At 36.7% G+C, this 57,671-nt stretch carries 56 protein-coding genes and 1 riboswitch (1 of these 57 running past the window's edge); of the genes, 39 read left to right on the top strand and 17 right to left on the bottom strand.

Annotated elements, in window-relative coordinates; genetic code table 11:
• The 14 genes from KGF86_RS08855 to KGF86_RS08790 form a co-directional block, all read left to right on the top strand.
• Positions 1-555 carry the 3' portion of a DUF6612 family protein gene (locus KGF86_RS08855; RefSeq protein ID WP_186870083.1) on the top strand. Its footprint begins 270 nt before the window's first position, so the window shows 555 of its 825 coding nt (coding positions 271-825); the start codon falls outside the window, past its left edge; it ends in the stop codon at positions 553-555.
• A 275-nt stretch (positions 556-830) separates the two neighbouring features.
• Positions 831-2,015, top strand: a complete 1,185-nt coding sequence (locus tag KGF86_RS19495) for a PcsB-like coiled-coil domain-containing protein (protein WP_281413778.1) — start codon at positions 831-833, stop codon at positions 2,013-2,015.
• A 94-nt stretch (positions 2,016-2,109) separates the two neighbouring features.
• Positions 2,110-2,565, top strand: coding sequence for a DinB family protein (locus KGF86_RS08845; protein WP_186870084.1), 456 nt, complete (start codon positions 2,110-2,112; stop codon positions 2,563-2,565).
• A gap of 164 nt (positions 2,566-2,729) precedes the next feature.
• A complete protein-coding gene (locus tag KGF86_RS19300) occupies positions 2,730-2,882 on the top strand; it encodes a hypothetical protein (protein WP_246521440.1) in 153 nt (50 codons plus the stop codon).
• Between the two features lie 378 nt (positions 2,883-3,260).
• Positions 3,261-3,785 carry a hypothetical protein gene (locus KGF86_RS19295; protein ID WP_246521438.1) on the top strand — a complete coding sequence of 175 codons (525 nt, stop codon included), beginning with the start codon at positions 3,261-3,263 and terminating at the stop codon, positions 3,783-3,785.
• 342 nt (positions 3,786-4,127) lie between these two features.
• Positions 4,128-4,328, top strand: a complete 201-nt coding sequence (cspD, locus tag KGF86_RS08835) for a cold-shock protein CspD (RefSeq protein WP_186870086.1) — start codon at positions 4,128-4,130, stop codon at positions 4,326-4,328.
• 432 nt (positions 4,329-4,760) lie between these two features.
• A complete protein-coding gene (locus KGF86_RS08830) occupies positions 4,761-5,024 on the top strand; it encodes a transcriptional regulator SplA domain-containing protein (RefSeq protein ID WP_425516488.1) in 264 nt (87 codons plus the stop codon).
• Complete coding sequence (gene splB, locus KGF86_RS08825) at positions 5,017-6,045, top strand: spore photoproduct lyase (RefSeq protein ID WP_186870158.1); 1,029 nt, start codon at positions 5,017-5,019, stop codon at positions 6,043-6,045. The genes KGF86_RS08830 and splB overlap by 8 nt, the downstream gene beginning before the upstream one ends.
• 206 nt (positions 6,046-6,251) lie before the next feature.
• The gene (locus KGF86_RS08820) at positions 6,252-7,541 is read left to right on the top strand and encodes an Nramp family divalent metal transporter (protein ID WP_211741614.1); all 1,290 of its coding nucleotides are present in this window, start codon (positions 6,252-6,254) and stop codon (positions 7,539-7,541) included.
• 106 nt (positions 7,542-7,647) lie between these two features.
• Positions 7,648-8,529, top strand: a complete 882-nt coding sequence (locus tag KGF86_RS08815) for an aminoglycoside 6-adenylyltransferase (RefSeq protein WP_211741613.1) — start codon at positions 7,648-7,650, stop codon at positions 8,527-8,529.
• A 32-nt stretch (positions 8,530-8,561) separates the two neighbouring features.
• Positions 8,562-9,179 (top strand): NUDIX hydrolase, encoded by a 618-nt coding sequence (locus KGF86_RS08810; RefSeq protein ID WP_186870090.1) that lies wholly within the window; start codon positions 8,562-8,564, stop codon positions 9,177-9,179.
• A 159-nt stretch (positions 9,180-9,338) separates the two neighbouring features.
• Entirely contained in the window at positions 9,339-10,235 is an 897-nt protein-coding gene (gene cyoE / locus KGF86_RS08805) for a heme o synthase (protein WP_186870091.1), read from the top strand.
• 492 nt (positions 10,236-10,727) lie between these two features.
• Positions 10,728-15,944, top strand: a complete 5,217-nt coding sequence (locus KGF86_RS19290; RefSeq protein WP_246521437.1) for a S8 family peptidase — start codon at positions 10,728-10,730, stop codon at positions 15,942-15,944.
• Between the two features lie 168 nt (positions 15,945-16,112).
• Positions 16,113-17,153, top strand: a complete 1,041-nt coding sequence (locus KGF86_RS08790; RefSeq protein WP_186870092.1) for an FUSC family protein — start codon at positions 16,113-16,115, stop codon at positions 17,151-17,153.
• A 255-nt stretch (positions 17,154-17,408) separates the two neighbouring features.
• On the opposite strand, the gene KGF86_RS08785 is transcribed toward KGF86_RS08790, so the two are convergent.
• The 4 genes from KGF86_RS08785 to KGF86_RS08770 are packed head-to-tail and all read right to left on the bottom strand — an operon-like array spanning position 17,409 to position 20,952.
• A complete protein-coding gene (locus KGF86_RS08785; RefSeq protein ID WP_211741612.1) occupies positions 17,409-18,194 on the bottom strand; it encodes an energy-coupling factor transporter transmembrane component T family protein in 786 nt (261 codons plus the stop codon).
• The gene (locus KGF86_RS19575; RefSeq protein WP_343221442.1) at positions 18,178-19,773 is read right to left on the bottom strand and encodes an ABC transporter ATP-binding protein; all 1,596 of its coding nucleotides are present in this window, start codon (positions 19,771-19,773) and stop codon (positions 18,178-18,180) included. The genes KGF86_RS08785 and KGF86_RS19575 overlap by 17 nt, the downstream gene beginning before the upstream one ends.
• Positions 19,745-20,350 carry an ECF transporter S component gene (locus KGF86_RS08775; RefSeq protein WP_186870095.1) on the bottom strand — a complete coding sequence of 202 codons (606 nt, stop codon included), beginning with the start codon at positions 20,348-20,350 and terminating at the stop codon, positions 19,745-19,747. Before KGF86_RS08775 ends, KGF86_RS19575 begins: the two co-directional genes overlap by 29 nt.
• Before the next feature lie 11 nt (positions 20,351-20,361).
• Positions 20,362-20,952, bottom strand: a complete 591-nt coding sequence (locus tag KGF86_RS08770; protein WP_246521435.1) for a Ykof family thiamine-binding protein — start codon at positions 20,950-20,952, stop codon at positions 20,362-20,364.
• A 99-nt stretch (positions 20,953-21,051) separates the two neighbouring features.
• Positions 21,052-21,154, bottom strand: a riboswitch (TPP riboswitch).
• A 432-nt stretch (positions 21,155-21,586) separates the two neighbouring features.
• Between KGF86_RS08770 and KGF86_RS08765 the strand changes: the two genes are divergently transcribed.
• On the top strand, positions 21,587-22,828 hold the full coding sequence (locus KGF86_RS08765; protein WP_186870097.1) for an EAL and HDOD domain-containing protein: 1,242 nt from the start codon (positions 21,587-21,589) through the stop codon (positions 22,826-22,828).
• Positions 22,829-22,891: 63 nt separating this feature from the next.
• Here the strand turns inward: KGF86_RS08765 and KGF86_RS08760 are convergent, their stop codons facing one another.
• Entirely contained in the window at positions 22,892-23,056 is a 165-nt protein-coding gene (locus KGF86_RS08760) for a hypothetical protein (protein ID WP_186870098.1), read from the bottom strand.
• Positions 23,057-23,193: 137 nt separating this feature from the next.
• Between KGF86_RS08760 and KGF86_RS08755 the strand changes: the two genes are divergently transcribed.
• Together KGF86_RS08755 and KGF86_RS08750 are read left to right on the top strand one after the other, a co-directional pair.
• The gene (locus KGF86_RS08755; protein ID WP_211741611.1) at positions 23,194-24,441 is read left to right on the top strand and encodes a nickel pincer cofactor-dependent isomerase, group 22; all 1,248 of its coding nucleotides are present in this window, start codon (positions 23,194-23,196) and stop codon (positions 24,439-24,441) included.
• Positions 24,442-24,515: 74 nt separating this feature from the next.
• Positions 24,516-25,376: a protein kinase family protein gene (locus tag KGF86_RS08750; RefSeq protein WP_211741610.1), complete on the top strand. Its 861-nt coding sequence runs from the start codon at positions 24,516-24,518 to the stop codon at positions 25,374-25,376.
• Positions 25,377-25,525: 149 nt separating this feature from the next.
• Here the strand turns inward: KGF86_RS08750 and KGF86_RS08745 are convergent, their stop codons facing one another.
• Positions 25,526-27,112, bottom strand: coding sequence for a peptide chain release factor 3 (locus tag KGF86_RS08745; protein ID WP_211741609.1), 1,587 nt, complete (start codon positions 27,110-27,112; stop codon positions 25,526-25,528).
• Between the two features lie 446 nt (positions 27,113-27,558).
• On the opposite strand from KGF86_RS08745, the gene KGF86_RS08740 reads away from it, so the two are divergent.
• From KGF86_RS08740 to KGF86_RS08670, 15 genes are all read left to right on the top strand, one after another.
• Complete coding sequence (locus tag KGF86_RS08740) at positions 27,559-28,464, top strand: hydroxymethylglutaryl-CoA lyase (RefSeq protein WP_186870102.1); 906 nt, start codon at positions 27,559-27,561, stop codon at positions 28,462-28,464.
• 119 nt (positions 28,465-28,583) lie between these two features.
• The gene (locus tag KGF86_RS08735; protein ID WP_222619036.1) at positions 28,584-29,099 is read left to right on the top strand and encodes a hypothetical protein; all 516 of its coding nucleotides are present in this window, start codon (positions 28,584-28,586) and stop codon (positions 29,097-29,099) included.
• 53 nt (positions 29,100-29,152) lie between these two features.
• Positions 29,153-29,758 (top strand): helix-turn-helix domain-containing protein, encoded by a 606-nt coding sequence (locus KGF86_RS08730; protein WP_186870103.1) that lies wholly within the window; start codon positions 29,153-29,155, stop codon positions 29,756-29,758.
• Between the two features lie 306 nt (positions 29,759-30,064).
• Positions 30,065-31,351 carry an L-lactate MFS transporter gene (locus KGF86_RS08725; RefSeq protein WP_186870104.1) on the top strand — a complete coding sequence of 429 codons (1,287 nt, stop codon included), beginning with the start codon at positions 30,065-30,067 and terminating at the stop codon, positions 31,349-31,351.
• A 90-nt stretch (positions 31,352-31,441) separates the two neighbouring features.
• Positions 31,442-33,793, top strand: a complete 2,352-nt coding sequence (locus KGF86_RS08720) for an FdhF/YdeP family oxidoreductase (RefSeq protein WP_211741608.1) — start codon at positions 31,442-31,444, stop codon at positions 33,791-33,793.
• A 10-nt stretch (positions 33,794-33,803) separates the two neighbouring features.
• The gene (fdhD, locus tag KGF86_RS08715; RefSeq protein WP_186870106.1) at positions 33,804-34,619 is read left to right on the top strand and encodes a formate dehydrogenase accessory sulfurtransferase FdhD; all 816 of its coding nucleotides are present in this window, start codon (positions 33,804-33,806) and stop codon (positions 34,617-34,619) included.
• 61 nt (positions 34,620-34,680) lie between these two features.
• The gene (locus KGF86_RS08710) at positions 34,681-34,839 is read left to right on the top strand and encodes a hypothetical protein (RefSeq protein ID WP_211741607.1); all 159 of its coding nucleotides are present in this window, start codon (positions 34,681-34,683) and stop codon (positions 34,837-34,839) included.
• Positions 34,840-34,846: 7 nt separating this feature from the next.
• The gene (gene moaA / locus KGF86_RS08705) at positions 34,847-35,860 is read left to right on the top strand and encodes a GTP 3',8-cyclase MoaA (protein ID WP_343221455.1); all 1,014 of its coding nucleotides are present in this window, start codon (positions 34,847-34,849) and stop codon (positions 35,858-35,860) included.
• A gap of 29 nt (positions 35,861-35,889) precedes the next feature.
• Positions 35,890-36,900, top strand: coding sequence for a MoeB/ThiF family adenylyltransferase (locus tag KGF86_RS08700; RefSeq protein WP_186870108.1), 1,011 nt, complete (start codon positions 35,890-35,892; stop codon positions 36,898-36,900).
• A 10-nt stretch (positions 36,901-36,910) separates the two neighbouring features.
• Positions 36,911-38,233, top strand: a complete 1,323-nt coding sequence (locus tag KGF86_RS08695; RefSeq protein ID WP_186870109.1) for a molybdopterin molybdotransferase MoeA — start codon at positions 36,911-36,913, stop codon at positions 38,231-38,233.
• Complete coding sequence (locus tag KGF86_RS08690; RefSeq protein WP_186870110.1) at positions 38,214-38,669, top strand: molybdenum cofactor biosynthesis protein MoaE; 456 nt, start codon at positions 38,214-38,216, stop codon at positions 38,667-38,669. Before KGF86_RS08695 ends, KGF86_RS08690 begins: the two co-directional genes overlap by 20 nt.
• Positions 38,670-38,681: 12 nt before the next feature.
• Positions 38,682-38,915, top strand: coding sequence for a molybdopterin converting factor subunit 1 (gene moaD, locus KGF86_RS08685; RefSeq protein ID WP_186870111.1), 234 nt, complete (start codon positions 38,682-38,684; stop codon positions 38,913-38,915).
• A 2-nt stretch (positions 38,916-38,917) separates the two neighbouring features.
• Positions 38,918-39,421 (top strand): molybdopterin-guanine dinucleotide biosynthesis protein B, encoded by a 504-nt coding sequence (mobB, locus tag KGF86_RS08680; protein WP_186870112.1) that lies wholly within the window; start codon positions 38,918-38,920, stop codon positions 39,419-39,421.
• Positions 39,421-40,020, top strand: coding sequence for a molybdenum cofactor guanylyltransferase (gene mobA / locus KGF86_RS08675; RefSeq protein WP_186870113.1), 600 nt, complete (start codon positions 39,421-39,423; stop codon positions 40,018-40,020). Before mobB ends, mobA begins: the two co-directional genes overlap by 1 nt.
• A complete protein-coding gene (locus tag KGF86_RS08670; protein ID WP_211741606.1) occupies positions 40,021-40,539 on the top strand; it encodes a MogA/MoaB family molybdenum cofactor biosynthesis protein in 519 nt (172 codons plus the stop codon).
• A 45-nt stretch (positions 40,540-40,584) separates the two neighbouring features.
• Here KGF86_RS08670 and moaC read toward each other — a convergent pair whose 3' ends face one another.
• Positions 40,585-41,070 carry a cyclic pyranopterin monophosphate synthase MoaC gene (moaC, locus tag KGF86_RS08665; protein ID WP_186870161.1) on the bottom strand — a complete coding sequence of 162 codons (486 nt, stop codon included), beginning with the start codon at positions 41,068-41,070 and terminating at the stop codon, positions 40,585-40,587.
• 274 nt (positions 41,071-41,344) lie between these two features.
• Here moaC and KGF86_RS08660 point away from each other — a divergent pair, with 274 nt between their 5' ends.
• Positions 41,345-44,092: a UPF0182 family membrane protein gene (locus KGF86_RS08660; RefSeq protein WP_211741605.1), complete on the top strand. Its 2,748-nt coding sequence runs from the start codon at positions 41,345-41,347 to the stop codon at positions 44,090-44,092.
• 99 nt (positions 44,093-44,191) lie between these two features.
• Here KGF86_RS08660 and KGF86_RS08655 read toward each other — a convergent pair whose 3' ends face one another.
• Both KGF86_RS08655 and KGF86_RS08650 read right to left on the bottom strand, forming a co-directional pair.
• Positions 44,192-44,293, bottom strand: coding sequence for a YjcZ family sporulation protein (locus KGF86_RS08655; protein ID WP_186870116.1), 102 nt, complete (start codon positions 44,291-44,293; stop codon positions 44,192-44,194).
• 134 nt (positions 44,294-44,427) lie between these two features.
• Complete coding sequence (locus KGF86_RS08650; RefSeq protein WP_186870117.1) at positions 44,428-44,874, bottom strand: DUF2512 family protein; 447 nt, start codon at positions 44,872-44,874, stop codon at positions 44,428-44,430.
• Positions 44,875-44,992: 118 nt separating this feature from the next.
• Between KGF86_RS08650 and KGF86_RS08645 the strand changes: the two genes are divergently transcribed.
• The 3 genes from KGF86_RS08645 (at position 44,993) to KGF86_RS08635 (ending at position 47,594) form a co-directional block, all read left to right on the top strand.
• Positions 44,993-46,168, top strand: coding sequence for a DHH family phosphoesterase (locus KGF86_RS08645; RefSeq protein WP_211741604.1), 1,176 nt, complete (start codon positions 44,993-44,995; stop codon positions 46,166-46,168).
• A gap of 124 nt (positions 46,169-46,292) precedes the next feature.
• Positions 46,293-47,276 (top strand): ring-cleaving dioxygenase, encoded by a 984-nt coding sequence (locus KGF86_RS08640; protein WP_186870119.1) that lies wholly within the window; start codon positions 46,293-46,295, stop codon positions 47,274-47,276.
• Positions 47,277-47,321: 45 nt separating this feature from the next.
• Positions 47,322-47,594, top strand: a complete 273-nt coding sequence (locus tag KGF86_RS08635; RefSeq protein ID WP_211741603.1) for a GNAT family N-acetyltransferase — start codon at positions 47,322-47,324, stop codon at positions 47,592-47,594.
• Between the two features lie 53 nt (positions 47,595-47,647).
• Here the strand turns inward: KGF86_RS08635 and KGF86_RS08630 are convergent, their stop codons facing one another.
• The gene (locus KGF86_RS08630; RefSeq protein WP_186870121.1) at positions 47,648-47,857 is read right to left on the bottom strand and encodes a hypothetical protein; all 210 of its coding nucleotides are present in this window, start codon (positions 47,855-47,857) and stop codon (positions 47,648-47,650) included.
• Between the two features lie 142 nt (positions 47,858-47,999).
• Between KGF86_RS08630 and KGF86_RS08625 the strand changes: the two genes are divergently transcribed.
• Positions 48,000-48,662: a DUF3889 domain-containing protein gene (locus KGF86_RS08625; protein ID WP_246521432.1), complete on the top strand. Its 663-nt coding sequence runs from the start codon at positions 48,000-48,002 to the stop codon at positions 48,660-48,662.
• Positions 48,663-48,795: 133 nt separating this feature from the next.
• A complete protein-coding gene (locus tag KGF86_RS08620; protein ID WP_186870122.1) occupies positions 48,796-49,149 on the top strand; it encodes a DUF1360 domain-containing protein in 354 nt (117 codons plus the stop codon).
• Between the two features lie 271 nt (positions 49,150-49,420).
• Here KGF86_RS08620 and floT read toward each other — a convergent pair whose 3' ends face one another.
• The 3 genes from floT to KGF86_RS08605 all read right to left on the bottom strand — a co-directional run bounded on the left by floT (position 49,421) and on the right by KGF86_RS08605 (position 53,023).
• Positions 49,421-50,995, bottom strand: a complete 1,575-nt coding sequence (gene floT, locus KGF86_RS08615; protein WP_186870123.1) for a flotillin lipid rafts scaffold protein FloT — start codon at positions 50,993-50,995, stop codon at positions 49,421-49,423.
• 46 nt (positions 50,996-51,041) lie between these two features.
• A complete protein-coding gene (locus tag KGF86_RS08610; protein ID WP_186870124.1) occupies positions 51,042-51,578 on the bottom strand; it encodes an NfeD family membrane protein in 537 nt (178 codons plus the stop codon).
• A 158-nt stretch (positions 51,579-51,736) separates the two neighbouring features.
• Positions 51,737-53,023 carry a S8 family peptidase gene (locus KGF86_RS08605; RefSeq protein ID WP_211741602.1) on the bottom strand — a complete coding sequence of 429 codons (1,287 nt, stop codon included), beginning with the start codon at positions 53,021-53,023 and terminating at the stop codon, positions 51,737-51,739.
• A gap of 175 nt (positions 53,024-53,198) precedes the next feature.
• On the opposite strand from KGF86_RS08605, the gene KGF86_RS08600 reads away from it, so the two are divergent.
• Positions 53,199-53,447: a hypothetical protein gene (locus tag KGF86_RS08600; RefSeq protein ID WP_211741601.1), complete on the top strand. Its 249-nt coding sequence runs from the start codon at positions 53,199-53,201 to the stop codon at positions 53,445-53,447.
• Positions 53,448-53,501: 54 nt separating this feature from the next.
• Here the strand turns inward: KGF86_RS08600 and qoxD are convergent, their stop codons facing one another.
• From qoxD to qoxA, 4 genes are all read right to left on the bottom strand, one after another.
• Complete coding sequence (qoxD, locus tag KGF86_RS08595) at positions 53,502-53,786, bottom strand: cytochrome aa3 quinol oxidase subunit IV (protein ID WP_186870127.1); 285 nt, start codon at positions 53,784-53,786, stop codon at positions 53,502-53,504.
• Between the two features lie 2 nt (positions 53,787-53,788).
• A complete protein-coding gene (locus tag KGF86_RS08590) occupies positions 53,789-54,385 on the bottom strand; it encodes a cytochrome (ubi)quinol oxidase subunit III (RefSeq protein ID WP_186870128.1) in 597 nt (198 codons plus the stop codon).
• A complete protein-coding gene (qoxB, locus tag KGF86_RS08585) occupies positions 54,385-56,331 on the bottom strand; it encodes a cytochrome aa3 quinol oxidase subunit I (protein WP_186870129.1) in 1,947 nt (648 codons plus the stop codon). Before qoxB ends, KGF86_RS08590 begins: the two co-directional genes overlap by 1 nt.
• A gap of 62 nt (positions 56,332-56,393) precedes the next feature.
• Positions 56,394-57,308: a cytochrome aa3 quinol oxidase subunit II gene (qoxA, locus tag KGF86_RS08580; RefSeq protein WP_211741600.1), complete on the bottom strand. Its 915-nt coding sequence runs from the start codon at positions 57,306-57,308 to the stop codon at positions 56,394-56,396.
• Positions 57,309-57,671: the final 363 nt, after the last annotated feature.

Below are 57,671 nucleotides of genomic sequence, written 5' to 3'. Positions count from 1 at the left end.
ATGGGTAGTGAAGTACCATTAGATATGGAAACAGAGATGTATCTAGTTGAAGATGAAATGTATATATTTGAATCCTTAACAGGAGAGTGGATTAAAGCGGATAGTTCTATGATTCCACTTGAAACTGTAACAGCAAATCAGCCAGATGTGTCTGAACAACTAAATATGATGGAAAAGTATGTAGAAGATTTCGAGTTTGAACAAGTAGATAATGAGTATGTATTTAAATTAACTGCTGATGGGGAAGGCTTTAAAGAACTTTCTCAAGAAATGCTAGACGAATATCTTCCTGAAGAATTAACTGCGGAGCTAGGTGATTTATCACAGCTTTTTGAGGATATGGAAATAAAGAATCTGTATATTGAAATGGTTATTGACAAGGAAACATATGACTTAAAGAGATACAACATGGATATGGAAATGTCCATGACGGTAGAAGGCGAGACGATTGATATGGTACAGCATGTGAAATCCGAATATAAAAATGTGAATAATATAGATTCCATTGAAGTACCACAAGATGTAAAAGATGCAGCAGTAGAAGGCGCATATTAAATAGAGAACCAGACTGGGACATAACGAAAGTGTTAAGTGAAAAGCCTACCTATTGTTTGGAGCGCTGTTGTCATATTAACACCAGGTTGTGTCCTGACTACTTTAAGCAGAGATAGAATACACTTTATGTGTCCGGTAATGAATATCAACTAATCGATTGGTACTAAATTATGAAATGTAATTGTAATATCCTGCTAAAGAGGTTGAAATCTAGTAATGGTATACTTCAATTTAAAGTATGTATCTACTAGATTATAGGAGAGCAGGGGAAAAAGTTGAGAAAATTAACTGTAATTACCTTAGCTATTACAATTATTTTTGGTATTTCATTTAGTACACATGTTTTAGCTGATGATAAAAAAGATGATTTACAAGAAATTAAAAAGCAGCGTGAACAAATTCAAGAGAATCTTTCAGGTGCAGAAAAACAAATTTCTACTATTATGTCTGAAATTGATAACCTAAATGAAGAGATAAACGACGTAGAAGAAGAAATTTCAAAAAAGCAATTATTAATCGATGAAACTGAAGATAAGCTACATAATACGGTTAATGAAATAGAGCAGCTTCAGAAAGAAATTCAAGAATTAGATGAAAATATAGCTAAACGACATAAGTTATTAGAAGATAGAATTTCTTCTTATCAAAAGTCTGGTGGACATATTAGTTATCTGGAAGTATTGTTAGGAGCTCAAAGTTTTAGTGACTTTATTAGTCGTATTACGATGGTAAATACAATTACTAAATCCGACTCAGATTTAATTGCCCAATTAGAGGCAGACATGAAAGCAGTGGAAGAAAAACAATTACTCTCATTAAATAAACTTGACCACTTAAATGAACTGAAGCTAGAACAAGAAAAAGCTTTAGCAGAAGTACAAGAACAAAAGCAACAAAATGAGCAGAGGAAAAATTCACTTGAGTCGAAACAAAATGATCTCTTAGCTAAGATTGAAAATTTAAAATCAGAAGAAAATAGTTTAGCTTCGATGGAATCAAAAGTTCGAGAACAAATTGCTGCTGCTAAAGCAAAAGCAGAAGCTGAGGCAAAAGCGAGAGCCGAAGCAGAAGCAGCTGCAAAGGCCAAAGAAGAAGCCAAAAAAGAGAGAGCAGAACGTGAGCAAAAAAATAGTAACAAAGGCACTAATGAAGATACATTAAATCAAGTCAGTGACAAAACCCTTACGGTAACAGCAACAGCCTATACTGCAAATTGTAAAGGGTGTTCAGGAACTACCCATACGGGGATAGATTTAATTGCTAACCCGGATACAAAAGTTATTGCAGTCGATCCATCAGTGATACCGCTTGGGTCTGTTGTTTATGTAGAAGGCTACGGTTATGCTATCGCTGGAGATATTGGTAGTGCAATTAAAGGAAATAAGATAGATGTATTCGTTCCAACTCGTGCGGAAGCCCTAAAATGGGGAGTAAGACGAGTGAAGGTTACCATTCAATAAATATGGTGGAGATGTGTCGTTCATTAGGCACATCTCTTTTATTTGAATATAACAAGCTTTTTATTTATAATAATTCTAGATAGGAGGAGCAAGTATGTCATTTTTAAAGCAATTTAACCTGAGTAGAACATCTTTACTCACCTTCATCCGTGAGTTAGATGAAGATTTAGTAGATCGAAAGTCCAAGTATTTTGAAAATACAATTCGTTGGTATATTGGAAATACCTTATTAATGAACGAAAAATTGCTGTTCGTTAAAAAGTCATCTCAAAAACTACCAAGCCATTATAATGAGCTATTTAGTTCTGATATTGCGGTTGCGGATTGGTCGGTTGAAGTCCCGACATTAGAGGAATTAATTGGACAGTTGGAGGAACAACAAATCAGAATCAATAATTTTGATGATTTGTTTTGGAAATCAAATGTAAAATTTAAAGTTCCTTATGGACATGTTGAAACACATGGTGATTTGTTAATTATGTTAGCACATCGTGAATCCGAAATTCTCGGTAAAATTAAACTAATTAACCAAGTTATTAATGCTGAATAAAAGGAAACTCGCTTTAAGCGGGTTTTTTTACTTAAAAGAAAGTCTTTTTGGCTAACAAAATGAGTTTTTTCTTTATATATACTAAATATCTAGAATTTTTGTTAAAATATAATTAGATCATCCCCATGTTTAATCTTCATTTTATATTGAAGGAAGGTTTTCGAATGTCTTTTAGTCGAGAATTGCTGCGACATGGTTGGCTAATGATGTTAGTGTTAATACTCAGTTCAAATATGTTGCTATATCATACAACATTCGGTGTGTCGATCATTCCGGAAAATTCAAATGGAGTAGTAATCGGCTCTATCATTGACTAAGCTATTGTATCCCCAATACTCTTTATTGCTTGGATTAGGAAGTGGAGCTGGAAGTATATTGTTAGTGCGATTGCAATAGGACTAATTCTTACTAGGTTTCTTATCCCTTTCCATTACTTACAACCTTTTGCAGCTATTACATGGATCGGTTTTATAGCAGAAGGGGTATTAATTCTAATCGAGTTAAGTATATTGATATCTTTATTCGTTTATATTCCCAAAATAATAAAACTGGTAAAACAAAGCGCATTACCGGTATTATTTTCCTTCCATCAAGCAGTACAGCAAATGGTTAATAACGCCCCCATTATCCACATAATATGTTCTGAAATGCTTATGTTTTATTATGCTTTTGCAAGCTGGAGGAAGCAACCTAAATTGACCCAAACAACTTTTACTTTACATCAAAATTCTAGTTTTATAGCCCTACGAATAATGCTTATCCACGCCATTGTGATTGAGTCCATTGGGATCCATTGGTGGTTACATAATATTTCTCCAGTAGTTGCTGTTGTACTCCTTATTTTTAATATTTATGGTGTTATTCTTTTACTAGGAGATATCCAGGCTGTTCGGTTAAACCCTACACTGGTTACGAATGAAAAGTTATATGTATCATTAGGTTTGATGAAGCGTATGGAGTTGGAATGGTCTAATGTAGAAAGAATAATCCATCATACCGCAGAGTTAGATGAAGAGAAAGCGAAAGAGACGGTCGACTTTATTGCTCAAGACTTAGAAAAAGTAACTCCTACAGTCATACTTGAATTAAGAAAACCGACCCAAGTAGTATTAATCATGGGATTTAAAAAACAATACAGAAGGGTCGCTATTCGAGTGGATGAACCGGAAAGATTTGTTAAGGTATTGCGGAACAAATTAGAAACAACTGTTAACGAGTAGATGGCTAGTGCTCAATGAAACTTGTAGAAGTATGGAGAGCATGTAACACTTAAATAATAATGTTTTGGTATAAAGTTTCTTCAGTAAGTATGCTTACTGGAAATACAATGAAAATGTAGAAAGTAGATTAGACATAATGGTTTCCATTTAATGTTTACGATATTTTATAAAAAAAAGGTATAGTTTTTATCTGAAACGTGGTATACTAATATTAACTTATTGATGTTCGTGTTAGGATTACAAGATATATGTAATAACTTTCTAGTCATTATCTTCGTCTTGAATTAGCATCTTGAACTGAAATTAGTAATAACGTGCATAAAGCACATGGAGGTTTTCTTAATGAACACAGGTTCAGTAAAATGGTTTAACGCAGAAAAAGGTTTTGGATTTATCGAAGTTGAAGGTGGAGACGATGTATTCGTACACTTCTCAGCAATTCAAGGCGACGGTTTCAAAACTCTAGAAGAAGGTCAACAAGTATCTTTCGAAATTACAGAAGGTAACCGTGGACCTCAAGCAGCTAACGTTACAAAATTATAATTAGCTTAAAAAAGTTCTTCTCTTTAGAGAAGAACTTTTTTTAGTTTATATATACTTCATTAGATTTATAAGTCTAATGATTCTATTGCATTATACCAATGCAATACAGTTCCCACATAGCCTCTAATATCTAAAATAGTCCTCATCTGTATTAACTGTTTCGGTCACGTGTAGAATGAAACTTATCCTCGGTTATAAGCAGATATAGCTGTAATCATTCAACAAGAATTTTTATGATTAGAAACAGTTTTAGAATTTTATAATGGATTTCCATAAATTCTCCTCTAATCCGTTATTTTAAACTTATCTCTAGAAGGAAGTTCGTGTGCAATATTACCTCTTATTTTATTTGAAAGAGCTCCATTATTTATATTTTTTCACATAATTACCAGAAGAAGAGGAATAATGAAGATAATTATGTGAAAGGGTTTGGTGATTGCTTTGATAAGAAATTTTAGTCCAGGCGAGGTAGTTTATATTATTATTCGAAACCCACATGCACAAGATGTTGCACAAGTTCAACAAGCTGCAGTAGTAGTCAACCCTGATTCTCCTTTTGAACTAGCATTATTTGCACATGAAACATACTACCCTTTCTCGGAGGAATTCGCTGTCTTTAGAACGGAAGAAGAGGCAGAACATGCTTATAAAGAAGCCTTCGGAAAGCCAGAGGAGTTTGATGAATTCTATGGTTAAGCCCTTTGTACCTCAATTAGTTTATATCGAGCCACGTGCACTCGAATATTCACTTGGTAAAGAGTTATTGCATAAGTTTCAAAATATGGGAATAGAAATTAGAGAAACAACCTCCCACAATCAGATAAGGAACCTACCTGGGGAAAATCATTTTCAGAAATATCGAACTGCGAAGTCTACTCTTGTTGTTGGTGTTAGAAAGACATTAAAGTTTGATACATCTAAACCTTCTGCGGAATATGCAATTCCTTTTGCTACAGGATGTATGGGGCATTGTCATTATTGTTATTTGCAAACAACTATGGGAAGTAAGCCATATATTCGTACTTATGTGAATGTAGAAGAAATATTCGAGGCAGCCGAGGAATACATGAGTGAACGAGCACCAGAGATAACAAGATTTGAGGCATCCTGCACTTCAGATATAGTTGGTGTTGATCATTTAACCCATACACTAAAAAGAGCAATAGAATATTTTGGTAAGACAGAACATGGAAGGCTCCGTTTTGTTACAAAGTTCTCTCATGTAGACCATTTACTGGATGCTGAACATAACGGAAAAACTCGTTTTCGTTTTAGTATAAATGATGATTATATTATCAAGTATTTTGAGCCAGGAACTTCACGGTTGAATGAAAGAATCGAAGCGGCAGTTAAAATTGCAGAAGCTGGTTACCCATTAGGTTTTATAGTAGCTCCAATATACTTACATGAAGGTTGGAAAGAGGGATACCGTGAGATGTTTGAAATGTTAAATGATGTTCTTCCAACCTACGCAAGAAGGGATTTGACGTTTGAGATGATTCAGCATCGTTTCACAAAACCAGCAAAGCGGGTAATTCAACAAAACTACCCTATGACTAAATTAGAGCTTGATGAATCGAAGCGTAAGTGGAAGTGGGGGAAATATGGTATAGGAAAATACGTTTACACGGATCATGAACAAGAGGATATTAAGGATACATTGGGGAGTTATATATATCGTTATTTTCCAGAAGCCAAGATTGAATATTTTACGTAAACATAGAAATAGTTTTATAGAAAGAACTGTATCTTCATTTGTAGAATATCACAATTGGAGGTACAGTTTTTATATGTTAGAATGTTATATGAAAAAATTGTAGTCTATAAAGATAGATAATTCTTTATTGATTTTACATGCCAATTATATTGGAATAATTAATCTACTATGGGTAAAACCATAATAAAATTTAAAGGGGGAATTTGATGCCTGGGTCAAAGGCAAAGGTTAATGGAAATAATAATAGTAGTAATACGATCAAGGATGAACGTATTTCCTTTAAGGATTATATGAAAGGGTTAGGCCCAGCAGCGATTGTGGTCGCTGGAATTATTGGGCCTGGTACGATAACAACGATGTCCGTAACCGGTTCTTCGTATGGTTATCAAGCTCTATGGATCATCATACTTGCTTGTATTTTTGCCTATTTTTATCAAGAACCAGCAACCAGAATTACGATTGTAAAAAAGATTTCGATTATGGAAGGTGTTAGAGATTATATCGGTAAGCCTGTTTCGATATTTTTATTTATAACCGTCTTAATTGGTGCAATTGCATTTCAGGCAGGTAATTTTACAGGTGCTGCACTTGCATTAAATTATTTTATTCCAGATATTTCTTTAACAGTATGGGCATTATCGATGTCGTTGGTTGCACTAGTGATAGCTTGGATTGGTGTTTATAAAATATTAGAGAATATTAATAAGGTCCTCATTGCCTTGATGATACTGGCATTTGTCCTTACCGCTTTTTTCTCAGGACCAGACTTAGGAGATCTGGTAACAGTTGGTTTTTCCTTTCAAACTTTAGGAGGAGAATATTGGTTAGTTCTAGCACTCCTTGCTACAACAATGCCGCCGAATATTGTCCTTGGTTTGTCCGCTTTCACAAAATCCAAATATAAGAATGCGAATAACCTCTCTACTAAGCGTGAATTAAAACTTTCCAAATTTGATTTACGGTTAAATATGACAGCTACAGCATTAATTACTGGAGCTATCTTGGTATGTGCTGGTACTGTCATGTATACACAGGGGATTGAAGTAGAAAGTGCAGCAGATATGGCAGTACAGCTAACCCCATTACTGGGTAGATATGCTGCAGTATTATTTTCTTTAGGCTTATGGGCAGCTGGCTTCTCTTCTGGTCTATACCAAATTTCCTTAGCTTGTATGCTGATGAATGAGTCAATTGGTAAAGAAGAAGATTTTAAGGCGACTAGAAGTAGGGTAATAATGCTTGTAACAAGTCTTGTACCCATTATCATTATTATGATGTTCGAAGCTGTTCCGATTGGGATTATTGTTACGGCTCAGGCCTTAAATGGACTAGCATTGCCAATAGTTGCAGGGATTGTTCTCGTTTTATGTAATAAAAAGGAAGTTCTTGGATCGGCGATAAATAATACGAGACAGAATATCATCTATGGATTTATTTTGTTAGTCGTTACTTTACTAGCGATTCGAGTATTTTTAGATTTGTTTGGGATAATATAATCTGTAAGCGACAGAGCATTCTGTCGCTTTTTCTATGTGCGTAGACTATAATGCAAATAGTATAACTATTTAAATAAAATGGATAATATTAGGGGAAGTTAATTTAATGAGAACAGAACAAGAGATGGTCAAATTAATCTTACAGGTAGCAAAGGAAGACGAAAGGATACGTGCAGTATATATGAATGGTTCAAGGGCGAATGTGAATGCCCCAACGGACATTTTTCAAGACTATGATGTTGTTTTTGTTGTAACTGACGTGAATTCATTTGTAATGGATCAGAATTGGATTAATCGATTTGGAGAATTGTTAATGATCCAGGAGCCTGAGAGAAATGATAAAGCACTTGGACCTGATGTGGATTTAAGTCAGAACTATGGCTATTTGATGTTATTTTCAGACGGAAACCGTATAGATTTACATCTTCAAACAAAAGAATTCATGTTATCGACATATCAAGAGGATAGTCTTACAATTTCTTTACTGGACAAGGATGGTTGGTTACCGGAAATACCACCAGCAACTGATAAGGATTACTGGATTACACAGCCATCTGAAGCGGAGTATTTCAGTTGTTGTAATGATTTCTGGTGGTGTATACAGAATGTCGCTAAAGGATTATGGAGAGAGGAGCTACCGTACGCTAAACAGATGTATGAACTGGTAATTCGTCCAAGACTTAATCAAGTAGTTTCCTGGTGGATTGGAATGAACCATGATTATGAAATCTCCCCTGGTAAAATGGGGAAGTACTTTGAATTGTATCTTCCGAATGAATATTGGAAGATGTATCGAAGTACGTACACGGACGGTGATTATGAAAATACTTGGGATGGGGTATTTATTACATGTGAATTATTCCGAGTACTAGCGAAGGAAGTAGCAAATCATGAGGCTTTTCACTATGTAGAGAAAGACGGTCAAAACATGATGAAGTATTTAACCAGGGTACGAGCGTTGCCAAAGGATGCAAAAGATATTTTTTAGGTTTATCTGCTGGTAGAATAAGGGGTGGAATAATGGAGCCAAAATGGTTAACTTGGGCAAAGGAGCTTCAAGCAATTGCCCAGAATGGTTTAACGTATTCGAAAGATGTATATGATATCGAACGGTTTGAAGAAGTTAGAAGAATCAGTAATGAGATTCTGGCGACACAAACACTTACTGACAACCAAATCATCAGAAATTTGTTTGCTAATGAAACAGGTTATGCAACGCCAAAGGTTGATATTCGGGGAGTTATTTTTCGTGATCAGCAGTTACTGATGGTAAAAGAAAAAACAGATAATAAATGGGCATTACCTGGAGGGTGGGCAGATGTAGGTTTATCACCACGTGAAGTTGTAGTAAAAGAGGTAAAAGAAGAAACAGGTTTAGATGTAGAGGCTAATAAGTTATTAGCAGTATTGGATAAAAAATGTCATCCCCATCCACCTTCTGCCTATCACGTATATAAATTATTTATTCAATGTGAAATAAAAGGTGGGACACTTGAAACAGGTGTGGAAACTAGTGAAGTTAGTTTCTTCTCACCAGATAGAATACCAGAATTATCGGAAGCTAGAAATACGAAATCCCAAATAGATCTGCTATTCCATCACCTTAACCATCCTAATCTTGAAGTTAAACTAGATTAGAGAGAAAAATATTATTTTCCTTCATATTCTATTCGTTCAATAAATAGTACTAATTTTGCAAGAAAAAAAACGAAAGAAGTGTTACAATAGTAGAAGTGTTAAAGGGAATATAGTCCTATAGTTTTTGTGGGATTGATAGAAGGGAATATAAACAGTAGTATGAGTAACTTTAAGGAATTAAAACTTACTTTGGATAAAACTTTAAAAACAGGAATTATTAAATCTAATCTTGTTCCGATGTTTGCTGGTCTAACATTGGCGATGTACACGTATGAGTATAAGATTACAGACAAAATTCCTGAGATGATTCTGGCGATTATCGGTACAGCCTTAATTATTGGCGCTGCAGGTGCTTTTAATAATGTGTATGATCGTGATATTGATGCGGTAATGGAGAGAACGAAGGTAAGACCGACGGTAACAGGTGCCATTAGTATAAAAACAACGATATGGCTTGCTATTATATTGGCGGTAATAGGAATATTAGCACTTTCTCTTACAACTTTATTATCAGCGCTATTAGGATTTATGGGTCTGTTTTTATATATAGTACCGTATACGATGTGGACTAAGCGGAGAACGGTCTATAATACTGAGGTTGGTAGCTTGTCAGGAGCAATGCCACCTTTAATTGGGTGGGCTGCAATTTATCCTGACATTACGCATCCGGCTCTTCTTGGATTATTTGTAATTGCAATTCTATGGCAAATGCCACATTTTTATGCCATTGCAATTAGAAGACGTGATGATTATAAAGCAGCGAGTGTTCCGATGCTACCTGTCGTAAAAGGTATTAAAAGAACCTATTTGCAAACAAATATTTACTTAATCATTATGATGTTAGCAAGTTTTCTATTAGGATCTTTAAGTATTGGCCTTATGTTAGTAGGTTTATTACTTGGCGGGATTTGGTTAATAATTAGTATTGTTGCCTATAGACAAGAAGATTCGGAGAAATGGGCAAAAATGTTATTTATCTATTCGCTTATCTATATGACAATCATGTTCTCGACGATTATTATCTATTCATTAATGGGAATTATATTTAATTTGTAAAGATAAAGGTCCTTATGGGGCTTTTTTCTTTTGGGCATTTTTTACTGGGTAACAGAAACCTTTGTAAGACTTTCGCAATACGTTATTCTAAAATAAATGTAGAAAAAGAATGAATAATAGTTGAATGTATAATAATCCAAATCTATGTATGACTTTATGATTATTTTTATTTCCAAGTATAGGAAAGTTATGGTTTGGGGGAATAGAACTACTCAGAATCAAAGATTGATATCATAGAGCTTTAAACGTAATTATCCTATTTGTTAATACGACTATTTTCATGGAACAATAAGTATAGAAGGTAGTAATAATTATTCATTTTTAAATATTCGGAAAACAACGACAAAATACGACGGAATATGACAAACCCAATCCATTATAGTGAATACAACAACATAGAGCATTTTCAACCAGACATCTTCTTACTTTTCGAGGAAAGGAGGCAAGTTTGGTTTTTTGTTTTAAAAATAGTATTTGGGGGAGGAATATTCTTTGAAAAGAAGAAAGCAGGCGAGAAGATTTAGTATTATTGCTACGGTCTTGTTGATTTTCTCATTATTTACTCCAGCTTTTTCAAGTGCTGAAGCTAGTAAGAATAAAGATACTTCACCACACACTTCCTTAGTTAATAAGGAGGAAGTAGCAGAGGCTAAAATTAACAGTAATTTAGCGAAATCGTTCGAAAAAGATGAGAAAGTTACATTTTTAATTAAATTTAAGGAGAAAGCTGACCCGATGAAGGTAGCCAAAGATGCTCGTACAAAAGCACAAAGCGCTAAAATGTCAGCTTTTAATCAAGAATTAGTGCAACGCTCTGCTGTTATTTCTGAACTTAAAGCAACAGCAATTTCTTCACAACAAAATGTAGTGAGTTATCTAGAAACAGAGGCACAAAAGGGACACGCGGAAGATATCGAAGCATTCTATATCGTTAATGCGGTAGCGGTAACGGCTACAAAAGAAGTTGCGGAAAAAATTGCTAATTTTCCAGAGGTTGAAAAAATACTACCAAATGAAAAACGTCAGTTGATAGAGACTGAATTAGCTGTTGATGATATTCCAAAAGCGAATCCGCAAAACATTGAGTGGAATGTGGATCGTGTAAATGCTCCAGCAGTTTGGGGCCTAGGTATTGATGGGACTGGAACAGTAGTTGCAAACATTGATACAGGTGTTGATTGGCAACATCCAGCACTAAAGGAGAAATATCGTGGATATAATCCTGCAACAGGTGAAGTTGACCATACCTATAGCTTCTTTGACCCTGTAAATGGTCAAACAGTTCCGTATGATAATGATGGTCATGGAACACATACAATGGGTACCATGGTAGGAAGCGAACCAAATGGTGCAAACCAAGTCGGAGTAGCACCTGGTGCAAAATGGATTGCTGTACAAGCTTTCACGGATGATGGTGCATATGACAGAGATTTAATTGCAGCTGGCCAATGGATTATGGAGCCTGGTGGAGATGCTTCTAAAGCTCCAGATGTTGTTAACAATTCTTGGGGTGGTGGCGCTGGTATTGATGAATTTTACCAGGATATTGTCATTGCATGGCGTGCAGCGGAAATATTCCCAGCATTTGCTGCAGGAAATACAACGCTCTTTAACCCAGGCGGTCCTGGTTCTGTAGCGACTCCTGCAAACTACCCAGAATCGTTTGCTGTTGGTGCTACAGATAGTAATGATATGCTAGCTAACTTTTCACTAAGAGGACCATCGCCATATGGAGAAATTAAGCCAGAAGTTTCTGCACCTGGCGTTGCGGTTCGTTCCTCTGTACCAGGCGGAGGGTATAGCAGCTATAATGGTACGTCTATGGCAACGCCAGCCGTTGCCGGGGTAGTCGCGTTATTGCGGTCTGCGGATTCTAGTATTTCAGTTGATTATATGGAGCAATTATTAATGGACACAGCTGTTGCTAGAACAGATAGCCAGTATCCAGAAAGTCCAAACCATGGCTATGGACATGGAATAGTAGACGCGTTTGCTGCAGTATCCACCATCGCTGAAGGGCTTGGTTCTATAGAGGGGCAAGTGACAATGGATGGTGAAGATACGGAAGCACCAGAATTTGAGCATACTGTTCCTTCAGAAACCTATGCTGGTCTAGATTTAGAACTATCGATACAGGTTAGCGATAACGTAAGCATCACATCTGTTCAGCTACAAGCGGGAGATGAACTATTTGATGCCGAACGTGTATCTGGAAATTATAAAGCTGGTGAATACGTCGTTACGGTTCCAGGTGATATGCTTGAAGTAGGTACATTCAAATATAACTGGATAATTAATGACTTTGGTAATAATGAAGTAGTTACAGATGAGTATAGTGTTGAAGTGAAACCCGGTATTACAAATGGATACTATGAAGACTTTGAAGAAAATCCTTTAGGTTGGCAGAAGTTAGGTTCCAATAATACATGGGAGTGGGGAGCACCAACTTCTGGGCCAGAAGAAGCATTTGTCGGAGAGAATGTATACGCAACTAATGTCGCTGGCCCATACGTGAACAACATGGATGCACACCTAGTCATGCCTCCAATCGATGTACCGGAAGGAGACTCATTCCTACAATTTAAGAGCTGGCATGAATTTGAAATTAGCTCCTCAGGTACAGCATATGACTATGGAAACCTAGTCATTTCCACAGATTTAGAAAATTGGACTACCTTAGAACAATTTGTAGGGTCATCAGATGGTTGGAGTAATATTGAAGCTGATTTAAGGGACTACCAAGGACAACGCGTTTACATTGGTTTCTACACGTATTCTGATGGCAGTGTTACGAGAGATGGTTGGTATATAGATGAAGTTGCATTAACAGATGAATCTCAATATAACAATGATACCATACCTCCAACATTTGAACATACACCACCTGATATTGCATATAGTGGAATGGCATTAAATCTAGATGTGCTTGTACGAGACAATATGCTTGTTGGTGGAGCAACTTTACATTATCAAGATGAAAATGGTGATTGGCAAGCGCTAGAGGCTGAATTAGAATCTGGAAACAACTTAGAAGCTACTTTCTCTGTCGTTGTTCCGGCAAATCAAGTTACTGGGGATTCTTTCACTTATAAGTGGGAGGTTTCTGATTATGCTGGTAATACGGTAGAAAGTGATGAATACGTCATTTCGCTTACGGATGGAATAACAGTAGGATACTTTGAAGACTTTGAAAATAACCCACAAGGTTGGACGCTCATTGGAAGTAATAATGTTTGGGAACTTGGAGAACCAACTTCTGGGCCAAATGAAGCTGTTTCTGGTGAGAATGTGTATGCGACAAATCTTGGCGGACAGTATCCATCAAGAATGGACGGAACACTTATTATGCCAGGAGTACAAGTTCCGGATGAAGGTGCTTATCTTCAGTTTAAGAGCTGGCATGAATTCGAACAATCTTCTACAGGAAGAGCTTGGGATTACGGTGAAGTAGTTGTATCAACAAATATGATTAATTGGACAACATTAGCAGAATTCCATGGTAGTGCAACGGAATGGCAAGATGCTGAAGTCGACCTATCCGAATATGCAGGCCAAACTATCTATGTTGGGTTTTATGCTTATTCAGACGCTAGTGTTGAAAGATTAGGTTGGTATATTGATGATGTTGCAATAGCTGACTCTTCCTTAAACCTAGAGAATAATCCTGCTAGTAAGAAATTCACAAAGCAAGATGAAGCAGCTGAAAAAGAAAAGGAAGCGAAGTTAGAGAAAGAATTATCAAAGAAATCAAATGCTAAATCAGCTAAAGCTGATGTAAAATCATCCGTTGAAACTAGCGATAATCAAACTAGTGGTTTACCACTTGAAGCTATCGTATCTGTGCTTGAAAATGGTCGCTCTGTATCTACCAATCCACAAGATGGAACATACAAAATGACACTACCTTCTGGAGCGTATACATTGGTAGCAGAAACGTATGGATTCCGAGCAGAAGAACAAAGTGTGACAGTTACAGAAAGTGAAACAGCTACAGCAAACTTTGTACTGGAGGAATTACCAAAAGCAACTGTTTCAGGGACTGTTACAAGTGAACAATCGGGTAATCCAATAGTAGATGCAACACTTCTTTTAGTAGAAGATGCTAATGTAGAACCGGTTAAAACAGATGAAAATGGAAACTTCTCTATTACAGCTTATGAAGGAACTTACACATTAAAGGTTATTGCTCAAGACTATAAAGGGCAAGAAATGGAAGTAACATTTGACGAAAATAAAACATTAGACATTGCACTCGAACCATTCTTTACTGTCCCAGGTGGAGAAATTGGTTATGATGATGGAACTGCAGAAAATGCACGTGTATTTTATGATGCTGGTAATGGTTGGGCAGTGAAAATGTCTCTACCTGAAGGGCAAGAACAAGCAATCGTTACAGATGGGGTATTCCAATTCCATGGAACAGATTGGCCAAGCCCTGGAGGAACTGGTTTTGCAGTAGAGGTATGGAGTGCTGGTGCTGATGGACTCCCAGCTGAAAAATTAGTAGGGCCAATTGAAGCAGAAGCAATCCGTGACCTAAACGAGTGGACTGTAGTTGACTTAAGAGAACATAATATCCAAGTAGATGGTGACTTCTATATGGTTTATATTCAGACTTCACCAAATCCTAATGCACCTGGATTAGCGACGGATGAGAATGGTCCAAATGCTGGAAGAAGTTATCAATATGTAGGAGGATCATGGTCGTTGTCACCAGCTGATGAAGGAAATTATATGATTCGTGCTCGTGTCGCATATGGAGTAGAAAAACCAGAAATCACTTCTCCAGCAGACGGTACATTCACTAATGAGGCTACTGTAACTGTAGAAGGTACAGCATCACCTACTACAACAGTAAGTTTATTGAATAATGATACAGAATTAGGCACAGCAGAAATTGGTGAAGATGGATCATTCAGCTTCGACATTGAATTAGAAGAAGGTCAAAATAATCTTCAAGCCGTAACCTATGTCAATGGCGAACAAGCGACAGCTTCTGAAGTTGTTACCGTAACATTAGATACGATCGCACCTGAGTTGAATGTTTTAAATGTAGAAGATGGACAAAAGACAAATCGTGAGACATTAACTGTACAGGGAATGGTTCATGATGATAATCTTTCTACGGTAACAGTCAATGGACAAGCTGCTTCTGTGGAAGATGGAGAATTCTCAAAACGAATCATGCTTGATGAAGGCGAAAATACGATAGAAGTAGTTGCAACCGATGAAGCTGGCAATACAACTACTCAAACCTTTACAGTTTATGCGAAATTTACAGCGCCAGAGATTACAAATTTAACACCTACTGAAGATCAACATTTACATGTTGGCCAAAGTGTTCAGATTGAGTTTGATAGTGAGCCTGGATTAAAAGCATCCTTTGTCGTTCAAATGCCGCTTACAAATTTAAATGGGGTGACATCTTATAATCCTATTGAACTCCCATTAGTAGAAACTACTCCTGGACATTATGTAGGTTATTGGACAGTACCAAGTAATGTACTTGCTGAAGGTGCTGTGATCGAGGTTAAGGTAAGGGATAGCTATGGTAACGAGACTCGTCAATTAGCAGATGGAAGACTGTTTATAACAGAACAAGGTGACGGGGATAATAGCCAAGGGAATAAAGGTACTGATAAAGAGAAAGGTAACAATGGAAAAGGTAAAGATAAGAAGGATACAAATAAAGGAAAAGGAAATAATTAATTTCCTGAAGCCTTAAGAAAGAAGGTGTAGTGGTATAGAAGCCTCTACACCTTTTTTCATGTTATGTAAGTATTATTGTCGAATGAACACTAAAAATAGTAATTGAATTTTGTAGGAGGAGTATCTATAATAGGTCTATCTTTATAAAAAGTACTTGAGGTGCAAAACATGGAATTTAATATTGGCCCACGTATGGTGAAAACGGGTCTAGCAGTAGCATTAACATTACTTGTTACAGAATTATTAAACTTAGAACTACAAATCGTAGCGGGTATTGCTGCAGTATTAGCGATGCAGCCATCCATTATGAGGTCGTATACGTATATAAAAGAAGTTATTATTTCGAACAGTGTTGGGATTGTCTTTGCGTTAGGTGGGTATTTTTTATTAGGTAACCATCCACTATCCGTTGGGGCAATTGTTATTATTTCTATTGCTATTAATATAAAGCTCGGGCTGAATAAAACTGTAAGCTTGACCGTCTTAACGATTATTACGATGATGCTAGGTGGAGATAACGGAATTAGTTATATGTATATTATCGAACGTCTTTCTTTAGTAGCTATTGGCGTTGTATCTGCATTTATCATTAACGCACTAATCATGCCGCCAAATCACAAAAAGATATTGTTTTCGTTAATTAAAAAGGCAAGTGAACAAACCAACTTTTTATTACGGGTCATATCGAATAAGACGATGAGTGTACCACAAATGAGAGCGGAGGATAAAGAGGCGGAAAAATTAATTCATGATGCTAAAAATTATTATGAGATAATATCGGATGAAAGAAATCGACTTTTTATTAGGAAGCGGCTAAGCTTTTTCCGTAGTATTATTATCTATAAACATATGATTCAAGTACTAAGTAAGAAACATACGCTTATTCGGGAATTAGAGAAGAATATTCATGATATAGAAATGATGTCTAGTAATAAATCGTTCTTAATTAAAAAACTAGTTCAAGAGATTAATTCTTATTGTGAAAATATATTGCTTTTGTATGAGGATAAGATCATTTTAGATAAGGATTTACAAAAAGAGACGAAAGCAGCAATGCAGGTAACCATCAATAATTTGATTGAGGAATTACAAGGAGCAGAATTTACAAAGTGGGCAAAGGTTTTTCCAATTGCTAATAGCATTATAGAGCTGTTTTTTGAATTGAATAAACTTGAGCGTTTTGTTAGATTGAAAGAAAATAAAAAATAAAACGGGGAATAAGTTTGGGACAAAATTATTTATTATAATAGAAAAACCGAATGATGAGCTAATAATCCCTTCCGGAAATATATTTCGATGTGCATTCCTGGGGCTCTGGGAAGGTCCTATCCTCACGCCCTCGTCTACACGTATTTCCGGAGGTAGTATCGCACATCATTCGGAACTACATTTAATTTTTTCGTTATATTCTAGAATCTTATTATAGTTATTTTTCAATAACACGTAAAAGCCTACATGAAAGCATCATGGTTTGATTTTATACCCCATTATATTGAAGTATCCTAGATAGTAAGAGAGTACCATTATCCCTAATAATACGCCTACCATCATCAAAAGAAATAACCAATCCCTCTTTTTAACTTTTAATTCTCGATAGTAGGTTCGGTCGGGGTCTCCAGTAAATCCTTTGGACTCCATAGCAATAGCTACTCGTTCAGCTCTACGAATCCCATTTGCTAGTAAGGGAATGATATAGCGACGGAACTGATGTAATCTTTCCTTTATGCCTGTTGCCCTTCCCACTCCACGAATCCGATGTGCTTTTCTAATCGTATCGAATTCTTGTTTAAATGTAGGTAAGAAACGATACCCCGCTAGAATGCCATAGGTGATTCTAGGCGGTAATTTACACTGTTGCATCAAGCTCAACATGAACTTGGTAGAATCTGTCGTAAGCGCAAATAATAGGGATAGTGAAACAAAGCAAAGTGAACGTAATGCTAGACTTATCGCGGTGAGGACACTACCGACTTGAATTTCAAACATAAAAATATGAAATAAAACATCACCACCAGAGAAACGTCCACTTGTATATAGCATCGTCATCCAGGCAAGCCCCAAAACAAGGAAAAGAAAGGGAGCAAACATTTTTATCCACTTCTTAAAGGATATCGTTGTGAATAAGAATGTGATACTAATAATAAACACAAAGTAGAGAAGTGGTGTCATAACGTCATACATTAAACCGAGTAGTACGCCGGGAATTAATATAGCAATCGCTTTGATAGCTGGATTAATAGACGAAATCATGTTGTTCACCAACTCTACATTGTTTTTCCATGCGATATGGCAACCTTAGTCTTGCTTTCGAAATAATATCCTGTTGCATCCATAATTCATCTGGTGTACCAGAGAAACAAAGTCTCTGCTGATCCAATACCAATATTCTATCGGCGAAATCGGCAAGATCCATATCATGTGTAATCATGACTATACTCGTTCCACTTTCTAAAAGCTGTAAGAGAATAGCTAACATCTCTCTTGTGTTATGAGCATCTTGGCCAAAAGTTGGTTCATCCAATAGAAGTAAGGAAGGTTCTTCATCTAGCATAGTTGCTACACTTAGTCTTCTTTTTTGTCCACCACTTAACGAAAAAGGATTGGCATGTTGCAGATGAGTCAAATTAAACTGGTCGAGAAGCTTTAATACGTTATGGTTTATTAATTCATCCGATATACCGTTTAGTCGCATACTAAAGGATGTTTCATCATATACCGTGTCAGTAATAAATTGATGCTCTGGATTTTGGAAAACAAATCCTATTTTACTTCTTAGTTCATTCTCTTTCCATGCTCCTAATGGTTTATTATAAAATGTCACTTCCCCAGAATCAGGAATTAACAGACCGGACATTAACTGGAGTAAAGTAGACTTACCTGCTCCATTTTGTCCAACAATCGCAACCATTTCACCTTGAAATAGTTCAAGATTAATATCATGTAAGACACCTATTCCCTTGTAATTAAAAGATACATGTTCAAAAGAATAGATTATGCGTTGTTCCTGTTTGATTAATCGTTTGTCAAATGGATAAGGTTCTTGGTATTTTTTCGGTAAAAATATACCTTCTTTCTCCATTATCGTATCCTGAAAAATTTCATTTGGCTTACCATTTGCCATCAGGGTACCATTTTTTCCTAAAACTAATAATCGGTGTAAAATAGGAAGCCAATCATCAGATTGATGATCTATGATAAAGAAAGCAGTGTTCGTTTCCTGCTTTATTTGATGTACTAGATTTATAAACTCTAAACTAGAAATGGGATCTAGATTTGCAGTTGGTTCATCTAAAATGATTAGCTTTGGTTCTAGTAAAAGAACTGCAGCTAATGCGATTTTTTGTTTTTCTCCACCAGAGAGTTCTTGAAGTTCTCTTTTCATGTAGCTTTCCATCTTCATTAGTTGAAGAATTTTTTTAATTCGATCAGGCATTTCCTTTGAAGGTACTTTCCTATTTTCTAACGTAAATGCTAATTCGTCTTCAACAGTTAGCATGCAAAACTGACTTTCTGGGTCTTGGAATACAATCCCAATATTCTGGGATAATTCTCCCTTGGCATAATTGGTTATATGATTTCCTTCAAAATAAATATCACCAGAAGAAATTCCTTCAACTGCCTCTGGATATATCCCATTTAAGCATAATGCTAGGCTACTTTTTCCAGAACCACTAGTCCCCATTAATAATGCAATCTGATTAGAATAGATAGAAAATGTTAAATTGTTTAAGACTGGAGATTCATTATTTTCGTACCAAAGACTAAAGTTATTTACTTGTATTAACGGTTGAATTGTTTCGTTATATGGCTTGTGATTCACGTTTTTCACGTAATTCCTTTCCTAATGCGTAGCCTCTTAATACACCAGTTTTAGCAAGTTGATCTCCAATCCATTTGCCAAGTATTCCAGCCAGAATGGCACCACTAATGATTCGAATGATCAAAGAAGCGATAATAATCCAACTTTCTAATGCTATAATCCCTGATGCATATAAGTGATAGCCAAAGCTTACACAAGCCGCAGTTACTCCTGATAGCATAAGTACTGGTAACGTATATTTACGCCAACCTGTTAAAGCAAATGCTAACTCTGCACCTAAGCCTTGGATAAAGCCGGACAGAATAAGTGTAGGGCCAGCGGTAGTTCCCATTAATACTTCTACAACAGCTGCAATGACCTCGGCTGTTAGTGCAACACCAGGCTTTCGAATAATATAGGCAGCTATTATAGATACAATAAACCAAATACCAAAAATAAATTCATATCCTAAAGGACCTAATCCCAAGGGGGTAAGTAAGGTAGTTATTCCTTGACCTACAAAAAAGAACAAGAGATAGATGATCCCAAATACAACCCCTAAAATTGACATTAAAATAATTTCTTTTAAATTCCATTTTTTAGACATGACAATACTCCTTATTTATTGGATGGACTGTTTGCTGTAATGGTGAACGTCATAGTTACATGAGATACCTCTTCTTGAGCTTGTTGAAAAGCATCCTGCATCGTATGGAAAATAGCATGTACATCTCCATCCAGACGTGTTGCGTAATGGCTTCCGCTTACTGTAACGCCACGTGACTTCGATAAATCAATTTGTTGATAAATCGTATCCATATAGTCCTCTCTACCCAATGGGTATAAGGCAAATTTACAGCCGGCTTGTTGCGTTATTGAAGCACTAAGTTCTTTGTTTAATGGTTCTTCTGTTTCATCCATGTAGACATCTGCATCAGTATCTCCAGGACAGCCGATTGAAAAAGTTCCACTCATTGCTACATGTTCCCCTGTTTTTGCTGCGTGTAAGAAGATAGCTTTTGTTACATCGAAAATATGGACAATCCTTCCACGAACACAAGTACTAACATCATCTGTATCCTTCCATACCTTTGATGTATCAACCTCTTCTAAAGCTGTAAGTATAATTTCTACAAACTGATTGCTCATGGGGAAAAGCGTAAACTGACAACCCGCAATCCTACTTGTGCCACAAACGTTTTTCATCATAAATTCCTCCTCATAATTTTTTGCAACAAAAAAACTGCATCCCGTGGGAATGCAGTTTGGTTATGTATATCAGTTCAAAAAGTGTCAAAAAAGAACAACATAGGGCCAACCGCACTTCCCCACGCTAGTATTATCTAGATCGGGTTATAAGGGTCAGACAATGTCTTCTCAGCCACTTAAAGTAGCTCCCCTAGTGCAAACGATAATATGCAGTTATGTTACAAAAACACTATAAACAATTATGAAGCGATTGTAAAGAGGGACCTTTAGCCTAAAAAGTGATTACCATTTATTAGATAGTAGAGATCGAATGCTGTAAAAAGTATTTTTAATACTGAATTCCACGATAACCGAGTTAGTTAAGCTTGATATTATGAAAAATTTGTAATTAATTTACAAAAATGTATAATTGAGGATGTGGTTGTTGAGGAGATTTCTTTAAAAAGGGATGAAAGGAGAAAAGAATACCTATTCAATTGATGATATGGTGCTTACCGTTTACTAATTTCAAGTAACGCATAAGTATTTGAAAAGAGTAAACTTGATAATGTAAGTGAAATATTCTTAAATTTTGACTATTTTTGACAGCGGTATGGTATTATTCAACTAGGATTTCGATTTATGAGGTGGGAATATGGAAGTATATGTAGGTCGGCAACCAATTTTAAATAAAGAGCTAGAAGTGTTTGCATACGAATTATTATATAGAGATAACCGACATAAGAATGTATATTTGGCGGGGAATGATGATCATGCCACCTCTGAGGTGATTAATAGTTTTTTACAGTTTGGTATTAATGACCTATCAGAAGGAAAACCGTGTTTCATTAATTTTACTGAGACATTATTAGAAAATACTGTTCCTACATTTTTACAGCCTGAACTCATGGTAATAGAAGTATTAGAGTCGGTTAGGCCGACAGATCAAATTATAGAAAACTGTCAAAGTTTAAAAAAACTAGGGTACAGAATAGCACTGGATGACTTTGAATGTAGGGAAGAAGATGAGAATTTCTATAAGCTTATTCATTTAGCAGATATTATAAAAATTGACATTCAAAAAACAAGTAGATCGGAACAGCTAAGAATCATGAATCGTCTTCAGGATACATCTATTGTCTTTCTAGCTGAAAAGGTAGAGACACGAGAGGAATACAAACAGTGCGTAAAGGATGGTTATACATATTTTCAAGGGTACTTCTTCAGTAAACCTGTCATCTTGTCGACGAAAGACCTACCTGTGCTGAACCATAACCTATTCATTCTTATCTCGGAGCTTTCTAAGGGAGAACCAGATATTGATAAAATTACACAATATATTGAGTCGGATGTCTCTTTGTCCTATAAACTACTGCGATTACTTAATTCTCCAGCCATCGGACTCGTGTACGAGATAAAATCTATTAAACAATCAATCGTTTTACTGGGCCTAATAGAGCTTCGAAAATGGATCTATGTCATATCATTTCGGGAGCGATACGATAAATCAGATCGGTTAACAGAAGAAGTCATAAAACTTAGCTTAACAAGAGCAAAGGCGAGTGAATTAATAGCACTTCATCTAGGTAACCGTAAAGATAGCTCGAGATTATTTTTAACGGGTCTTTTTTCACTAGTAGATACGATTTATAAGCAACCTTTAATTCATATCTTAAAGAATCTTCCACTCGAACAGGATATTAAAGATACATTATTAGGGAAAGAAACCTCTTTAACTTCTATAATAAACTTAGTTAGTGCTGCGGAAAAAGAAGAGTGGTCCAAAATGGATGCATTAGCAGTAAAATTAGGGATTAATGCTAAGACCTTCAATAATCTATATAAACAATCGGTTAAATGGGCAAGGGACGTTATGCTTGGAAAGGAATTAGTATGATTATAGGTTCAAAATTAAGAAGAACTTTGTCATAACAAAGACAATAGTTCTTCTTATCATTTTTTATTTCTCTTGATGATGTTTCCAATATGTGTCCTCTTTACTTACAGGACATTGTGGGAATGTTTCGTCTTTACTCAATTTTGCCATTGCCCCTGACTGACACATATATGATCCTGATAACGGTACACCCTGACCTGTTCGATATTCACGTAAATCTTTATCCAAGATACACACCTCCATCTATAACATACCCCAAATTCATGCCTCTTACCCAAAGTGTGGTTACTTTGGAGCATTTTGATGAATATACAGAATATATCATGTATACTGATAATTAAGCCTGTCGATTAGGAGATGGTACTATGATTTTATATGAAATTGTACAGTCATTTAAATCTTCTAAGTTAAAAAACTTGAAACATATGATATGGAATGAGATGAAACAAAATAGTAGTATAAATGATTTACCTCCTGGAGCAGAGGTAGCTATTACAGCTGGAAGTCGTGGTATAGATAATATAGTCAATATATTAAAAGAAATTGTTTTGTATTTACAAAGCAAGAAGCTGCGACCTTTTATTGTTCCTTCCATGGGAAGCCATGGCGGGGCAACAGCAGAAGGACAGGTTCGGGTATTAGAACATCTTGGGATTACTGAAGAATCAGTTGGAGCGCCAATTCGATCGTCTATGGAAGTTGTTAAAGTTGGAGAAATACATGATGATTTCCCAATCTATATGGACAAGCTAGCCTATCAGGCAGATGCGATTATAGTGATTAATCGAATTAAGCCTCATACAGCTTTTAGTGGCAAGATAGAAAGCGGTTTAAGTAAGATGGTGTTGGTTGGCTTAGGGAAGCAAAAAGGTGCAAGCTTCTTTCATAGTCAGGGAGCAGATAGGATGGAATATAATCTTGTCGAAGGCTCGAAAGTGGCACTAGAAAATTCTCCTATTCGTATGGGGCTTGCTATCGTAGAAGACAGTTATGACCAGACCGCAATTATCCAGGGGGTCTCGGTAGATAATTGGCATGAAGAAGAGGCTATACTATTGAAGAAAGCAAAAGAACTAATGCCTTCCTTACCCATTAAGGATATTGATTTATTAATCGTCGAAGAGATGGGAAAAAACTATAGTGGTACAGGGATGGATCCGAATATAATCGGAAGACTACGGATTGATGGAATAGAAGAACCAATAGAGCCAAGAATTAAAAGGATAGTTGTACTAGATTTATCAAGTGCTTCACATGGAAATGCACAAGGGGTAGGTCTTGCCGATTTTACTACAGAGAGATTGTTTCATAAGGTTGATAGAGAAGCAACATATATGAACTGTATTACTAGTACTTTTTTAAGAAGAGCTATGTTTCCGTTTATCTATCCTACTGAACAAGATGCGATTGAGCAAGCATTACATAGTTTAGGGCCTAATTTTAAACGAGATAATGCTTCCATTATCCAAATTGCTAACACATTACATCTAAATCGTTTAATCGTTTCGGAAACGGCATTAAAACGTATTCCTCCCCATGTTTCATACACCGTGATAAGAGAAATGAATTGGTCATTTGAAAGAGGAGAACTTTCCTATAAATTATCTAATTAATGCAAAAGACAACCTCATTTTTTTCTTTTTATGTCAAAGCTTACATTCATTAGTTCGAAAAAGAAGGAGTACATATGATAAAAAAACAGTTAAATCAGGATATTTCCATTCAACTAAAAGCGGATTATAACTTTAATTGGTTAAACAGATTTGGCCAAGTCTTTACGGTGTTTGATCAGCAAGATTCTGGTAATATAAGCTTTGGAATAGAAAGCGAAGGAGTTAAACGATTCTTGAAATACGCAGGAGCGGAGACTCTTCATGGTTCTGTTTCTCCAGAATTGGCAGTTCAAAATCTTAAACAATCGGTTGGAATTTATCAAGAACTATCTCATGCTTCTTTAGTCAATTTATTGGATCATATGGAAGTGGGGGATGGATATTGTCTATTATTTGATTGGTTTGATGGAGAAGTATTACACAATCACTGGAATTTCCCACCACCACTTAAATATGAGCATCCTGATGCACCATTCTTCCGGTTTAAACAATTGCCTATAGAAAAACGACTGACAGCTTTTAAGAAAATTTTGGAATTTCACGTTCATGTTGAACATCATGGGTATGTTGCCATTGATTTTTATGATGGAAGTATATTATATGATTTCACGAATTACCAGCTTAAGATTTGTGATATTGATTTATATCAGAAAAAGCCATATATAAACACGATGGGGAGGATGTGGGGCTCATCTCGATTTATGTCCCCAGAAGAATTTGAATTAGGTGCTGTAATAGACGGTAGCACAAACGTCTTTAATATGGGAGCGATGGCTTTTTCCCTATTAGGTGGAGAATTAAATCGTTCATATGATAAATGGGAAGCTGGCAGAGACCTGTATGAGGTTGCCATTAAGGCGGTGGAAAAGGATCGAAACAAACGCTTCCCTAGTGTAGAAGTGTTTTATCAAGAGTGGAATAAAAGAGACTCTTGAGTAAATACAACGATGCACGATAACAGCTCCGAAAATAAATAGAAGCCTAGCTTAACAGCTTTAGCAAGAGTTATTTCCGGAGCCGTGTGAGGTGCACGTTATATCATTTAAGTTGTTAGTTGAATATCGTTATCCTACTAAAAACTATTTTATTTAACTTGGCCATACGAATTAACTTCAAACAAATCAATTAACTCAATGTCCTTATGATTATCTTTAAACCAGTTCAATGCAAACTCGTTACGGAATAGGACGAGATAATTATCGTTGCGATCGCGAACAAGTAAATTACGATCATCAAATAGCGATTCCTTTACCTGTTCTGCCTTTAACCATCGAGGTATCCGTTCCCCAATCGATTCAAACATAACCTCTACATTGTATTCATTTTCCATACGGTATTTGAACACTTCGTATTGCAATTCACCGACTGCTCCGAGAATATAGGACTCCGTTCGTTTGTCTTTAAATAGTTGAATTGCTCCTTCTTGTACAAGCTGCTCAATTCCTTTTTTGAACTGTTTCGATTTCATAACATTTTTTGCCATTACTTTTTTAAATAATTCAGGTGGAAACTTTGGAAGTTCATCAAATTCAAAAGCTGCCTTTCCTTCTAATAATGTATCTCCAATTTGATAGGCATTAGGGTCATAGATTCCAATAATATCTCCAGCATAAGCTTCATCGATTGTATCTCGGGTAGAAGCAACAATTTGTTGCGATTGTGATAGCTTAAATACTTTACCTGTACGGGATAACTTCACACTCATACCACGTTCAAACTTACCAGAGCAAACGCGAACGAAGGCAATCCGGTCTCGGTGTGCAGGGTTCATATTCGCTTGAATTTTAAAGATAAATCCAGAGAAATCAGGATTATCCGGGGATACAATTCCTTCAGTTGACCTTCTAGCTTGGGGTGACGGTGCAAGCTTTATAAATGTATCAAAAAAGTCATGAACACCAAAGGGAGCTAGTGCACTTCCGAAAAATACTGGTGTTTGCTCTCCGTTTAAAACAGCTTCTAATGAGAATTGGTTACCAGCCTCATCTAATAATGCCAATTCCTCTTTTGCGGCCTCAAATTCGCTAGTGGTTGTCATGGCTTGATTCGCTTCATTCTCAAGTTCTCCATACGGAATGTGAGATTCAGCTTCATTACCATTAAATTTAATAAATTGCTGATTCATTCGATCGAATATACCAAGGAAACGTTTCCCCATACCGACAGGCCAGTTCATAGGATATGTTTCGATTTCCAGAACTTCCTCAATCTCTTCTAGTAGTTCGAAGGGTTCTCTACCTTCACGGTCCAATTTATTAATAAACGTAAAAATAGGAATACCACGCATTCTACATACTTTAAATAATTTAATTGTTTGTGGTTCAATCCCTTTTACTGAATCAATAATCATAACAACACTATCGACAGCCGTCAGCGTACGATACGTATCCTCACTGAAATCTTCGTGTCCAGGTGTATCGAGAATATTTACTTGAAAATCTTTATATGGAAAATTCATTACACTGGAGGTTACGGAAATACCACGCTGTTTTTCGATTTCCATCCAATCAGATGTAGCGAATTTACCAGATTTTTTACCCTTTACCGTACCGGCAGTACGAATTAGATTTCCATATAATAATAATTTTTCAGTTAATGTTGTTTTCCCAGCATCTGGGTGGGAAATGATTGCAAATGTTTTTCGCTTTGCTACTTCATCTTTTATGCTCATGTCTATTTCCTTTCCCTATAGAACTTACAAGGTATTACATACCTTATCTATCATACTATATTCAATGTAAATTGCATAATTGATTATATATGTCACTTCTTATGTAGTTATATGTAGATAGGTAGGCATCAATCTGTATCACTGTATAAAAGTTCTAAAACGCCAAAAGCTCTTAAGTGAGAATACATAAAACGTAAGGCCATACAGATAATACACAGCGAAAAAAGCAGTATCTAGAAATAATACTTATAAATCAAAAAATTTAAAAATAATGGTTTGACATAATGTATTATAGTAGGTTAAACTTTATTCAACAAAGTTGAATAAAAGGATACAATATTGAATAAGAGATAATAAAAACGATTTTATATTTCTAACATATTGTACTTATATACATGTAATCGGAAACAGGAGGCTTTTATCATCAATAAAGAGGAGGGGAATACGTGGGAAAAAGACCTGATTTTGTTCAGTTAAAAGAAGTGGGTCCTCGTGATGGTCTACAAAATGAAAAACAGTTTATCACGACAGACGATAAAGTGGCATGGATAGATATGCTCTCTAATACGGGAGTAACAGAAATAGAATACTCTTCATTTGTTAATCCGAAATGGATCCCAGCCTTAGCAGATGCTAAGGAGGTAGGGAAGCGGATTAAGCGTAATCCTGCTGTCGTGTATTCGGCGTTAGTCCCAAACATAAGAGGGTTGGAGAATGCATTAGAAGCAGGTATAGACGGAGCGTCTGTTTTTATGTCAGCGAGTGAAACCCATAATGTAAAGAACATCAACAAATCGATAACGGAAACCTATCCTGTACTAAAGCAAGTTATTGATGAGGCGAAAAAAGAAAAGAAAAAAGTTACGGGCTATGTTTCTACAGTATTTGAATGTCCATATGAAGGGAAAATAACGCCGACTCAGGTTATGCAAGTATGTGATCAATTAATCACAAGTGGTGTGAATGATATTTCACTAGGGGACACGATTGGTTCAGCAGTACCCTCTCAAGTAGAACTACTACTGGATGAAATACTGAAGCGATTTCCAAAAGAAAAAATAATCATGCATTTCCATGATACTAGAGGAATGGCGATTGCTAATATCATGACCGCATTAAATTATGGAATTACAAGGTTTGATACGTCAATTGGTGGACTAGGAGGCTGTCCTTATGCTCCTGGTGCAGCAGGTAATGTAGCAACAAATGATGTCCTATATTTATTACATGGGTTAGGGATAAGCACAGGTATACAGGATAAAAAGGTTCAAGAAGCATCTATTTTTATCCAAAACAAACTAGGAAAAAAACTCCCTAGTCGATCATTAGCTTATGTTGAAGGAACAGGTTAACATAGGGGGATTGTGATTAAGGTGTTAAATCACAATCCTTTTTTATTTTACATATAATTAAAACTATATTTCTTTATCAGTGGTAAAATGTAGGAAAATGACTCTGGGGGGATTTGATAATGAGAAATATTCGCCTAAGTGAAAAGGTACTACTCTTGGGTTATAGTTTTATCTTACTTTTTATGATTGTACAAGACTTCGTTCCGCTAGGCTCGCTAAACGATATTGAAGCAATTAAACAAGAAAAAACTACGAATGAACTCATTTTAGTAACATTAATTGGTGTCATACAGATAGCATTATTTATCACATTAATATTGTTGTATGCTGGTAAAACATATCCCTTACTAATTAAAATTTGGCTAGTTATCCACCCATTATGTATATTCGCAGGGGCTCTAATGAGTTGGTGGATTCCATATTTTACTGGAATAGGGGCTCAAGAGAAAGTGGAAGGTTACACCACGATGTTTGGCAATACACATGCTTTTCTTCCTATGATGAATGGGATAGTTCCAAATACTTTACATACCATTTTTCATATAAGCTTATTATTCTGTATCCTATTGTCTATTTATATTTTTGTAACGAAAACAAAGGTACTAAGTAATATTAATGAAGATAAAGTTAGCTAACGTATAAAAATCTATCCTTATCCTACTCTTGACTAGCAAATTATCTCTAATCTATGATAGAAGAAAGATTTGCAACAGCAAGAGGGGAGAGAAAGATCATTAATCTGGAAACAATCGGGAAGAAAATAAAAGAAATGCGCTTGCGGAAAAAATGGACTCAGCAGCAAGTTGCAGATGTAGCAGGTATTTCAAAAAGTATGCTATCGAAAATAGAAAACGGGCAATCTGCATCTGCCATTGCAACCCTTTCTAAAATCAGTGAAGTACTCGAAGTTTCTCTCTCATGGCTATTAGATGAACAAAATGAACAAGACTTGGTTTTATTACCTAAGTCCAGTAGAAGGCCGAGATTTGGGGATGAAAATATGGGGTATTCCTATGAGCTTCTTGCAAATCGTTCATCGCTATCTGGATTTGAACCGACTATTGTTCATGTAACCCCTAAGAATTTAAATGCTCGTGAAGATACCTATACTCACTCACAAGACGAATTTATCTTTATTCTAGAAGGGGCAATATATCTTTTATATGATGGAAAGAAGTATTATATGGAAAAAGGAGACAGTGCCTGCTTCCAAGGTTCTAAACCGCATCTATTTGTTCCAGTAGATGAAAATGAAGCGAAAGTTTTAACATTTTTTATCGATAATCCTTTATAAAGAGCCTTGCAATCGGTCTGAACCGCTATGTTAGTATCAATCAATATACTAGCTAATGGGTTCACCTTGCAAAGCTTTTTTATTTTAGTCTGGTAAAGCAGAAAATTAATAGTTGATTAGCAAACGCTTTCATGATAGGATAATAAACAGAATTGATTGAAAATAATAAAAAATAATACGTTTACGTCTTGTTTGCAAAGCTATTATAAAAGCCCTATCTGCCATTAACCGCTATATAGTGAACTTATTTTCTGTAGTTTTCTAGTTGTTAATGATGAAACTTACTATTATTAAAGGAGGATGTTTATGGAGAAGGTCAAAAATAGGTGGCTAATCGCAGCATCTGCTCTTGGTGTTCACCTTTCCATTGGATCGGCGTATGCATGGAGTGTGTTCACCAATCCAATGATTGAACAATATGGTTGGAGTCAGACACAAGTTTCGACAGCTTTTAGCATTGCTATTTTCTGCTTAGGCTTTTCGGCAGCATTTATGGGGCGCTTTGTAGAAAAAAACGGTCCTAAAAAATCAAGTATGCTTGCAGCGATATTCTTTGGGTTAGGAGTTGCTGGTTCAGGTGTTGCAACGCTTTTGGAATCATTGCCTTTATTATATCTTTTCTATGGAATTATCGGAGGAATGGGACTTGGGATTGGGTACATATCACCAGTGTCAACACTTGTTAAGTGGTTCCCTGATCGGCGTGGTTTGGCAACTGGTTTAGCTATTATGGGATTTGGATTTGCTGCTATGCTCAGTGGTCCGGCCATCGAATCGTTAATAGGTCTAGTTGGAATATCGAATACATTCTTTATTCTTGGAGCGGTTTATTTTGTTGTCATGACGGCATCTGCTCAATACTTAGCACCACCACCAGAAGGTTGGGCACCAGCAGGCTTTGTGGAAAAACAAGAATCTGGTAAGACCAAGATTAAGATAAGAGAAGATTTATCCCAGTTAACTGCTAATGAAGCAATCAAAACAAGAAGATTCTGGATGTTATGGTTTATGTTATTTATTAATGTCACTTGTGGAATTGCCATTCTTGCCGTAGCATCCCCAATGGCACAGGAAATTACCGGAATGACAGCTATTGCTGCAGCTGCTATGGTAGGTGTATTAGGCTTGTTCAATGGTGGAGGACGAATTGGCTGGGCGTCATTAAGTGATTATATTGGTCGTCCAAATGTATACACTGCTTTTTTTGTTATTCAAGTAGTGGCATTTGCCATCTTACCATTTGCATCTAATGCAATTTTATTCCAAGTTCTTTTGTTTGCGATACTAACGTGTTATGGCGGTGGATTCGCATCGATACCAGCATATATTGGTGATTTATTTGGAACAAAGCAACTAGGTGCAATTCATGGCTATATTTTAACCGCATGGGCTATGGCTGGTGTAGTAGGGCCTATTCTGCTTTCCTTTATCTATGATAATACGGGTAGTTATACGTTAACGATGACTATATTTTCTATTATGTTCGCGGTAGCGTTAGGGCTATCTTTGTGGATACGATTGGATATTAAACGACTTCGAGGGGAAAGAGAGAAGCTTACTGTTCAGCATGCCTCTGCAGCAACACAGGAATAGCATATTGGCAATCAAAAAAGGGTCGCGACTTCTAATAAGGAGTTTGACCCTACATGTGTATCTCAACCAGTTATAAAGGAGGAGAACGTTTTGGGAAAAACGAAGCATACTGGTCCGATCAAAATATCGAAGAAGCCTGATCCTAAGCTTTGGGTAAGTAAAGTACCATTTGGATTAGGAAAAGTAAAACCACATCATATTCGAGATACGATGAAAGTGGTGTGGGAGAATAAGGATAACCTACCATACGCAACTCGAATTCTTACGCAGGGTGTATGTGATGGTTGTGCACTAGGTGTTGCTGGGCTTAAAGATCAAACATTAAAGGGTCCACATGTATGTACGACAAGATTGAATGTACTTCGTCTGAATACGATGGGGCCAATAAAGGAAGATATTTTACATGCTGATATAAAAGAACTGCAAAAGATGAGTAGTACAGAACTTCGTAAGCTAGGAAGAATTCCTTATCCATTAATCCGTAAGCCGGGGGACCGAAATTTTAGACGAATATCATGGGATGACGCCCTAGATAGGATCGCGGATAAAATGAAAGCGATTAATCCGAAACAAGCTGCGTTTTATACAACCTCGAGGGGAATAACAAATGAAGTATATTACACGTTAGCAAAGGTTTCTCGTTTTTTAGGAGTAAATAATGTAGATAATGCTTCACGTATCTGCCATTCACCATCTAAAACGGCGTTGAGCCGCTCTATTGGTGTGGGAGCTTCTACTTGTAATTATAAAGACTGGATTGGTACAGATGTCCTCGTATTCTGGGGATCTGTCGCTGCTAATAATCAGCCTGTATCCACGAAATATATGTATGCAGCTAAACGTAAAGGAACCAAAATCATCATTATTAATCCATACCATGAGCCGGCAATGGATCGGTATTGGGTTCCTTCCATTCCAGAATCAGCACTGTTCGGAACGAAGATTGCAGATGATTTCTACCAGATTAATATTGGTGGTGATATCGCCTTTATGCATGGAATAATGAAGCATTGGTTTGAAATGGAAGAACGTGAACCAGGATCAGCCCTTGATCACAATTTTATAAACAATCATGTAAATGGCTTAGCAGAATTGCAAGCAAAAGTAAAATCCTATAATTGGAAGCAATTAGAAAAATCCTCGGGTATTTCGAAAGAGAGGATGCTAGAATTAGCTCACTTACTTGCCAAATCAAGCTCTGCGGTTTTTGTTTGGTCGATGGGCCTTACGCAGCATCGATTTGGTACAGATAATATATCACAAGTAGCGAATTTAGCATTGCTTAGAGGCTTTCTCGGTAGAGAGCACTGTGGCTTAATGCCAATCCGTGGGCACTCTGGGGTGCAAGGCTCTTCCGAAATGGGAGCAGATCCATTCTCCTTACCAGGTGGAGGTCTGGATGAAAATAACAGGAAGCGAATAGAACAAATTTGGCGATTTGATATCCCACAATGGCAAGGAGATATTGTTGGGGTTTCCTTGGAAAATGCACTATTGCCAGAACAGCATGAAAGAAAATTAAAGCTCTATTATATGTCTGGTGGAAATTTCTTAGAAACGATGCCAGATCCAGATTTTGTGAAGGACAGTTTGGAAAATATTGATTTACGAGTGCATCAAGATATTATCTTGAATACCTCGACACTACTAGATGCCAAAGAGGCTGTTCTCGTTTTACCTGCTATGACGCGGTATGAGCAGCCTGGTGGAGGAACATCTACTTCAACAGAAAGAATGGTCTATTTCTCACCAGAAATTAAAGGACCTAGAATTGAAGAAGCGCGAGCAGAATGGGAAATATATATTGATTTAGCAAAAAGAGTTAGACCGGATAGGAAAGAATTAGTTGATTTTAAGGATGCCTCTGAAATACGTGAAGAGATTGCTAAGGCAGCACCAAACTATGATGGGATTCAACATCTAAAGAAAAAGGGTGATCTGTTCCAATGGGGAGGAGCATGGTTATGTGAAGGTGGTATCTGTCCATCACCTGATGGAAAAGGGAATTTAATTACGGTTGAATTACCGGAATTACGAAAACCTGAAGGACATTTTTATGTAACTACTCGACGGGGAAAACAATTTAATTCGATGATTTATCATGAGAAAGATCCGTTTAATGCTGCAGATCGATTTGATGTACTAATGAACAAAAAGGATGGAAAAGAACTTGGTATTCAAGAGGGAGATGCAATTGTCGTCTTTAATCAGCATGGGTCATTTACTGGACGTGCAAAATTTGTCCCAGTACGGTCTGGTAATTTGGAAGTACATTGGCCTGAAGGAAATTCCTTAATTCCTAAGGGTGTCTATGAGAGCTTTGCTGGAATACCAGAATATAATACTGCAGTCATTGTGGAGAAAGCGGAAACCTACTATGCCCAAAAAGATACCAAGTACGTGGAAAAACGTATAGAAGAATTAGAAATGGAACCACAATGAAGGTGAGACGATGAATGATATCAATCAGGATAGTTGGGAGATAGTTCGTTTTCATGGTAGAGAGGCGTTAGAAGTGGAAGAGGAGATTGCTATAGAGTTTCCTTTAACCATTATTTTGAATGGGGAAGAATTTGCAACAATGCTCTGTTCCCCAACTAATTTAGAAGAGCTTGTAGTAGGATTTCTGGCTTCAGAGGGGATTATTCGCCTATTCAAGGAAATTAAAAACCTTTCGATAGATCAGGTGGGCGGATTTGCCTATGTCGACTTATATAACCAAATAAACTTGCGAGAGCAGGATTATTCCAAACGATTTATTGGTTCGTGTTGTGGGAAAAGTAGACAGTTTTACTTTAAAAGTGATGTCAAAACTGCTAAAACGATAACGAGTTCATTATCGTTATCTGTAGAACAATGCTATAATCTTATGAAAGACTTACAAGAACGTTCTGAACAATTTAAAAGAACTGGCGGTGTTCACAATGCAGCACTTGCAACACCAGAAGATTTGTTAGAGATTCGTACCGATATAGGAAGGCATAATGCACTAGATAAAGTGTATGGTAGTGTATTACAGAATCATATCCCATTAGCAGATAAACTTATCGTATTTAGTGGTCGTATCTCATCGGAAGTACTGCTTAAGATATCCAAGATTGGTGTTGGAATATTATTGTCTAAGTCAGCACCAACAGATCTAGCATTAAATCTAGCAAATGATCTAGGTATTACAGCAATTGGTTTTGCCAGAGAAAATAAAATGAACGTTTATACACATCCATCTAGGATTAAAGAAGTAAGTAGCAATAGCAAATACCATGCTTGAATGGCGTGGAGATAGAATAAAAGTGGATTTCTACTGAATTGCTACATGGGTGGGTAATTGTTTGAAACATAAATTTGGTGAGCCATTATCTCTTTTGAGAATGTTTGGCTCACCAGTCCATACGCCGTTGGAATTTTCTAAGGATAATATAGCGAATGCTAAGGCTTTCGTTAGATCTTTTTCTATTATCCCACCATTTTTAGTCAAAACAGGTCATTAGGAGGCCGATACGCATGAATATTACGGATAAATTTGGTCGTCCCATACAGGATTTGCGTATTTCCGTAACAGATCGTTGTAATTTTCGTTGTACATATTGTATGCCTAAGGAAATATTTGGGAAAAACTATCCATTCTTACCTAAAAGTCATTTACTAACATTTGAAGAGATTGAGAGACTAGCGAAGACATTTGTGAAGTTAGGTGTTAAAAAGATTCGTATTACAGGTGGAGAACCATTATTGCGTAGAGATCTATCCAACTTAATAGCTAGATTATCTGCCATTGAAGGGTTACAAGATATTGGTTTAACAACTAATGCTACATTACTAGAGAAAATGGCTGTATCGATAAAAGCGGCTGGCTTAAAACGGGTTAATGTTAGTTTAGATGCTCTTGATAATGATTTATTTCAATTGATTAATGAAAGTGGCGTAAGTACGAATAGAGTAATACAAGGTATGGAAAAGGCTCTACAAGTGGGCCTTGATGTAAAAGTGAATATGGTTGTAAAAAAGGGTATGAATGATCAGGAGATTATTCCAATGGCTAAGTTTTTTAAAAATAAAGGTATTTCATTAAGGTTTATCGAATTTATGGATGTTGGCAGTACGAATGGTTGGGATTTTAGTAAAGTAGTGACAAAAAGAGAAATCTATGACCAGTTAACAGACCATTTTGATTTAGAGCCTGTCGACCCTGCATATGTAGGGGAAGTAGCAAAGCGCTACCGGTACGTAGGTAGTAAAGTAGAGGTTGGTTTTATTACTTCGGTTTCGGAATCCTTTTGCTCGACGTGTACAAGAGCTCGAATTGCAGCAGATGGTAAGGTCTATACTTGCTTGTTCGCTGCAAGTGGATTCGATTTGAAAGAACTAATTCGCTCAGGGGCTACAGATGAGGAATTAGAGAAACAAATCATAGCAATTTGGCAAAATCGAACGGACAGATATTCCGATGAGAGAACAGAAGAATCCTCAAGAAATAAAGAAAAAATTGAAATGTCCTATATCGGTGGTTGATATTATCTTACTTAAGTGAGGGAAAGTCAATGAAGGATCGTTATTCGCGCCAGGAATTATACAAACCAATCGGAGTAAGTGGTCAAAAAAAGATACAGAGTAAGCACGTGTTAATTATTGGATGTGGCGCACTTGGAACGATGAATGCAGAAAGCTTAGTGCGAGCTGGAATAGGTAGGCTGTCCATCGTTGATCGGGATTATGTCGAGATAAGTAATTTACAAAGACAACAGCTATTTACTGAGGAAGATTGTTTGAAGCAATTACCGAAAGCGATAGCTGCTAAAGAACACTTACTTAACATCAATTCTTCCGTCACGATTAATGCGTATGTCATGGATGGTACGAGTTCGAATTTGCCACCATTGATGGAGGATGTGGACTTAGTTATTGATGCTACGGATAATTTTGATATTCGTTTTGTTATTAATGATTTAATCCATCAATATACCATTCCATGGATATTTGGCTCGTGTGTCGGTAGTACAGGGATGAGTTATACCATCGTACCTCAAGAAACACCTTGCTTACAATGTTTACTTGATGCAACACCAGCTTCAGGTGCAACCTGTGATTCAGTAGGGGTCATCTCCCCGGCTGTACAAATGGTTGTCGCACTTCAGCAAGCGGAGGCATTAAAAATCTTAGTAGAGGATGATGAATCTCTACGTACGAAGCTAGTAACCTTTGATTTATGGAATAATATGTTTCACACCATGGACATTAAACGTGCAAAGAAAAATACTTGTCCTACATGTGGGGAGAATCCTATATATCCGAAACTAACCTATGAGTCACAAACCAAAATGGAAGTTCTTTGTGGGAGAAATACGGTTCAAGTTCGGTCGAAACGAGAAGTACATATGGAAGAACTTGCTAGACGATTAAGCGAAATTGGAACGGTTCATCAAAATGATTTTTTACTTTCAGTCGATTATCACTCATTTCGGGTTGTAATATTCAAGGATGGTAGAGTGTTAATTCATGGAACGAATTCAATTGAACAGGCAAGAAATATATATTATCAACTAGTGGGATAGGAGGGGCAACATGGTAGAAAGAAGAAAACCTATCAAGGTTCAGGATGCAATCCAACGAATGATGAACTATAAAAAAACTGGAAGTGTACAGTATGTGCCAATTGAAGATTCCTATGGGCATTTTCTTGGTCAAGATTTAATTGCTGACCATGATGTGCCTTTTTTTGACCGCTCACCATATGATGGTTTTGCAGTTCGTGCAATGGATACAGTGGGTGCTTCAAGAAGTAACCCAGTAACTTTTGAAGTTATCGGGGAAATAGGTGCCGGAAGTGTATTTCAAGAGGAAGTTGGAAAGAAACAGGCTGTTCGTATTATGACTGGTGCCATGATTCCTAAGGGCTGTGATGCCGTTGTGATGCTTGAGCTAGCAACCGAATATGAAGTGAATGGAGTAGCATATTTTGATTTAAAGCGTAGCTCTAAGGCAGGGGAAAATATTTCATTTACAGGAGAGGATACAAAAAAAGGTACGGTATTGGCATCAAAGGGAACTTTTATAAATCCGGGGATTGTAGCTTTACTTGCTACCTTTGGGTACAAAGAAGTTCCGGTCAGTGTAAAACCAAAAGTCGGAATCATAGCTACTGGAAGTGAACTATTAGAGGTCGGTCAATCTCTTGAACCTGGTAAAATACGGAATAGTAACGCCTATATGGTGTATGCTCAAGTGAAAAGAGCGGGGGGAGAACCAATCTATCTTGGCCAGTTCTCAGATGATTTTGATACATGCTTTATCCAGGTGTCAGAAGCCTTGGATAAGGTGGATTTTTTAATTACTACTGGTGGAGTTTCCGTTGGGGATTACGATTATCTTCCCGAAATCTATGAGAAATTAGGTGCCAACGTATTATGTAATAAAATTGCGATGCGTCCAGGGAGTGTAACGACTATAGTGGAATACAATGGCCAGCTTTTATTTGGATTATCTGGCAATCCATCAGCCTGTTATGTCGGATTTGAATTGTTTACTAGGCCCATTATCCGTGAATTTTTACATACTAATACACCGTTTTTAAAGAAGGAAGTGGCTATCTTAGGAGCTGACTTTAAGAAAGCGAATCCTTTTGATAGGTTTGTTCGTGGCCACTTAGGGTTTAAAGATGGTAGGTTAATAGCAAATCCAATTGGATTGGATAAATCGAATGTCGTTTCTTCATTGGGGCAGGCTGATATCCTCATTCAGCTTCCAGGTGGATCTAGGGGATATGAAGCAGGGATGGAGGTCTCCGTTATTTTACTTGAGGATCAAGAAGGTGTATCGTTTGATAGCTTTATAAAACAAGATATTCATTCTAAAAGGAGTAAACGAAATGAAGGAAGATATGTATGAAATTCTCGAGGAACCAATTCAAGTTGAGAAGATTATTGAAAAAGTAACGAGAAGAAAAGCTGGTGCTATTACAACTTTTCTAGGAACAGTTCGTGAGTGGACAGATGGCAGAAGGACAATTTTTTTAGAGTATCAAGCCTATAAAACGATGGCAGTGAAGAAACTTGCCCAGATAGGGAAAGAAATTCAAGAAAGGTGGCCAGATACAGAGGTTGCCATTACCCATCGGATTGGAAAACTAACTATTTCCGAGATAGCGGTTGTAATAGCAGTATCCTCTCCACATCGAAAAGCAGCCTATGAGGCCAATGAATTTGCGATTGAGAGAATAAAACAAATTGTGCCGATATGGAAGAAAGAACATTGGGACGATGGAGAAACATGGATTGGAGATCAGCTTGAACAGAACGCTTATCCAAATGGTGAACCATCCTAAGGAGGTAGCAGAATGATTACAGTTCTATTTTTTGCCCAATTGCAAGAAGCTATAGGGAAAGATCGATTGATTATGGAAGAGTCTGGGATAACAATTACGGAATTAAAGGGAAAATTGAAGATGGAATACGCTATACCACAACTAGATCATGTGATGACAGCTGTTAATGAGGAGTATGCACTGCCAACAGATACTGTTTCTTCAGGGGATATTGTTGCGTTTATCCCACCAGTAAGTGGGGGATAAGCATGGTCATTCTACAAGTTGTAGGATATAAAAATAGTGGAAAAACGACTATTGCAAAGGAATTGATTACGTACTTAGCAAGCGAAGGAATAAGGATTGCTTCACTCAAGCACCATGGACATGGTGGACTACCAATTGGTTTAGAGAAAACAGATAGTGAACAGCATAAACAAGCTGGTGCATATGTCGCTGGAGTACTAGGTGAGGATGTATTACAAGTATCACATTCAGGGGATTGGCAAATTCAAGATATTCTTCTTATTTATCAACAATTAGGAGTAGAGTTCTTACTATTAGAAGGGTTTAAAAAACTAACTTTTCCCAAGCTAGTTCTATTAAAGAATGAAGAAGAGTTATCCTTAATTTCATCCCTACAAAATGTCATCGGGATTATAACCACAGCTGAAATTAATGCATCTGCCGTTCCTTACCCTATATTTCATTTCGATGAAACCAATAGCATATGTACTTGGGTATATCATAACTATAGAGAGGGCTGGTTATGATGGGAAAAGGCGTATCAGGAATTATAGTAGCCGGTGGAAAATCTAGTAGATTCGGTTCGCCAAAGGCATTTGCTGAGAAGGATGGGATTCCTTTCTATCAACATACGATAGCTGCGATGGAACCCCTAGTGGAATCAATTGTTCTCGTTTCCAGTAGTGAATTAATTACTAAATTCACTAGTGAAGGTACTAGTGTGAAAATTATTACAGATAACCCTGACATAGCTGGACAGGGGCCACTAGCAGGTATTTATTCAGGAATGGAGCATCTAACAAGTGAGTGGTATTTCATTTCTCCAATCGATATACCATTTATTAATACGAGAACATATGAGATTCTTCTTGAACATATTGGAGCTGGAAAAGAAGCGATTGTACCAATTGTAAATGGAAGAATGGAGCCTCTTATATCGATATTTCATTATTCCATAAAGGAGAAAATTAAGGAGCAACTTCGCTGTAATGAGCTTGCTCCGAGGCAACTATTTCAAAACAGTCAGGTAGCTTATGTGGAAATTGATGATGCTGACCCATTTCGTAATATTAATTATCAAGAGGATTTAGAACGGTATATAAAGACAAGAGAAGGAGGTAGCTAGATGCTGAAAGAACATCGAGAGAATGAGAGAGCTTCTGTGAAATGCTCCGTTATGACTGTGAGTGATACACGTACGAAGGAAACGGATAAGAGTGGAAAGCTGATCATACAATTATTAGAAGCAGAAGGGCACAGTATTACTCATTATGACATCGTTCGAGATGAGAAAAGGCTTATTCAAGAAATGGTAAAAGGCGTTACGATACGTCAAGATGTGGAAGCGGTTCTTATCAATGGCGGTACGGGAATTTCGAATCGAGATGTCACCATTGAAACAATTCAGCCTCTTTTCACCAAGGAAATTCCAGGATTTGGTGAGCTGTTTAGAATGCTAAGTTATCAGTTAGATATTGGTTCTGCTAGTATGCTATCTCGAGCTACAGCTGGTGTTATGAATAATCGAATTGTTTTTTCTACACCAGGTTCACCAAAAGCTGTCCAACTTGCAATGGAAAAGTTAATCCTACCTGAACTTGGACACGTATTGAAAGAAGTGACGAAGGATATCGATGAAAAGTAAGGAGGTTGTCTTATAGAGGGACACCTCCTTATCTAATAAAGTTAACTAGTTGCTTCGCTTATAATCTCCGCTCTTTCCACCACTTTTTTCCAGTAAATAGGTCGAACCAATCGTCATGCTTTTATCGATAGCCTTACACATATCATAGATGGTAAGTGCTGCTATCGAAGCAGCAGTTAAGGCTTCCATCTCAACTCCTGTACTACCAACTGTCTTAACCTCTGAGTGAATAATAAGTTCTAAGTTATCATCTAATTCATTCCATTCGAACGTAATATTAACCCCGCTGATTGGAATCGGGTGACACATAGGAATTAGAGAGGAGGTTTGTTTGGCTGCCATAATACCAGCTACTTGGGCAACCGACAGAACATCACCTTTTTTAATTTGTTGTTGTTGTATTGCTTCATAAACGAGTTGGTTCATATGTATACTAGATCGAGCAACAGCTACACGGGAACTAGCTTCTTTATCGGATATATCGACCATTTTTGCTCGGCCATCTTGATTAAAATGGGTAAGCATGATTATTATCCCCCTTTAATACTTCGCTTACATTCATCATATTTTACTAATTAGGAAATGACAAGGATTCTCTTTAGTATCAGGATTTTCCGGAAACGATGAGGACCACTACTAACTGGAAAACGAAATGGATAATCCCTTGTTTATTGAATTTATGTAGCAGAATTATTTTGAAACCAAAAGTAGTGTCTTATCGTATTAATAGTTGCAATAGCAGATAATCTGATATGATTAGGATAAGTTATTATTTTTGTTTAACTATTAATTAGGGGGTACAACATTGGATTTCACCGTTTTTGAAAACAAATCTTCAAAAAAGAAACCAAAGCTATCGAAGGCTAAGTCAATTACTCTATTGGTTATTGCTCTCGTTCTTATTGTTGGTTTTTTATCTGTCGGATTGTTAACGGATTATATTTGGATGGATAGTGAAGGGTTCCGTAGCGTTTTCATATCCATTTTAGGTAGTAAATTATTACTTGCTGCGGTAGGTTTTGTTGTTTTTCTAGTATTATCCGTTGTTACATTTTATTGGATTCGTAGTTCCTATATTAGTTATTTAGATAACGAAAAACTACCACCAATAATTTTAGAAAAGAAGAAGAGTAGTGCCATTATATTTGGTATTTCATTATTAATTGGATTATTGGGTAGTTCTCTTGTACAGGGGATTGGTTGGGAGCCATTATTAAAATTCTTGAATCAAGCATCCTTTGGTATAACCGATCCGTATTTTGACATGGATATTGCATTTTATATGTACACCTTGCCAGTATTGAAAATTGCTTTGAATCTATTATTAGGCTTAGCCATCTTTTTCTTTTTAATAGAAGCGGGATTGTACTCTGTTTTTGCAATGTATCGCAAAAGTAAAAAAGCTCAAATTCATATGGGAGTTACATTAGGCATTATCGGTCTATTGCTAGCTGGTCTACATGTATTAGCTCCATATGAAACATTATTAACCAATCAAGTTAATATTTTTCAAGAAAGTGCTGTTTATGGTTTAAGCTACACAGACCAAATAATCAATATTCCTAAATCCTATATTTTAGCAGCAGTTGCTATTATTGGCATCATCTGGATGATTATCGCGATGAATCGTGGGAAAATTGTATCTATGGCTATTCCAGTTGTAGTTTATGTCGTATTAGTTATTGTTGGGCAGGCTTCTAGTGTAATTGTACAAAGCTTTATTGTTTCTCCAAATGAGTTCTCGCGAGAGGAACCATACTTGGCGCATAATCTTGAATATACAAGAGCTGCCTATCAATTAGCAGAAATCAAGGAAGAAGAACACCCAGCTAATGATTCTTTAGATTCTGATATGATTGAGCGGAATCGGCTAACGATTGATAATGTACGAATTAATGATGTTAGACCGTTACAGGATGTTTACGATCAAACCCAAACCATACGACCTTATTATACTTTTAATGATGTAGACATTGACCGTTATATGGTGGATGGGAAATACGAGCAAGTATTTATTAGTCCAAGAGAATTACGCACGGAGGACCTGTCCGACCAAGCAAAAACATGGGAAAATCTTAATTTACGCTATACCCATGGATATGGCGTTGTAATGAGCCATGTTAATCAAGTAACACCGCAAGGACAACCGGAGTATATGTTGAATAATTTACCACCACAAGGTGTTATCGACATTAGTCGGCCACAAATCTACTTTGGGGAAGAGTCCTATGATGAAGTAATTGTAAATAGTAAAAAGGAAGAATTTGATTATCCTGAAGGTGGCGATAATGCCACATCACGTTATGAAGCAGATAATGGAATACCGATGACTGGTTTAAATCGTTTATTATTTGCAGTCGACACAGGTAACTTCCGTATGCTCGTATCTGATCAGATAACGAAGGAAAGTTTATTACTTCATACACGTAATATCGTTGATCGAGTTAATAAAATTGCTCCTTTCTTTGAGTATGATGATGATCCATATATTTTCATTCGCGAAGATGGTAGTCTTGCCTGGATGATTGACGCATACCTAACTGAAGCACAGTATCCATATGCTGAGCCTTATAATAATAGTGGTGAGAATTATATTCGTAACTCTGTAAAAGTAGTCATAGATGCGTACAGTGGAGAAGTTAATTACTATCCAGTAGATCCAACTGACCCACTGCTACAAACATATCGAAATATATTCCCTGATTTATTTACGGAAGAAATTCCTGAGGATGTTCAGGCACATTTCCGATATCCTGAAAAGTTATTTGTAACACAAGCGACGATGTTTGGAACATATCATATGACCAATTTAGAAGTATTTTATAACCGTGAGGATGTATGGCAATTTCCGACAGAGAAGTACTATAACAAAGATATAACGATGAATCCATACTATGTCACGATGAAGCTTGAGGAAACAGAGATGGAAGAATTCATATTAATGCAGCCATTCACACCTAGAAATAGACAAAACATGATTGCATGGATGGGAGTACGAAATGATGGGGAGCATTATGGCGAGATATTCGTACATCGTTTCCCTAAACAGAAAAACGTATATGGTCCACAACAAATTGAAAATAGAATTAATCAAGACAGTGTGATATCACAACAGTTAAATCTTTGGTCTCAAGGTGGGTCAGAGGTTATTCGAGGAAATTTACTAGCCATTCCAATTGAAGATACGATTCTCTATGTTGAACCGATTTATATTGAATCGTCCAATGAAACATCACTTCCAGAAGTAAAACAAGTGGTGGTAGCATATGGTGATTATATTGTGATGGAAGAAACCTTTGAAAAAGCCTTAGACCGGATTCTTGAATTAGTGGATCCTAATCATGAATCAGATGAGGAAGTAGATCCAACTGAATCTAATGAAAGTGTTGAGGGTGGGGAGGATACGAATCCTATTCTAAATGCAGAGGATACGCTAATAGAGCTATCCGAATTATTCGATGCCTATCAAAATGCACTTTCACAAGGTGAGTGGGAAAGAGCTGGAGAAGTAATGACCGAAATAGAAACATTATTAGAAGAAATTAATAACTGATTATGATAGAAGGGTGGTTGATAGGCTTTAGCCTGATAACCACCCTTCTTGTGTAACCAGGTAACCTGAACAGTTAAAAACAATGTATCAGGTTTTTTCTTAGTATCCACCACCAACATAGGCAGAACCTACAATAATTAATAAAATGAATAGAACTACAATTAACGCAAAGTTATTCCCATAGCCTCCACTATACCCCATACTAACATTCCCTCCTTTATCTTTATTCAATGCTATCCTATGGAATTTCGTTTTAACGAGCGTGGACATTTATGACAAGGATAGGAGAAATGTGCTTTGTAATCATTTAATAAAACCTTACGAGGAGAATGTAACTATGGAGTTTTATCATCAGGATGATCTAACTCTTTACTAAACTCTGTTTGCATATCAGTAAACGTTCTTATATTTTGTGGTGAAGATCTGGTTTTGGCGTGAAATATATTGTCCTTTAAATAACGGTGATAGAAAACCTCACCAATAGCTATGCCAATTGCTGAGATTAATGCTGCATCAGTCAAGAAAGTGCTATCTTCGGTTAACCATAGTCCCAGTACATAGATGCCAACAAATGATAAGCCAAAATCACCAATGGTTGCCCAAAAGTTACGGACGTTAGGTAAGATGAAAATATCTCCTAAAAATGCCAATGTACTTATCATAATACTGATAATCAATATGTTCATGAGGCTTACATGATAAATTAATCCTAAAACAATCCATAGTATTGCCGTGGTCAATACAAGTTTTATGATAAAGGGTTTCAGATAATAATAGTTCATCCATTTATCCTCCTGACATCATTTGATACTAATTTTCCCTTGTTCTATTTTTTCATTCTTTCTCAACCTATCTATAATTTTGAACAGGTTAAAGCATACTACCATCGAGGTGATACAAATGTACAAACTACTTTCCCATAATGATTTAGATGGTGTCGGTTGCGGTATTCTAGCCAAGCTTGCCTTTGGTAAACAAGTACAGGTCAGGTTTAACTCAGTTGGGGGATTGGATAGGGAAGTAGCTTGGTTTCTAGATAGTGGTAATATGGACACCTATTTATTTATAACAGACCTATCAGTTAATGAGGAAAATGAAAAGCGGTTAGAACAGTTTTATCAAAGCGGCGGAAAGCTTCGGTTAATTGATCACCATAAAACAGCATTACATTTTAATGCTTATAACTGGGGACATGTCATAGTAGAAAACGAAAATGGTAATTTGAACTCTGCTACTTCTTTATTCTATGAGTTTTTGGTAAAGGAAGGCTACCTTGAAGCGAAGCCAGCAATTGATGAGTTTGTCGAATTGGTAAGGCAATATGATACATGGGAATGGGAAAAGAATGAAAACCATGAGGCACATCGTTTAAATGCGTTATTTTATTTAGTTTCAATAGATGAATTTGAAGAAAAAATGATTGAACGTCTACAAGACAATGAACATTTCTTTTTTGATGATTTTGAAAAGAAGATACTCGTCATGGAAGACGATAAAATAGAGCGGTATATTCGCAGAAAGAGAAGAGAACTTATCCAGCATAAGGTTGGAGACCACTATGCAGGAGTTGTATTTGCTGAATCCTATCATTCAGAACTTGGTAATGAATTAGGAAAAGGCTGTCCCCATCTAGATTACATCGCAATTGTAAATATCGGTAGTCGAAGAATGGGGTTTCGTACTATCCATGATCATATTGATGTAGCGGAGATTGCATCTGAATACGGAGGTGGTGGACATGCAAAAGCTTCTGGTTGTACGATGACAGAGGCAGTCTATCGATCATTTGTGGAGGAAACATTCCAACTGGAGCCTTTAAGGGAGGATGCCAAAAGAAATCGTTATAATGTAAAAGGAAACTCCTTTGGCACACTCTATAGTAGTAAATCGGAGTCATTATATCTCTTATACCAAGAGAATGATTCGTGGTTTCTAGAACATAATCATCAAAAACTCTCTGAATCCTTTTCGAATTTTATCGATGCTGAGAACTATTTAAAACGAAATTATGAGGCCTGGTTAGTAAGGGATGATCAATTTGTTCATTACTTAATTGAAAAAGTTAAACGTTCATAGCGTACGAATAACCAAAGAGAAGCAGTTAATTGACACGATGTATGATGTATGGTACATTTATTTTGAATTAAAGATATTTTAATTAAAGTTATATTATTTCGAGGTATAAACAGGGGGAATAGTAATGAATCAGTTAAAAGGTATCCACCATGTAACGGCTATTACGAGTAGTGCTGAAGAAAATTATCAGTTTTTTACGTATGTATTAGGTATGCGCTTAGTGAAAAAAACGGTTAACCAAGATGATATTCGTACGTATCATCTGTTTTTTGCAGATGATAAGGGAAGTGCTGGAACAGATATGACGTTCTTCGATTTCCCTGGTATTCCAAAAGGTGTTCATGGAACAGATGAAATATATAAAACATCGTTTCGCGTACCAACAGATGAAGCATTAACGTATTGGGTGAAACGTTTTGACCGTTTGGGAGTAAAGCATAAAGGAATACAAGAGCAATTTGGGAAGAAGCATATATCATTTGTTGATTTCGATGATCAGCATTATCAGCTAATTTCTGATGAACATAATGTTGGCGTAGAATCAGGCACACCTTGGCAAAAGGGACCAATCCCGTTAGAATATGCGATTACTGGTTTAGGGCCAATTTTTATTCGAGTAGCTAACTTTGATTATTTTAAAGAAATGTTAGAGAAGGTACTTTTATTTAAAGAAATTGGTAGTGAAGGTGCTTTTCACTTGTTTGAAGTTGGCGAAGGAGGAAATGGTGCCCAAGTAGTAGTGGAATACAATCCGATACTTCCTCGAGCTCGTCAAGGCTATGGAACGGTTCACCATACGGCTTTTCGTGTCCATGATCGTTCGGAGTTAGATGCTTGGATGAATCGTGTTCATAGCTTTGGCTTCCAGTCGTCAGGTTTTGTTGACCGATTCTTCTTCGGTTCATTGTATGTAAATGTTGCACCACAAATATTGTTTGAGTTTGCGACGGATGGCCCAGGCTTTATGGGCGATGAACCATACGAAACATTAGGGGAGAAATTATCCCTTCCACCTTTCTTTGAGTCGAAGCGAGAAGAAATTGAGAAATTAGTAAGACCTATCGATACGGTTAGGAGTACCATTGATTTTGAAAAGGAGTATGAATAATCGTATAATTAAACCTAACAAACTAATAGGTGAAAGGGTGTAATCATGGAAGAAATAAAACATGGTCAAAGCAAATTATATATTGGTGAAAGTGAGGATATGCCTAAGGCAGAAATAACATTTCAAAAAGACACCAATTCAAATTTGATTGTTGATCATACGTTTGTTTCAGACGAGCTTAGGGGGCAAGGCATAGCAGGCCAACTTGTTGAAGCAATGGTAAATTATGCTAAGCAGGAAGGCGTTAAGCTTGTACCAGAATGTTCTTATGCTAAGCGTTATATTGAGAAGCATAATTTGCATGATATACTAGCCTAAAGAGAAAAGAGTGTAGCGACAAAAACTGGTAACAGTTTAACGCTACACTCTTTTTAATGCAAAATTGTGAGATCGTGTTCAACTAAAGTCATGACAATTCTTTCCTTGGAAATTGCTTTATCATCAAATTCTACTTTTACTTCACCATCACTTGTATCGACTAAAACTCTTTCGACTCCATGTAATTGATTTAAAATTTGTTCCACTTTATCTATACCTCGTTTGGTTATAGCCTCTTTAATGTATAATGTTTGTTCACTCATATTAATTCCTCCTTCTAATTTATTATTTCCCATAAATGTAACAGGCCAACCATTTAGTTTCATATCCTTGTATTATAGGTTATTGTATGACAGGACGTTTAGACATACGTGATTGATAAATTACACGAGGGAGAGATTCGAGATGTATTATTACAATCCATATATGAATCCAAGTTCACATATGTACCAATACACACAGTATCCCTATCTGTACTATCCGAAATCTACAGCTAGAGCTAATGAATTTAACTATTTTGAAACGTATAACCGTCAACAGGTAATCCACGGGCAAGCTACTTGGACTACTGGTGGTCAAGTGACAAAATGTGGTATTCCTTGGTCCACGAATAACTATATGACGGTAGCTGTAGGGGAAAATTCGCCGTATCACTGTGGCGAAGCATTAAAGGTTAGAAATCCAGCTAATGGTAGAGAGGTTATTGCAACTATCGTTGATGAAGTAAGAGGATTTCCGAATAATCGTATTAATTTACATCGACGAGCTTTTGAAACATTGGGTGTGAATCTAGATCAAGGTAATCTAAATGTGGAAATTATTCCCTCTCCTGATCTAGAAGAAGAAAGATGGGGGAAATATTTATTAGAACTCGTGCAAACGGCATACCGAGGATTTGATGTATCAGATTATCGAGCTGTTAGTAAAACCGAAATATCCGCAAATAGAATAAAAGAGACATTTGATTATGAGCTACATCGTGCTCAAGAGGAACTGAAGATAAGAGGAAATGTAGTTTATAACCCGGAAACTGACCGAGTAATATCTTTTAATTTGGCTGAAGTTTAGTTATTCCTTGGAATTAGGTGTTTAGTGGTGTCACGTTACACTAGGAATCAATATAATATTTTATATTAAGCTACTTTATTAGTAATCCTCTCCTAATTCAGCTCATTAAGAAAGAAATAGGAGGATAAAAAACATGATTAATGGCTGGTTAGATTTTTTAATCCTATCATTAGCATCATTTCGACTAACCCGATTGATTGTTTTTGATAAAATTACTAGTTTCTTACGCAAACCGTTCCATGAAGAAATAAAAGAAATGGATTCAGATGGAAATGAGATTACTTATGTTGAAATAAAAGGGAAAGGATTACGTAATTGGTTTGGCGAGTTGCTAAGCTGTCATTGGTGTACGGGTATTTGGTGTACAGCAATACTCCTGGGATTATTATATGTTTGGCCAACATTTAGTGAAGTCTTATTATTAATACTTGCGGTAGCGGGTGCCGCAAGTATTATAGAGTCCATTGTACAGCGACTTGCAGAATGACTTTTAAGTGAAGGAGGACCATTATAAATGAAGAAACAAAATAAGGTAGAGAATACGTCCTCTCCTAAACCACAACGAAAAAGAGTAAAGAAAACATGTGGTTGTGGTAGAAGAAGAAAAACAGCAAGAGTATAAAAGTTAAAGGATTCAGTTTTGGAGTGTAAATAAAATAAGCTTTTTTGTATTTATAAAAATAACCCCGTACGACATTAACACTTGTACGGGGTTAACCTTAGTTTTAAATATTAAAAGCTTTCTGAGAAACCTTGTACTAATTAGAAACTTCTTCCTCGACATTATCTACGGATTTCTTGGATGGATTATCTGTTTCAGTTAGTTCAAAAGAGAGTCCATCTCGATCGGCAATAGTCAGTTTATTGGTGCCGACTAATCCTTCTAGTAGTTCCTTAACATCAATACCAGAGGATGCTTTAAGGGTTTCTTGTAATGATGCCATTAAGTCTGTTGCATAGCCTGTAACTTTGTTTGCACCACCATCTTTACCATTTCCACCAGTATCAACAACGGTAATCTTATCAATGTTTCCTAGTGGACTAGCAATCTCTTTCGCATATTCAGGAAGCATACGGATAACCATATCAAGAATCGCCGCTTGACCGTATTGTTCAAATGCTTCGGCAATCTTTCGTTTAGCTTCTGCTTCTGCAAGACCTTTAAGACGAATAACATCTGCTTCTGACTCACCTTGTGCACGTTGCGCTTCTGCTTTAGCTAAACCATCCACACGAACTTTTTCCGCATCTGCTTTCGCTTGAGATTCGATTCTATATTGATTAGCATCAGCTGCAGCAATTTGCTTAGCCTTCTCAGCGATTGCTGCCTGCTCAACTGCATAACGGTCCGCATCTGCTTTTTTCTTAACTTCTGAATCATATTGTTTTTCTCTACGAAGAATTTCTTTCTCTTCTAGTTCAATTTGTTTCTGACGTTCGATAATTCTAATTTGCATTTCTTGCTCTGTTACTTCTTGTTGTGCACGAGCTGTTTCTAAATCATATGCTTGGTCAGCACGTGCTTTAGCTATATCTTGTTCACGTCGATATTCTGCTGTTTTTAATTGATTTTCTTTTTCTGCTTCTGCAATTTCAGTTGCACGTTCTAGTTCAGCTTTTTTCGCTTCTTTAGAAGCCTCTGCTTGTTTTATACGTGTTTCTTTCTCTGCATCTGCAGTAGCAATGTCTGCATCACGCTTTACTTGTGCGATTCGAGGTTTACCTAATGATTCTAAGTATCCATTTTTGTCTCGAACATCTTTGATTGTGAAGGAAACGATGTTTAATCCCATCTTAGCTAAATCTTGAGATGCAACGCGTTGTACTTCTTGTGAGAATTTTTCACGGTTTTTATAGATTTCTTCTACAGTCATAGAACCAAGAATGGAACGTAAATGTCCTTCTAGAACTTCTTTGGCTTCATTTTCTCGATCCTCTTTTGTCTTACCTAAGAATTGTTCTGCAGCAGTAGCGATTTCATTAATAGTTCCACCAATTTTTATAATAGCAGTACCATCAGCCATAACGGGTACACCTTGCTCCGTATAGACCTCAGGAGTTGTAACATCTATTTTACTTGATAATAGGCTTAGTTGCTCTGCCTGTTGGAATACCGGAAGTACAAACGTACCGCCACCACGAATAATTTTAATTTTGTTTCCAGATTCATCTGTATGTACCGTCTTCCCATTTCCTAAATAACTACCAGTAACGATAAGTGCTTCATCTGGCCCAGCTGTACGGTACTTCTTAATAAATACCCCGATAAGTGCAATGACAAGAAAGACGGCAATTGCAATAATAATCGTCACTCCGTTGACTAATTCTTCCATTAACGTTCCCCCTAAAAATTATTTAACACGGATATCCCGTATTAGACTAAGACAACTCGGATTCTAAATCATATGGGACGACATATAAAACGCGCTCTTGACTATTCAGTATTAATACTTCGGTTCCTTCTGGGATAGGCGTGTTTTCATAACTTGCTGCGGGTCTTGTAATCATGCCACCTTTACCATCAATTACAACCTCTCCAAATCCATCTTCTGGTATGGAGATAATAATTTTTCCTACTCGTCCTTTAAGTGATTCCTCTGTTAGAACTAATGATTCTTCGGCTGATGCAAGAGGAATTAATACGAAGAAATTTAATAATACATCCATTATTAATGCGAAGCTTATAGAGATTAGGAGTATTACTAAACTTGAGATGGATGTTACTAATTCCAGAACATAACCAGATGAAGAAAGGAAAACAAAAAAGGCTAGTATAAGAGTGGGATTAAGGAAGGGTATCCCTTCACTAACAGCATCTAACACGTCCCCAAAAAAGATATAAAGAACAATTAGACATCCAGATATGATAAGTGTTGTTAAATAAATGGTTTGGATATCAACTCCAAATAATGTCATATGCATCATCCTATCTGTAGATTTAAAACTCCGATTACCTATTATACGTTATTATTGTATCGCAGGTTTCGCAAAATACAAACAATTTTTAATAAAAATAGGTATCTGCTAAATCTTTATCCTTGCAGATACCTAAAGTAGTTCAGATAGAAGGAGGGTTAATGTAGTAAATTTACTGCATTCAAGTATCCGTATCCTTGAACAGTAGGTGGTTGTCCCATATCAGTGCATGCCATGAGTAATTTATCCTTTACTTGATCTGGGGTAAGGTAGGGTTCTTTTTGAAGTAATTGCGCAACGACCCCAGCACATATCGGTGTCGCCATAGAGGTACCAGATAGGGAAAAATAGTTTGAACCAACTCTAGCAAATCGATTAGCCCGGTCCAGATAAGACCCAGGTGCTCTAAGTGATACTATATTAACACCTGGTAGCACTAAATCAGGTTTTATAAAATTATCGATGGTTGGTCCTCGACTTGAAAATTCAGCAACAGTGTCGTCCGAACGGTCTATCGTGTTATTGTCATTAATTGCACCAACGGTAATGACTGCAGGACTTATTCCTGGACTAGCTATTGTACCATTTCTGGGACCGGAGTTTCCTGCCGCTGCACAAACGACAATTCCATTTTCCCAAGCTTTTTCAACTGCCTGCACTACTGGATCATCACTGGCTGATTCAATTGCCTCTGAGCCTAGAGAGAGGGAAATTATATCTATGTTGTATTGCTCTTTGTTTTGCGTACACCATTGAATGCCCTGAATTACAGTTGATAAAGATCCTGCACCTCTCTTATCAAGCACCTTCACACCAACCAGTTTAGCTTCGGGTGCGGGTGCTTCATACTTTCTATTAATGGAGGATAAGCCATTTCCTGCTGCATCTCCAGCACAGTGGGTACCGTGTCCGTTATCATCATAAGGCTCTTTTTTGCCACCAATTAGGTCTATAAAACCCGTAATACGATCCTTTATATCATCGTGTGGATGTATACCGGTGTCGATAATAGCTATCGTCTTACCAAGCCCGGTATATTCTGATTGATGAAGTGTACTCGATCCTATTGATGGGGTAGCTACATCTAGTAGTGCTGTGAATTCTCGGTCATGATATACCTTTTTAATTGCTTTACAATTATCAAGTAATTGTTCAAGGTTGTTTAATGACATTTTTGCTGAACAGCAAGTAATCATAGGAAATTCTTTGAGATTTTTGCAATTGGTGGTTTTAATATCTTTTATTCCGTGTTCATACGATTGGGGCTCAAATTCAATTACGACGGAGTAATTTTTATATTTCTTCAGGTTATTCTCAAGTGGCTTGTGCAGAATAGTAGGGATAGAATGAAATGGTTGATAAAAATTTAGTAAGGTTTCTCGTAATGTTTGGTCTATTTTTCTTTCGTTTCGTTTAACCAATTGGGAAATAGAATAATTTATCAAAATAGTTCACTCCTTTTCGATAAAATGAATTTCACAATAGAATATGTACAACTTGTGAAGAAGGAGTGAGCTATTTGTACAAACAATAACTAAAAAAGGCGATTCTCTTAATTTGAAATAAATTTGACAAATTTGTGAACGATGTGAATAATATAAGATAGAAGGGGGATTTATTATGATAAATTCTGCGAAAATTGTTAGAACGATTAGTATTCTTTGTGGTGCATTAATTACAATAGGTGTCATTTCTTTTCTGTATGGGTTCTTTGGAAGCGGTTACGCATGGTTAACAGGGATTGGATTAGGTGTTGTAATGGGCGGCGTATTTATTTTCATTATGGGGATATTCCTAGTTGCTACGGAAGAAGTAGTGGAGAAAAATAAGCAGAACCATCCGCACAATAAAGAAGAAGCTCTGTCATAAGACAGAGCTTCTTTTCTATTATAAATATTTAGCTTTAGGATTCAAACACTTCTCTTACATATAACCCCAAATTAATGTTAACAATGTCCCAAATATGGTAACTAATGCAATCGCAATTCCATAATAAACATTGGTATAGATCATATTCTTATCTTCAGATTCCCCAGCGTGCATAAAGAAGACTAATTGGAGCGCAGCTTGGGTAAATGCTGTTATTAATAGTATCGTCATACCAACCTCAAATGACATGTCAAGGAAGTAAACAGTTAGCGCAACAGCAGTAAGGATTAAGGAAAAGACAAAGCCTATCACTTGTTTTGCTGGAAATAATTCTTTCATGTTTACATCATTCCTTTCAAATAGATGAAGCTAAAGATGAAAATCCAAACTACATCTAGAAAATGCCAATAAAGGGAAAAGATAAACGACTTGTTGGTTGTTTCCGGTGTGAATCCACGCTTTTTAATTTGGAGAAGGATGAATAATCCCCAAAATAAACCGAACGTAACGTGGGCACCGTGTGTCCCTAATGTTGTTAATAGAATCGCTGTAAATGCACTTGTTTGAAGGGTTGCCCCAACATGGTAATAATGAATAAACTCGTAAATTTCAACACTTAAGAATGATAACCCTAGTAGTAGGGTAATAGCTAAGAATGTAATGGTAGCTTTTTTATGATTTATACGCATGGCATGTGTTGCAAGACCAATTGTAAAACTACTAGTTAATAGAATAATGGTTTCCATTAATACAGGAGTTATTTCAAAAATGTCTGCACCAGATGGACCATTACCAACACCGTTTTCTAAAGTGAAGTACGATGCAAACAGTGTACCAAATAACATGATTTCAGCACCTAAGAATATCCAAAAACCTAGGATGTTCATTTGGTTCTGATGCGTACCATATTCAAGAGGTTGCGAGTGATCGATTTTCATTATTTAGCACCTCCGTATTTATTTTCTGTTTCTTTAATTTCTTCTTCAGGAATATAGTGACCATGGTCAATTTCGAATGATCGATAGGCCATAGTACCAAGAATTCCTAGTAGTGCAATAATGACACCAACCCAAATGCTAAAGACAAAGGAGAATCCAAGTATAAAGAATAATCCCGCCATAATGATTGGCAATCCACTATTATTCGGCATATGAATTTTTGTGATTTTATCTTTAAATAAGGTATGTCCGTTTTTCTTCGAATCCCAGAATGCTTCTGATGAGTTAACGACTGGTGTTACAGCAAAGTTATACTCCGGAACTGGGTTAGGAGTTGCCCATTCAAGTGAACGTGCATTCCATGGATCTTGCCCTACATTTCTTGGTGCGTTACGGAAGCTATAGTATACGTTGTATACAATAAGCACGAATGCAATCGCCATTAATCCTGCACCAAAGAAGGAAAGTAAGTTTAATGGACCAAATCCAGCTGCTTCAGAGTATGTGTACATACGACGTGCTTGACCGTCTAGTCCTGTAATGTACATTGGGAAGAATGCGAAACAGAAACCGATAGATAGGAACCAGAAGCCCCATTTTCCGATTCGTTCATTAAGCATAAATCCGAACATCTTCGGCCACCAGTAGGTAAGACCAGCTAACATTGCGAATACGACACCAGGAATAATCACGTTATGGAAGTGAGCAACTAGGAACATCGTATTGTGATATTGGTAGTCTGCACTTGCAATTGCAAGCATAACACCAGTTACTCCACCAATTGTGAATAATGGAATAAACCCTAGAGAATAAAGCATTGGAACGGTGAAACGAATTTTACCTTTCCACATAGTTAATAGCCAGTTAAAGATTTTTATCCCTGTTGGAACGGCAATAGCCATAGTCGTAATAGAGAAAATACTATTTACCATTGCTCCATGACCCATGGTAAAGAAATGGTGAACCCAAACTAAGAATGATAGGAACGAGATAATTACCATCGAACCGACCATTGATTTGTAACCATAAAGATTACGCTGTGAGAAAGTAGAAATAATCTCACTATAAATACCAAAGGCAGGGAGTATCAAGATATATACTTCAGGGTGTCCCCATACCCAGAATAGGTTGGCCCAAAGCATATCCATTCCACCATTTGTTGATGCAAAGAAATGTGTACCGAACTGACGGTCAAAGGTACCCATTAATAGTGCTATTGTTAGTACCGGGAAAGCAAAAACAATAATAACGTTTGTGATTAATGCAGACCAAGTAAACATTGGCATTTTCATCAGTTTCATGCCAGGTGCTCTCATTTTCAAAATGGTTACGATAAAGTTAATCCCTGTCATTAACGTACCAATACCTGAAATTTGCAGAGACCACATGTAATAGTTAACACCCACTGATTCACTATAGTCGGTGCCTGCAAGTGGGAAATAATTCGTCCAACCTGCATCTGGAGAACCACCAACAACAAAGGAGATGTTAAATAGCATTGCTCCCGCAAAATATAACCAGAAACTGATCGCATTTAGACGTGGGAATGCAACGTCACGTGCACCAATTTGTAGTGGTACAACGAAGTTCATTAAACCAATAACAAATGCCATTGCCATGAAGAAAATCATGACAACACCATGTGTCGTAAATACTTCATTATAGTGCTGTGCATCTAGAAATGTATTATCTGGAACTGCAGTTTGCAGACGCATCATGACAGCATCTGCTCCACCACGGAATAACATTAATAATGCGGATATCATGTACATAATACCGATTCGTTTATGGTCAACAGTGGTTAACCATTCACGCCACAAGTAACCCCATTTTTTAAAGTACGTAATACCAACAACAATGGCAATTAGTGTTAGTCCAATTGCAACCATTGATGCATAGATTAATGGGCTTGGATGGGGGACGGCAAATCGATCAAAAAATTCCATTATGTTAACTCCTCTCGAGAATTTCTGTTTAATTTCATACAATTAACTCATCAATTTTTTTTCTAGTGATTGGAATGGTCTTCATGATTTTCATGTTCTTCATGATCATCATGGTCTTCACTGGAACCTTGATGATGTTGATGTCCAGCATGCTCACCTTCAGGAGCTGGATTAAATTCTAAATGAGTACCCGTGAAGGTCATTTGTCCAAGGTGTCCAGGTTCTAATAATTCATCGAACTTCTCTTCAGTTAGAGGTTCAGCGGTTGAATGGATGTCTTCAACCCATTTATCAAACTCACTCGGTGATAACGCCGTCGCAGTAAATGTATTTTCAGCAAATCCTTTTCCACTAAAGTTGGAATTACGACCTGGGTAATCTCCTGGGACCTCGGCTACAATATTAATCTTTGTAACCATATCTGCCATGGCATATTTTTGCCCAGCAAGCTGTGGAATCCAGAAGCTTGTAATTGGTCCATAGGAATACAAACGGAATTCAACTGGACGATGCGTTGGTAAAATGACATAATTTAATGTCTCAATATCTTGTTCTGGATAGCTGAAATGCCATTTCCAGTTAGATGAAGCAGCATAGATAATCATCGGTTCTTGATTCTCATAACCTTCTGGAACACTTTCTACTTCATAGGTTGATTTTACCGACACTATAGAAAGGAAAATAACGATTAATACGGGAATCCCGATAATAAGTCCTTCTACAATTGGATTTCCTTCAATATGAGGAGGCTCATAATCCTCTGATTGCTTACTCGCTCGATATTTAAATAGCATGATGACTAGCATTGCAATAACTACAATAACAATTACTGCCATAGTAAAAATGGATAACCATATTACATTAGCTGTTGTTTCTGCTTGTGGTCCTTTTGGATCTAGAACTAATAATGGTTCACAGCCAGCTAATATTGTTGTGATCAATATAGCAAATGAAATAAATGCCAATTTGATTTTCATTTTTCTTGCTCCTTTCTAGCTAGTTAACTGTTCATAAAATGGACAAATTTGTGTTTTTATTCACAAAGTGCTGCAACCATATCTTATTACGCTGTAATAAATATTACAATGGATTGAGAAATACTTCACAAAAAGTTCAAGAAGATTTGTCTTTTTCATGGATGTAGTGGATGATATTGGAGGAATTAGTAAATTGAGGGGGAGAGGTGGTATATATTTCTAGCTAAACAAAAAAAGGGGCTGTCCCATAAGTCCTAAAAAATAAGGCAAGGGAGAAAAACGAGTCGTATTTCTCCCTTGCCTTTTCGAGTTGTTCGATTTTTCTCTGAAAGTAGCTGGCGGATGCCTGCTACTTTCAGTATG

Source organism: Ornithinibacillus massiliensis (assembly GCF_018310345.1).
GTDB lineage: Bacteria > Bacillota > Bacilli > Bacillales > Amphibacillaceae > Ornithinibacillus > Ornithinibacillus massiliensis.
The sequence above is the reverse complement of the archived record's forward strand: the minus strand, read 5'-3'. Positions and strand labels throughout refer to the sequence as shown.

What these genes read in the sequence shown, in the direction of transcription:
- KGF86_RS08625 (WP_246521432.1), top strand. Translation starts at nt 48,000, where the DNA reads ATGTATTATTACAATCCATATATGAATCCAAGTTCACATATGTACCAA.
- qoxB (WP_186870129.1), bottom strand. Translation starts at nt 56,331, where the DNA reads ATGGAATTTTTTGATCGATTTGCCGTCCCCCATCCAAGCCCATTAATC.
- mobB (WP_186870112.1), top strand. Translation starts at nt 38,918, where the DNA reads ATGGTCATTCTACAAGTTGTAGGATATAAAAATAGTGGAAAAACGACT.
- KGF86_RS08810 (WP_186870090.1), top strand. Translation starts at nt 8,562, where the DNA reads ATGGAGCCAAAATGGTTAACTTGGGCAAAGGAGCTTCAAGCAATTGCC.
- KGF86_RS08600 (WP_211741601.1), top strand. Translation starts at nt 53,199, where the DNA reads ATGATAAATTCTGCGAAAATTGTTAGAACGATTAGTATTCTTTGTGGT.
- KGF86_RS08785 (WP_211741612.1), bottom strand. Translation starts at nt 18,194, where the DNA reads ATGATTTCGTCTATTAATCCAGCTATCAAAGCGATTGCTATATTAATT.
- qoxA (WP_211741600.1), bottom strand. Translation starts at nt 57,308, where the DNA reads ATGAAAATCAAATTGGCATTTATTTCATTTGCTATATTGATCACAACA.
- KGF86_RS08695 (WP_186870109.1), top strand. Translation starts at nt 36,911, where the DNA reads ATGGTAGAAAGAAGAAAACCTATCAAGGTTCAGGATGCAATCCAACGA.
- KGF86_RS08590 (WP_186870128.1), bottom strand. Translation starts at nt 54,385, where the DNA reads ATGAAAATCGATCACTCGCAACCTCTTGAATATGGTACGCATCAGAAC.
- qoxD (WP_186870127.1), bottom strand. Translation starts at nt 53,786, where the DNA reads ATGAAAGAATTATTTCCAGCAAAACAAGTGATAGGCTTTGTCTTTTCC.
- KGF86_RS08815 (WP_211741613.1), top strand. Translation starts at nt 7,648, where the DNA reads ATGAGAACAGAACAAGAGATGGTCAAATTAATCTTACAGGTAGCAAAG.
- KGF86_RS08750 (WP_211741610.1), top strand. Translation starts at nt 24,516, where the DNA reads ATGATAAAAAAACAGTTAAATCAGGATATTTCCATTCAACTAAAAGCG.
- KGF86_RS08765 (WP_186870097.1), top strand. Translation starts at nt 21,587, where the DNA reads ATGGAAGTATATGTAGGTCGGCAACCAATTTTAAATAAAGAGCTAGAA.
- KGF86_RS08690 (WP_186870110.1), top strand. Translation starts at nt 38,214, where the DNA reads ATGAAGGAAGATATGTATGAAATTCTCGAGGAACCAATTCAAGTTGAG.
- moaD (WP_186870111.1), top strand. Translation starts at nt 38,682, where the DNA reads ATGATTACAGTTCTATTTTTTGCCCAATTGCAAGAAGCTATAGGGAAA.
- KGF86_RS08725 (WP_186870104.1), top strand. Translation starts at nt 30,065, where the DNA reads ATGGAGAAGGTCAAAAATAGGTGGCTAATCGCAGCATCTGCTCTTGGT.
- floT (WP_186870123.1), bottom strand. Translation starts at nt 50,995, where the DNA reads ATGGAAGAATTAGTCAACGGAGTGACGATTATTATTGCAATTGCCGTC.
- KGF86_RS08630 (WP_186870121.1), bottom strand. Translation starts at nt 47,857, where the DNA reads ATGAGTGAACAAACATTATACATTAAAGAGGCTATAACCAAACGAGGT.
- KGF86_RS08845 (WP_186870084.1), top strand. Translation starts at nt 2,110, where the DNA reads ATGTCATTTTTAAAGCAATTTAACCTGAGTAGAACATCTTTACTCACC.
- fdhD (WP_186870106.1), top strand. Translation starts at nt 33,804, where the DNA reads ATGAATGATATCAATCAGGATAGTTGGGAGATAGTTCGTTTTCATGGT.
- KGF86_RS08700 (WP_186870108.1), top strand. Translation starts at nt 35,890, where the DNA reads ATGAAGGATCGTTATTCGCGCCAGGAATTATACAAACCAATCGGAGTA.
- KGF86_RS08775 (WP_186870095.1), bottom strand. Translation starts at nt 20,350, where the DNA reads ATGTCTAAAAAATGGAATTTAAAAGAAATTATTTTAATGTCAATTTTA.
- KGF86_RS08745 (WP_211741609.1), bottom strand. Translation starts at nt 27,112, where the DNA reads ATGAGCATAAAAGATGAAGTAGCAAAGCGAAAAACATTTGCAATCATT.
- KGF86_RS08640 (WP_186870119.1), top strand. Translation starts at nt 46,293, where the DNA reads ATGAATCAGTTAAAAGGTATCCACCATGTAACGGCTATTACGAGTAGT.
- KGF86_RS08610 (WP_186870124.1), bottom strand. Translation starts at nt 51,578, where the DNA reads ATGACATTATTTGGAGTTGATATCCAAACCATTTATTTAACAACACTT.
- KGF86_RS08755 (WP_211741611.1), top strand. Translation starts at nt 23,194, where the DNA reads ATGATTTTATATGAAATTGTACAGTCATTTAAATCTTCTAAGTTAAAA.
- KGF86_RS08655 (WP_186870116.1), bottom strand. Translation starts at nt 44,293, where the DNA reads ATGGGGTATAGTGGAGGCTATGGGAATAACTTTGCGTTAATTGTAGTT.
- KGF86_RS08620 (WP_186870122.1), top strand. Translation starts at nt 48,796, where the DNA reads ATGATTAATGGCTGGTTAGATTTTTTAATCCTATCATTAGCATCATTT.
- KGF86_RS08790 (WP_186870092.1), top strand. Translation starts at nt 16,113, where the DNA reads ATGGAATTTAATATTGGCCCACGTATGGTGAAAACGGGTCTAGCAGTA.
- KGF86_RS08735 (WP_222619036.1), top strand. Translation starts at nt 28,584, where the DNA reads ATGAGAAATATTCGCCTAAGTGAAAAGGTACTACTCTTGGGTTATAGT.
- KGF86_RS08670 (WP_211741606.1), top strand. Translation starts at nt 40,021, where the DNA reads ATGCTGAAAGAACATCGAGAGAATGAGAGAGCTTCTGTGAAATGCTCC.
- cspD (WP_186870086.1), top strand. Translation starts at nt 4,128, where the DNA reads ATGAACACAGGTTCAGTAAAATGGTTTAACGCAGAAAAAGGTTTTGGA.
- KGF86_RS08770 (WP_246521435.1), bottom strand. Translation starts at nt 20,952, where the DNA reads ATGATGAAAAACGTTTGTGGCACAAGTAGGATTGCGGGTTGTCAGTTT.
- KGF86_RS08730 (WP_186870103.1), top strand. Translation starts at nt 29,153, where the DNA reads ATGATAGAAGAAAGATTTGCAACAGCAAGAGGGGAGAGAAAGATCATT.
- KGF86_RS08820 (WP_211741614.1), top strand. Translation starts at nt 6,252, where the DNA reads ATGCCTGGGTCAAAGGCAAAGGTTAATGGAAATAATAATAGTAGTAAT.
- cyoE (WP_186870091.1), top strand. Translation starts at nt 9,339, where the DNA reads ATGAGTAACTTTAAGGAATTAAAACTTACTTTGGATAAAACTTTAAAA.
- KGF86_RS08635 (WP_211741603.1), top strand. Translation starts at nt 47,322, where the DNA reads ATGGAAGAAATAAAACATGGTCAAAGCAAATTATATATTGGTGAAAGT.
- splB (WP_186870158.1), top strand. Translation starts at nt 5,017, where the DNA reads ATGGTTAAGCCCTTTGTACCTCAATTAGTTTATATCGAGCCACGTGCA.
- KGF86_RS19300 (WP_246521440.1), top strand. Translation starts at nt 2,730, where the DNA reads ATGTCTTTTAGTCGAGAATTGCTGCGACATGGTTGGCTAATGATGTTA.
- KGF86_RS08650 (WP_186870117.1), bottom strand. Translation starts at nt 44,874, where the DNA reads ATGAACTATTATTATCTGAAACCCTTTATCATAAAACTTGTATTGACC.
- mobA (WP_186870113.1), top strand. Translation starts at nt 39,421, where the DNA reads ATGGGAAAAGGCGTATCAGGAATTATAGTAGCCGGTGGAAAATCTAGT.
- KGF86_RS08645 (WP_211741604.1), top strand. Translation starts at nt 44,993, where the DNA reads ATGTACAAACTACTTTCCCATAATGATTTAGATGGTGTCGGTTGCGGT.